General features: G+C 61.1%; 43 protein-coding genes, 4 pseudogenes and 1 other annotated feature (1 of these 48 only partly in view). Of the genes and pseudogenes, 19 read left to right on the top strand and 28 right to left on the bottom strand.

Features of this window, described 5'->3' with window-relative positions; all coding sequences use genetic code 11:
* Positions 1 to 82: 82 nt before the first annotated feature.
* From RGU41_RS00510 to RGU41_RS00470, 9 genes and pseudogenes are all read right to left on the bottom strand, one after another.
* The gene (locus RGU41_RS00510) at positions 83 to 3,400 is read right to left on the bottom strand and encodes a DUF5107 domain-containing protein (protein WP_322135171.1); all 3,318 of its coding nucleotides are present in this window, start codon (positions 3,398 to 3,400) and stop codon (positions 83 to 85) included.
* Positions 3,401 to 3,712: 312 nt separating this feature from the next.
* Positions 3,713 to 4,642: a hypothetical protein gene (locus RGU41_RS00505; protein WP_322135170.1), complete on the bottom strand. Its 930-nt coding sequence runs from the start codon at positions 4,640 to 4,642 to the stop codon at positions 3,713 to 3,715.
* Positions 4,639 to 4,992 (bottom strand): cellulase-like family protein, encoded by a 354-nt coding sequence (locus RGU41_RS00500; RefSeq protein ID WP_322135169.1) that lies wholly within the window; start codon positions 4,990 to 4,992, stop codon positions 4,639 to 4,641. The genes RGU41_RS00505 and RGU41_RS00500 overlap by 4 nt, the downstream gene beginning before the upstream one ends.
* Positions 4,993 to 5,033: 41 nt before the next feature.
* Positions 5,034 to 5,876, bottom strand: coding sequence for a carbohydrate ABC transporter permease (locus RGU41_RS00495; RefSeq protein WP_416173128.1), 843 nt, complete (start codon positions 5,874 to 5,876; stop codon positions 5,034 to 5,036).
* On the bottom strand, positions 5,761 to 6,858 hold the full coding sequence (locus RGU41_RS20620; protein ID WP_416173124.1) for a carbohydrate ABC transporter permease: 1,098 nt from the start codon (positions 6,856 to 6,858) through the stop codon (positions 5,761 to 5,763). The genes RGU41_RS00495 and RGU41_RS20620 overlap by 116 nt, the downstream gene beginning before the upstream one ends.
* A gap of 115 nt (positions 6,859 to 6,973) precedes the next feature.
* Positions 6,974 to 8,287 carry an ABC transporter substrate-binding protein gene (locus RGU41_RS00485; RefSeq protein ID WP_322135168.1) on the bottom strand — a complete coding sequence of 438 codons (1,314 nt, stop codon included), beginning with the start codon at positions 8,285 to 8,287 and terminating at the stop codon, positions 6,974 to 6,976.
* 840 nt (positions 8,288 to 9,127) lie between these two features.
* Positions 9,128 to 9,746 (bottom strand): annotated as a pseudogene (locus RGU41_RS00480) (transposase); the annotation flags it as partial.
* Between the two features lie 194 nt (positions 9,747 to 9,940).
* Positions 9,941 to 10,831: a glycoside hydrolase family 3 C-terminal domain-containing protein gene (locus RGU41_RS00475; RefSeq protein ID WP_322135181.1), complete on the bottom strand. Its 891-nt coding sequence runs from the start codon at positions 10,829 to 10,831 to the stop codon at positions 9,941 to 9,943.
* On the bottom strand, positions 10,717 to 12,978 hold the full coding sequence (locus RGU41_RS00470; protein WP_322135167.1) for a glycoside hydrolase family 3 N-terminal domain-containing protein: 2,262 nt from the start codon (positions 12,976 to 12,978) through the stop codon (positions 10,717 to 10,719). Before RGU41_RS00470 ends, RGU41_RS00475 begins: the two co-directional genes overlap by 115 nt.
* Positions 12,979 to 13,062: 84 nt before the next feature.
* On the opposite strand from RGU41_RS00470, the gene RGU41_RS00465 reads away from it, so the two are divergent.
* Both RGU41_RS00465 and RGU41_RS00460 read left to right on the top strand, forming a co-directional pair.
* The gene (locus tag RGU41_RS00465) at positions 13,063 to 14,217 is read left to right on the top strand and encodes an ROK family protein (protein WP_322135166.1); all 1,155 of its coding nucleotides are present in this window, start codon (positions 13,063 to 13,065) and stop codon (positions 14,215 to 14,217) included.
* Positions 14,218 to 14,372: 155 nt separating this feature from the next.
* Positions 14,373 to 14,609 carry a hypothetical protein gene (locus tag RGU41_RS00460; protein WP_322135165.1) on the top strand — a complete coding sequence of 79 codons (237 nt, stop codon included), beginning with the start codon at positions 14,373 to 14,375 and terminating at the stop codon, positions 14,607 to 14,609.
* 315 nt (positions 14,610 to 14,924) lie between these two features.
* Here RGU41_RS00460 and RGU41_RS00455 read toward each other — a convergent pair whose 3' ends face one another.
* Complete coding sequence (locus RGU41_RS00455; RefSeq protein ID WP_322135164.1) at positions 14,925 to 15,956, bottom strand: LacI family DNA-binding transcriptional regulator; 1,032 nt, start codon at positions 15,954 to 15,956, stop codon at positions 14,925 to 14,927.
* 158 nt (positions 15,957 to 16,114) lie between these two features.
* On the opposite strand from RGU41_RS00455, the gene RGU41_RS00450 reads away from it, so the two are divergent.
* The 6 genes from RGU41_RS00450 (at position 16,115) to RGU41_RS00425 (ending at position 24,358) form a co-directional block, all read left to right on the top strand.
* A complete protein-coding gene (locus RGU41_RS00450) occupies positions 16,115 to 18,031 on the top strand; it encodes a glycoside hydrolase family 127 protein (RefSeq protein ID WP_322135163.1) in 1,917 nt (638 codons plus the stop codon).
* Positions 18,032 to 18,068: 37 nt separating this feature from the next.
* Entirely contained in the window at positions 18,069 to 19,427 is a 1,359-nt protein-coding gene (locus RGU41_RS00445; RefSeq protein ID WP_322135162.1) for a sugar ABC transporter substrate-binding protein, read from the top strand.
* A 244-nt stretch (positions 19,428 to 19,671) separates the two neighbouring features.
* Positions 19,672 to 20,379, top strand: coding sequence for a sugar ABC transporter permease (locus RGU41_RS00440; protein WP_322135161.1), 708 nt, complete (start codon positions 19,672 to 19,674; stop codon positions 20,377 to 20,379).
* A gap of 185 nt (positions 20,380 to 20,564) precedes the next feature.
* Positions 20,565 to 21,260: a carbohydrate ABC transporter permease gene (locus RGU41_RS00435; RefSeq protein ID WP_322135160.1), complete on the top strand. Its 696-nt coding sequence runs from the start codon at positions 20,565 to 20,567 to the stop codon at positions 21,258 to 21,260.
* A gap of 752 nt (positions 21,261 to 22,012) precedes the next feature.
* Complete coding sequence (locus RGU41_RS00430) at positions 22,013 to 22,987, top strand: sigma-70 family RNA polymerase sigma factor (RefSeq protein WP_322135159.1); 975 nt, start codon at positions 22,013 to 22,015, stop codon at positions 22,985 to 22,987.
* 345 nt (positions 22,988 to 23,332) lie between these two features.
* A complete protein-coding gene (locus tag RGU41_RS00425) occupies positions 23,333 to 24,358 on the top strand; it encodes a hypothetical protein (protein WP_322135158.1) in 1,026 nt (341 codons plus the stop codon).
* An 11-nt stretch (positions 24,359 to 24,369) separates the two neighbouring features.
* On the opposite strand, the pseudogene RGU41_RS00420 reads toward RGU41_RS00425, so the two are convergent.
* From RGU41_RS00420 to RGU41_RS00395, 6 genes and pseudogenes are all read right to left on the bottom strand, one after another.
* A pseudogene (locus RGU41_RS00420) lies at positions 24,370 to 24,606 on the bottom strand (recombinase family protein); the annotation flags it as partial.
* 881 nt (positions 24,607 to 25,487) lie between these two features.
* Positions 25,488 to 25,697, bottom strand: a complete 210-nt coding sequence (locus tag RGU41_RS00415) for a hypothetical protein (protein ID WP_322135157.1) — start codon at positions 25,695 to 25,697, stop codon at positions 25,488 to 25,490.
* Between the two features lie 806 nt (positions 25,698 to 26,503).
* A complete protein-coding gene (locus RGU41_RS00410) occupies positions 26,504 to 26,935 on the bottom strand; it encodes a DUF302 domain-containing protein (protein WP_322135156.1) in 432 nt (143 codons plus the stop codon).
* A 106-nt stretch (positions 26,936 to 27,041) separates the two neighbouring features.
* Positions 27,042 to 27,335 carry an SHOCT domain-containing protein gene (locus RGU41_RS00405; protein WP_322135155.1) on the bottom strand — a complete coding sequence of 98 codons (294 nt, stop codon included), beginning with the start codon at positions 27,333 to 27,335 and terminating at the stop codon, positions 27,042 to 27,044.
* A gap of 129 nt (positions 27,336 to 27,464) precedes the next feature.
* Positions 27,465 to 28,094: a sulfocyanin-like copper-binding protein gene (locus RGU41_RS00400; protein ID WP_322135154.1), complete on the bottom strand. Its 630-nt coding sequence runs from the start codon at positions 28,092 to 28,094 to the stop codon at positions 27,465 to 27,467.
* 634 nt (positions 28,095 to 28,728) lie between these two features.
* Positions 28,729 to 29,303, bottom strand: a pseudogene (locus tag RGU41_RS00395) (recombinase family protein).
* 285 nt (positions 29,304 to 29,588) lie between these two features.
* Between RGU41_RS00395 and RGU41_RS00390 the strand changes: the two are divergent.
* The 4 genes from RGU41_RS00390 to RGU41_RS00375 all read left to right on the top strand — a co-directional run bounded on the left by RGU41_RS00390 (position 29,589) and on the right by RGU41_RS00375 (position 35,069).
* Positions 29,589 to 30,029 carry a hypothetical protein gene (locus tag RGU41_RS00390; RefSeq protein ID WP_322135153.1) on the top strand — a complete coding sequence of 147 codons (441 nt, stop codon included), beginning with the start codon at positions 29,589 to 29,591 and terminating at the stop codon, positions 30,027 to 30,029.
* A 138-nt stretch (positions 30,030 to 30,167) separates the two neighbouring features.
* Positions 30,168 to 32,276: a restriction endonuclease gene (locus RGU41_RS00385; protein WP_322135152.1), complete on the top strand. Its 2,109-nt coding sequence runs from the start codon at positions 30,168 to 30,170 to the stop codon at positions 32,274 to 32,276.
* A gap of 876 nt (positions 32,277 to 33,152) precedes the next feature.
* Positions 33,153 to 34,007 carry a nuclease-related domain-containing protein gene (locus RGU41_RS00380; RefSeq protein ID WP_322135151.1) on the top strand — a complete coding sequence of 285 codons (855 nt, stop codon included), beginning with the start codon at positions 33,153 to 33,155 and terminating at the stop codon, positions 34,005 to 34,007.
* A gap of 774 nt (positions 34,008 to 34,781) precedes the next feature.
* Entirely contained in the window at positions 34,782 to 35,069 is a 288-nt protein-coding gene (locus RGU41_RS00375) for an HU family DNA-binding protein (protein WP_322135150.1), read from the top strand.
* A 245-nt stretch (positions 35,070 to 35,314) separates the two neighbouring features.
* Here RGU41_RS00375 and RGU41_RS00370 read toward each other — a convergent pair whose 3' ends face one another.
* The gene (locus RGU41_RS00370; protein WP_322135149.1) at positions 35,315 to 37,078 is read right to left on the bottom strand and encodes an oleate hydratase; all 1,764 of its coding nucleotides are present in this window, start codon (positions 37,076 to 37,078) and stop codon (positions 35,315 to 35,317) included.
* Positions 37,079 to 37,089: 11 nt separating this feature from the next.
* Complete coding sequence (locus RGU41_RS00365; protein WP_322135148.1) at positions 37,090 to 37,707, bottom strand: helix-turn-helix domain-containing protein; 618 nt, start codon at positions 37,705 to 37,707, stop codon at positions 37,090 to 37,092.
* 350 nt (positions 37,708 to 38,057) lie between these two features.
* Between RGU41_RS00365 and trhA the strand changes: the two genes are divergently transcribed.
* Positions 38,058 to 38,813 carry a PAQR family membrane homeostasis protein TrhA gene (trhA, locus tag RGU41_RS00360; protein ID WP_322135147.1) on the top strand — a complete coding sequence of 252 codons (756 nt, stop codon included), beginning with the start codon at positions 38,058 to 38,060 and terminating at the stop codon, positions 38,811 to 38,813.
* 781 nt (positions 38,814 to 39,594) lie between these two features.
* Complete coding sequence (locus tag RGU41_RS00355) at positions 39,595 to 40,065, top strand: hypothetical protein (RefSeq protein ID WP_322135146.1); 471 nt, start codon at positions 39,595 to 39,597, stop codon at positions 40,063 to 40,065.
* A gap of 270 nt (positions 40,066 to 40,335) precedes the next feature.
* Here the strand turns inward: RGU41_RS00355 and RGU41_RS00350 are convergent, their stop codons facing one another.
* Entirely contained in the window at positions 40,336 to 41,406 is a 1,071-nt protein-coding gene (locus tag RGU41_RS00350; protein ID WP_322135145.1) for an LCP family protein, read from the bottom strand.
* Between the two features lie 1,134 nt (positions 41,407 to 42,540).
* Positions 42,541 to 42,804 (bottom strand): hypothetical protein, encoded by a 264-nt coding sequence (locus tag RGU41_RS00345; protein ID WP_322135144.1) that lies wholly within the window; start codon positions 42,802 to 42,804, stop codon positions 42,541 to 42,543.
* Positions 42,805 to 43,389: 585 nt separating this feature from the next.
* Between RGU41_RS00345 and RGU41_RS00340 the strand changes: the two genes are divergently transcribed.
* From RGU41_RS00340 to RGU41_RS00330, 3 genes are all read left to right on the top strand, one after another.
* Positions 43,390 to 44,556, top strand: a complete 1,167-nt coding sequence (locus RGU41_RS00340) for an integrase core domain-containing protein (RefSeq protein ID WP_322135143.1) — start codon at positions 43,390 to 43,392, stop codon at positions 44,554 to 44,556.
* Positions 44,557 to 45,120: 564 nt separating this feature from the next.
* On the top strand, positions 45,121 to 46,419 hold the full coding sequence (locus tag RGU41_RS00335) for a putative peptidoglycan glycosyltransferase FtsW (RefSeq protein ID WP_322135142.1): 1,299 nt from the start codon (positions 45,121 to 45,123) through the stop codon (positions 46,417 to 46,419).
* Between the two features lie 423 nt (positions 46,420 to 46,842).
* A complete protein-coding gene (locus RGU41_RS00330) occupies positions 46,843 to 47,016 on the top strand; it encodes a hypothetical protein (protein WP_322135141.1) in 174 nt (57 codons plus the stop codon).
* 194 nt (positions 47,017 to 47,210) lie between these two features.
* Here the strand turns inward: RGU41_RS00330 and RGU41_RS00325 are convergent, their stop codons facing one another.
* Both RGU41_RS00325 and RGU41_RS00320 read right to left on the bottom strand, forming a co-directional pair.
* Positions 47,211 to 49,112: an amino acid transporter gene (locus RGU41_RS00325; protein ID WP_322135140.1), complete on the bottom strand. Its 1,902-nt coding sequence runs from the start codon at positions 49,110 to 49,112 to the stop codon at positions 47,211 to 47,213.
* A 331-nt stretch (positions 49,113 to 49,443) separates the two neighbouring features.
* Positions 49,444 to 50,498: pseudogene (locus RGU41_RS00320) on the bottom strand (IS3 family transposase).
* Positions 50,107 to 50,220: a sequence feature (AL1L pseudoknot), on the bottom strand. Its footprint overlaps the pseudogene before it by 114 nt.
* Before the next feature lie 453 nt (positions 50,499 to 50,951).
* Between RGU41_RS00320 and RGU41_RS00315 the strand changes: the two are divergent.
* Both RGU41_RS00315 and RGU41_RS00310 read left to right on the top strand, forming a co-directional pair.
* Positions 50,952 to 52,199 (top strand): alpha/beta hydrolase, encoded by a 1,248-nt coding sequence (locus RGU41_RS00315; protein ID WP_322135139.1) that lies wholly within the window; start codon positions 50,952 to 50,954, stop codon positions 52,197 to 52,199.
* A 415-nt stretch (positions 52,200 to 52,614) separates the two neighbouring features.
* Entirely contained in the window at positions 52,615 to 53,676 is a 1,062-nt protein-coding gene (locus RGU41_RS00310; RefSeq protein ID WP_322135138.1) for a hypothetical protein, read from the top strand.
* A 104-nt stretch (positions 53,677 to 53,780) separates the two neighbouring features.
* Here the strand turns inward: RGU41_RS00310 and RGU41_RS00305 are convergent, their stop codons facing one another.
* From RGU41_RS00305 to RGU41_RS00285, 6 genes are all read right to left on the bottom strand, one after another.
* Positions 53,781 to 54,167: a hypothetical protein gene (locus RGU41_RS00305; protein WP_322135137.1), complete on the bottom strand. Its 387-nt coding sequence runs from the start codon at positions 54,165 to 54,167 to the stop codon at positions 53,781 to 53,783.
* A 163-nt stretch (positions 54,168 to 54,330) separates the two neighbouring features.
* Positions 54,331 to 54,603, bottom strand: coding sequence for a hypothetical protein (locus tag RGU41_RS00300; RefSeq protein WP_322135136.1), 273 nt, complete (start codon positions 54,601 to 54,603; stop codon positions 54,331 to 54,333).
* Positions 54,604 to 54,633: 30 nt separating this feature from the next.
* Positions 54,634 to 54,840: a ParB family protein gene (locus RGU41_RS20615; protein WP_369125169.1), complete on the bottom strand. Its 207-nt coding sequence runs from the start codon at positions 54,838 to 54,840 to the stop codon at positions 54,634 to 54,636.
* A 185-nt stretch (positions 54,841 to 55,025) separates the two neighbouring features.
* A complete protein-coding gene (locus tag RGU41_RS00295; protein ID WP_134559686.1) occupies positions 55,026 to 55,949 on the bottom strand; it encodes a ParA family protein in 924 nt (307 codons plus the stop codon).
* 334 nt (positions 55,950 to 56,283) lie between these two features.
* Positions 56,284 to 56,655: a DUF3846 domain-containing protein gene (locus RGU41_RS00290; RefSeq protein WP_322135135.1), complete on the bottom strand. Its 372-nt coding sequence runs from the start codon at positions 56,653 to 56,655 to the stop codon at positions 56,284 to 56,286.
* Between the two features lie 365 nt (positions 56,656 to 57,020).
* Positions 57,021 to 57,671, bottom strand: partial view of a DUF3560 domain-containing protein gene (locus RGU41_RS00285; protein WP_322135134.1) — the 3' portion only. It continues 285 nt past the right edge of the window; only the last 651 of its 936 coding nucleotides appear in the window; its start codon lies off the right edge, out of view; the stop codon is at positions 57,021 to 57,023.

Raw genomic sequence — 57,671 nt, 5'->3', positions numbered from 1 at the left:
ATGTCTCCTCATGTTCGTGGGGAAGCCCTGGAAGTTGGAAGTGTGGGATTGCTGGCTGTGGTGTTTCCCTTCGGGGCCTGCCCTAGGAGTTCGCCGTTTCCCGAGTGGAACTATCCATATTTTTGAGTATCGAGAGTTGTGTGCGGATAGTCGAGACGACGTGGTCGCGTTCGGCTGCTGGGTCGTCAATGAACAGCAGCATTGTGGGAAGGCTCGTTGCAAAGAAGTCAATTTTTGCCACTGATTCCTCATATTCATTTACCCACGTGTCGAGTTTCTGGGCGACTTGCTGCGCCTGCTCATGGCGTCCAAGTCTGTGGAGTGCCACGATCGCGTGGTGTGTCTGGGTGCTGAATGGTGTTGCCGACATCTTGGTGAAGTCACCGGTTGACTGTGCAGCCTGTTGCCAGTGCCCTTCGGCCGCGCACATGTCGCCAGCTCCTGCCCAGGAATCTCCAAGCGCCAACTGCAGTTCGGAGACGTTGGCTAGGGGATGCCGCCCCTCGCCGAGGTTTTGCGGAGGTCGCAACGCTGCTTCTAAGAGCCTGATGGCCAGTTCGTGATTATTCGAGGTATTGGCGCTCCGAGCTAGGGAGAGGGCGGCCCGATCCCAGGCAGCGAGGACTTGCCCCTCGCCGCCTTCCCATGGTTGGAACTGTCTTTCAGCGAGGAGAGTTTGAGCATCGCGCGCTCGGTCGACATCGATCAGAAGTTGCGCAAATGACACCGTCAAGTCGTCACGCTGGTTCACGATTTCCTGGCGTTTCTCCAGCTGTATAAAACGTTCCTCGGTGGACGTCCCAAGCCGCGCAGAAAGCTGGTCAAATTCAAACCAGAGTTTCGCGTTGCCAGGTTCCCCGTTGAGGGCGCAGTGGTAGTGATCGGTCGCGGCATCGAAGTCGCGGAGCACGTTGTAGGAGGCGATGCCGAGATTCCGATGGACGACGGTCGCTACTTCAGTGGACGGGGTGGAGCTGAGCGAGAGGTGCCAGAGGCGGATCGCGTCAGCATATCGGCGACGGTCGTAGTACCAGTGCCCTAGCAGGGAGGCTGCGAGTGGGTCACCCGGTTTAATTTCGAGAGCCGTTCGGAGCGCATCGACATCATCGAGGCGTGATGGGAGAGTGAGTTTTGAGGACCCACGGCTGGCTGCATCTACAGCGGCTCTGGCCTCCTGTGCTTTGCCGGCTTGGTGGAGGAGAGCGGCACGGTGGTAAGAGATTAGTGGCCCTACGTTTACTTGCCCGGGCGCAAGAATGGGAAGGAGCGCCGCTGCGTCGTCTAGTGCCGTAAGTGCGTGATCGATGAATCCTGCGGCGGCGTATTCAAGCGCGACGTCGAGCATTACCGTGGCGTCCGACGTGACGGGCTGCTTGCGGAGGTGTAGTGCCCATGCATCGAGCGGATCTTGGCTGAGGGTATTCGCGAGAACCTGGTCGGCTTCGGCAACGTGGCCGGCCGTCTGGAGTAGAAGCGCGAGCAAGTCGGCTGCCTGCAGGTGGCGATTATCCGTTGTGAGTACGTCTCGAAGCGTTTTGATAGCGACGTCGATCTGCCCCATCTTGGCGTGCTCACGAGCGAGAAGATAGCGTGACGGGACTACGTACGCGTTGTCCCATGACGCACGTGCGAGAACCTTGAGCGCCTCTCGCTGCCGTCCGAGCCGCGAGAGGGCGAGGCCGAGCCGGTAGTGTGCTGATCCATCCAGTGGAGTGGGTGCCCATTGAGTGCGGCGAGTCACACTTCGGGACAGCATCTCGACGGCGCCCTCATAGTCGGCGCAGTCATAGAGCCGTTCACCGAGTCCGGCAGTGGCTCGTGACTCCTGGGGATCCCGGGTCAGGATTTCACGCCAGTAGGGTTCCGAGGATCGCGTCGCGTGTCGATACTGGTCGAGATAGACGGCGATTTGAACTAGTTCGTCGATGGTGCCGACATCGCTGGGAGCGGCCGGTTCTTCAGCGTGCCGGGGTTGCTCAGTGATCTCTTCATCCTGTCGTGGATTGAGAGTGAGCATGGTTTTCTCGTCGGTAAAGATGCGTAGCTCAAGTTCATCGCCTGGCTGCTCTTGGCAAAAAGAGACATCATAAAGGAACGGACCCGCAGGGCTTAGACGGTGGGTGCCATCGTAGAGAACGCGACCATTGCTTGCGCTTAGTCGTACGTGGGCGTGCGGAATGACTTCAGATGAAACTATTCCGATGCGCGCTCCGGCTTCGGTGATGTCTAGCCGGGCGGCCACATCAGCACTTGCCTCCTGAGCCGGTCCTATCTGGCTAAGCGGATACCAGAATTGGCTAAACGTCTTCGTCTCGCCGGCGGCCAGATACGCAAAGTCAGGCTGGTTGTCGGTGTAGACGCCGGCCATCAGCTCCACGTACGGACCATCGGCATCGGTAAGATTGCTGTCCCAAGCCCACCCAAATGGTGCGTTGCCCCAAGTCCACTGTTTCTTGCCCGGGGAAATGTCGCGGCTGGCCCAGTGAACAAAGCCGGCATTTCGGCCGTGATCGTATCCACCAAAGAATTCGCCGTCGGTAGACGTAACCATGTACGAGGTCGGCACGGGAATGTTGCGATACCAGTCCAGTCGATCAGCATCGGGGCTCTCCGGGGTAACCCGGCTCGGGTAGTCGATGCCGTAATAGGACGTCCGGGCGTGCGGGAAACTTACGATGGCACGCTTGGCATGGTCAGCGACGTAGTTGACATCTGTTGGGAAGAATGACTGGTAGTCGTCATTGACGGCGGCCGCGACGTTTGCCCACCACAGGAACGTCTGGCGAGTTTCGGACCGGTTGTAGAGGCGCACCCGCGCTTCGATCTTTGAGCTATTCGGCCGCAGTCGGATACCGTGCATACCCTTCATCCGAGCAAACGGATCATGGTCGGAGCACCAGACAGTCACCGAGCCGTCCATCTTCGTGCTCAATACTGACGTCGGTCGGGAGGAATGTGGCCGGGCGATGGTGCTGAGGCCAATTGAACTCAATCCCCCCGAGATCCAAGGCCCCGCGAGGCCCACGAGAGCGGGCTTGATGACGTTGTTGCGATAGAACATGTCGTACTTAGCCACTTTGTCATAAGCGATGTGTATCCGGCCGCCGAGCTCTGGAAGGATTACCAGACGGAGCCACTCGTTTTCGAGATGTATCGCTTGCCACAGGTGAGGAGACTTGGTCTGACTGATGCGTTCGTGGAATGGCAATGGGAACACCCGTCCCGACGAGCCTTGGTAGACGCGAGTTTCAAGAAACGCGGGAAAGTGGTCCGGTGTCTCTGGGAGGTATGTGTCGATGCTGATTGGTTCGGACCATGCTGCCACGGGCGCAGCTGCCAGGGCAGCGGGAATTGAGGGGAGAGTAATTTTTGATGCCCGGGAGGGCCCTTCGGTGAGCATAGAGCGAGCCTATGGTTGGTCAGCTTGGGTCCGGAATACACGATTCAATGGACAACCTAGACAAAACAACTTTTACCCGCCGCAATACGTGCATCACAGTGACCCATCTGACCCTGTTTGCTGGACGTTTCTTACTTCAGTGCACGACAAGACTTCACGAAACCATGGATTAGGCGGTCGCTCGGGGATGCCGCGCAACACCTGGTTTTGCGCGAACGGGTTTCACATTGCGACACTGCGCTTTCGGGCGCGACGGCGCCGGGGCGGGTATGAATCTGCTCACAAATAGTGGGCACGCTTCTTTGAATTGCGCTATTTTGCTTCCTGAAATAGCCCGTTCAGTCGTCGTTGGAATTCGATGTTCGCCCACCCCGGGTGGTGCGGAGCGGAGTTTGACCCGGGCAACGTTCCCCAGTAGCCCAGGTCGGCGCATCGTTGCACGGCGTAGGCCGCGAAGTATTGTCCGACTGGCCCATCCTCGAAATCGGCCTCAAGAGGCGTGTATCCGATCCAACCTTCGCCGATCACCGCAGGTACGTCGTGGTGAGTGGCCCAGATCATGACGGCCTGCAACCGGGCCTCCAACGCCTGTTTCATAGCAATTTCATGCTCTGCGAAGTGCCGGTACAGCCACGCGTCCCAGGCGATCGGGTCCACCCAGTCGTAGGCATAGAACATGCTTGTGGTGATGCCCGTCGCTTGTAACCGCCACGGTTCGATCGTTGTAGTCCATTCGTCGAACGGGGGTGCGTCGTCTCTGAGAATGGACTTCAGTTCCTCGGTTGGGAAAATTGGCGGCTCTGCGCGAACCTGCGCCCATGCTTCGAGAGAAGCAAGGACTCCGTAGATGTAGAAGTGTTGGTGTGCCACTTGCGCGTTGTCGGGGATGGATGCGAGGTCTAGGTAAGGCGGAATGCCGTAGCACACTGTCGATAAGACGTCGGGATGGGCGTCCTGTAGAAGCCGGAGGGCATTCTCGAGATACGGTCGTTGCGCCCAGAAAGTATCGAGGCCCTCCGATGGGACTTCTGTTAGGCGGGATAGGTCGACCTCGTTGTGGATCTCGACATACGCTATGCGATCGTCAAGTGACTCTTTCTTGAGGTACGTCACCAGTTTCGCCTCGGCATGGGCAAGTGCCTCGTGCCGATTCTTCGCGGGAATTGCGCTTAGCATGTCGTGCCACGATGAGTTGGAGAGAAATGCGGAACTTTGCTGGTATTCCCATGACGAGATGATCACGAAGCAGCCGTGACGCTTGGCCGCCTTAAAAGAGCCAAGAGGTGGGCGCGTCCATTGAGCACGGCGCCCCCGGCGGCGTTGTACCACCTAGTGCGCTGACCGGTATCGCCGCCCATGTTCACGAATTGAAGCGCCGTCGTGTCGATATCGTGTTCTCCGAAGAGGAGCAGGGGCGCCGCGCAGATGCGAACGGTGTTGTAGCCGCGATCGACGGCTTCAGCGAAGGCACGATCAAGATCGTAAAAGGGTTCGCCCTTGGCTGTTTGGGTATACCAGGTGAAGTCCCAGAGGGTGATCGTCAGCTTGGCGGGAAGTTGCGCTGGGGTCGTGGTGAGACGTGAGGGAGTCATCGGTTCCTTCTATCGATCATGGAGGGTATTTGAGGAACGTTTCATCCCTTGACGCTTCCTTCGGTAAGACCCGCCTTCCAAAATCGTTGCAGGCTCACGATGGCGATCATGATCGGGATGACGGATAGGAAGGCGCCACCGATAGCCAGTTGGTACAACTCGGGGTGACGATCTGAGACACTCTGCCATTGGACGAGACCGAGGGTAATTGGATAGAGGCTTTGGTCGGAGAGCATGACGAGCGGCAGAAAAAAGTTGTTCCAGATGCCGATGAATTGGAACAAGAAGATCGTCACGGCGGCGGGCATCATCAATCGCAGGACAAGAGTGAAGAAGATCCGGAATTCTCCGGCCCCATCGAGACGCGATGCCTCAAGGAGACTGTCTGGGACGGCGGCTTGCGCGTAGATGCGGCCGAGATAGACACCGAACGGGCTCACGAGGGAAGGGAGGAGCACAGACCAGTAAGTATTGACGAGGCCGACTTGGCTCATGAGTAGGAACAGCGGAAGAGCCAGTGCTGTTCCGGGAATCATTACGCCGGCCAGAATGATGTTGAACCAGACCTCGCGGCCGCGGAAGGTAAATTTTGCTAAGCAGTATCCAGCCGCAAGAGAGCAGATTGTGGCCACGACGGCGCCGACTCCGGAATATAGGACGCTGTTGAGCGCCCATCGGCCGAAGATTCCGCCGTTGTACGTCACGACATTGACCAGGTTGGTCAACAGCTGCGGGTTGTCCAGGGCCAACCCGGAAGACCCAAATAGGCTACTTGTGGATTTGGTGGCGGCGATTGTGAGCCAATACACCGGAAAGAGAAAGTAGACGGCGGCAACCGCAAGGGCAGCGGTTACCAGAATTCTCCAGCCGGGGCTGCGCTGAATCTTGCGTGGCTTTTGGACCGTGCTTGGTTGCTTTGACGACTGATTCTTTCCTTTTTTGCCGGTGTAAGCGCGTTCGGTGGTTGTCATGATGGGCTCCCCCTCGAGTGACGAGTTTGAGAAATCCGAATGAGAACGCGCATGCGACGAGTGCCAGAAGGACTGACTCTGCGGCGGCAAGGTTGTAGTTGTTATTCGCAAATGCCTCGTTATAGGCAGAAAGGTTGGGCGTGAAGCTAGAGGTGATTGCGCTCGAAAGCGGTTTGAGGACGAGCGGCTCTGCGAAGAGTTGGATGGTTCCGATGATTGTGAAAACAGTCGTGAGCACGATGGCCGGGCGGATAAGCGGCAGCTTGATCCGGGTGATGACCTGCCATGCGTTCGCGCCATCGATGGAGGCTGCTTCGAAGAGATCAGCGTCGATAGATTTCAGTTGGGCGACGATCACAAGCATGTTGTAGCCGGCATACTGCCAGGTGACGATGTTGGCGATGGACCACAGGATCGAACCTCCACCGAGGAAGTCGAGATTCAGTCCGAGAGCTGACCCGAAGTTGACCAGCGGGCTCAGTCCCGGGGTGTAGAGAAAACCCCACAGAATCGAAGCGATAACACCAGGTACCCCGTACGGCAAGAAGTACGCCGATCGGAAGAACCGCACACCCCAGGCAGATGCTGCGTCGAGCAGGAGCGCCAGAGCGGTGGCGAGGATAATCATGACCGGTACCTGAACGACTGCGAACAGGAGGACCCGGCCGAGGCTGGCGACGAACGCCGAGGCGCCAAGTGCGGTGATGTAGTTGTCTAGGCCAACGAAAACGGGGCTGCTACCGCCCTGACCGAATGCGCCAGAACGTTGGATGCCGGTCACGCTCTCATAGATCGCATAGACAAGGGGCAGGACCATCGTCAGCGTGAAGAGGACGATAAAAGGGCCAAGTAGCCCGGTTATCGTTAGTCGGTGCCTGGATCGCGTGGTTGTCATGACGCTGTCTTTCTCTGCAGTTCCTGGATGATTTCTGTGGTGTTTGGGTGTAGCCGTGAGGGGGAAGCGGGGCCGGATCATGATCGTACGGTCTGACCCCGCAGCGTCCTGTTTGTCAGTCCCCTGCGCGAACTTTTAAGCCCTTCGCCTCCAAGTCAGCAATCGTCGCGGTCTGGGCGGCCTTCACAGCGTCCACGAAAGTCCCGTGGCCTTCAACGGCCGCTTGGAAGCCATCGTTTAGGTGCGTGTAGGTGTTGGCAGTTGTCGGTATCCAACCCCACGACGTATTGATGGACTCGTCAGACTTCTTGAAGACGTCTTTGTTTGCGTTCTGGCCACCGAGGAATTCCTCTGGTTTGTCGAGAGTAGATCCGGCAAGCGCGTTCTTCGCTGCGGGCCAGCCGTAGCCGCCAGCGAGAAGAAGGTTGATGCTCTGCGGGTCAGTATTGAGCCAGACCGCGAACTTCTCCGCAGCCTGCGCGTTCGACGTGCCCTTCAGCACTGCGGTGCTCGAGCCACCCCAGTTCGCGGAGGCGTAGGTGCTATCCCACTGCGGCAGTGGGGCGACCTTCCATTTCCCTGCAGTTGTCGGTGCGTTCCCCGAGAGGATGGACCCGCCCCATTGGGCAGACGGCCAGGCGACGATATTGCCGTTCTGGAGATCGCTGTACCACCCGTTGGCGAAATCAGGTTCGGTCTTAATGAGCCCGGCTTCGCGAAGTTTGTCCCAGTAGGAGGCAACTTTGAGTGTGGTGTCCGAGTCGATGTTCACGGTCCAAGTATCTCCATCGAGGCCGAACCACTTCGCGCCTGCCTGCCACGCGAGAGCCGTAAACCACGCTGAGTTACCAGGGGCGAAAGTATTGATATATTGAGCCGGGTTCGCGTCGTGAATGGTTTTGGCGGCCACGGCATATTCGTCCCACGTCGCCGGAGCCTTCAGCCCCAGGGCGGAGAAGATATCCTCCCTGTAGTACAAGCCCATCGGTCCGGATGCTTGAGGCACCGCGTACACGGAGTCGCCGAAGGTTGACTGCCCCAGCTGCCAGTCCACGAATTTGCTGCTCTCGACGCCCATCCCGAGTGGCTTGAGATCAACAAGACCATTTTCAAGAACGAAGCCGGGAAGTTCCTGGTATTCGATCTGAGCGAGATCGGGCGCCCCCTTGCCTGCCTTCAAAGCGGAGTACATCTTCGCGTACGTTCCGGAGCTTCCCGCAGGTGTTTGCTCCAACTTGACCTGAATATTCGGGTTTTCTTTGTTCCAAAGGTCCACGGCCTTGTCCACGCCGGGCACCCATGACCAAAACGTGAGGTTTGCCTTCTCTGAAGGATCAGAAGAGGACCCGGGTGGCGTGCCGGTACATGCGGTCGTAGCGAATACCGCCGCCACAGCTACCACTGCTGCAATCGTCCTGATGCGTTTCATTTTCTCTCCTCGTTGAGGTACTGGGCTTGGGACGCAACATTGTGATCAGCGCGGTCGGACGGGCACAGTTCTGCAAGGTTGTGGCCCCGGCACTCGCATGATATTTGCGCTTTAAAACAGGGTTTCGTGAGGTGCAGTAGCCGCCAAAATCGACTTCTTCGGGGCCAACGAGGCAGTTCTTGCGTTCAACCTGGCGCTCCGTGTCGGCAGCTCGCTCCCCATGGAAGGGCGACAGCCAACCCTAGGAACTTTTCTTTGAACATATGGTGAGTCTAGGCACTTCAGTCCGCCGCCCGGAATGAGCGAAGCGCTGAAGAAACAAGACAAAACGCTGATCGATCGTGGGCCATAAAAGTTGAATATCGCCCATGAACGACGCTGACACAGCCACCGATGCCCGACCTTGTGGGAACTCGGATTGCGGCGGGTGCCCCACTTCCAAAACGTTGAACCAGTTTTTGTGATGATCCTGTGATCCTGCACTTCCGGTGATGAAGCCCACACGCGATCGAATAGGCAGACAAAACGGATGGTCCGGGTCATCGATCGTGCTTGGCGAGTAGCGCTTGATGGTAGTGCCAGTCCGCACAGCTGGTATGTCCTGTCTCAGCTCTTTGTTTACAACCTGTCTCATGACGTTGTTGACACCATGTCTCAGAGCCTTGTTTACGGGATGTCTCAGGACCCTGCTTACAACTCCGGTCGTTGTGAATCGCGGCAGCTGGGCGCTTTCGATAATGGGCAGTGCCCAGATCCCTTACTCCCTCCGTCCGCCGTGATTCATAACGGGTCAAGTCCAAATGTTTGGTGTACCGAGTTTTCCGCGTGATTCTTGGATTTCTAGGCGCTGAGGGCGCTGAGTTCGGTTGTGGGTTCCTCCTCCTCGGTCGGGATTGGGGTGAGGCGTGAGCGGCTGAGGACGTCGAGGCCGAGGTAGCGACGGCTTTCGATCCATTCGTCGTGTTGTTCGGCCAGGACCGCTCCGACGAGCCGGATCAGGGAGCCGCGGTCGGGGAAGATGCCCACGACGTCGGTGCGGCGGCGGATCTCGCGATTGAGGCGTTCCTGTGGGGTGTTGGACCAGAGCTGACGCCAGCTCTCCTTCGGAAGCCCGGTGAACGCGAGAACGTCCGCCCGGGCCGCCTCAAGGTGGGTGTCGACCGCGGGGAGCTTCTCCTCGAGGGCGTTCAGGACCAGGTCGAACTGGGCGTGGACGGCGTCCTTGTCGGGCTGGTCATAGACGCAAGTGGAGCAGGGTCTTCACCCACGGCCAGCTGGACTTCGGGGTCGCGGACATCAGATTCGCGGCGTAGTGGGTGCGGCAGCGCTGCCAGGTCGCGCCAGTCAAGGCCGCCCCGATCGCTGCCACGAGGCCGGCGTGAGCGTCGCTGGTGACGAGCTTAACCCCGGTGAGGCCGCGCGCGGTCAGGTCGCGGAATAAGCCGAGCCAGCTACTACCCGGGACGACACCACACTTGCCCGCGGCAGAGTCGTGTTGAGCCGACGGTAGAGGCTTACAACCCCGAGGTATTGATCCGGCTGGGCGACCGTTGCGTGGGTCGCCCAGCCACAGGAACTACGCGGGGTTCAGTTAGACGTTGTCGAGCGCGAGCCTTTGTCTTCCCGCGGCCACAGCGTGGGAGCGAACACGGGTTACCGCACTTTCCGGGTAACCGATAAAACGAGTTCTTCGGATGAGGCGCCAAGGGAGATCATTCGGTCACCCGATCCAATCACCCACTTCTGACCGATAGTGTCCCAGGCGGATACCTGCTGCCGGTCGACGTGGAGGGTTGCCGTCTTCGACTGACCGGTGGCCAGTTGGATGTGATCGAACTGCACCAGCTTCTGTGCGGACTGTTGGAACCCGCCAGTCACGATGCCATTGGCGTCATAAGTCGGCACGGCAAGATCTGGGGAAGATCCGATGTACACCTGAGGTGAGTCTGCTCCGTCCTTCTCGCCCGTGTTCTTGACGGTGAACGTGACGTCAAGCCCGCCGTCCTTCGCGTTCTTCACGCGAAGCCCGGAGTACCGAAACGTCGTGTAGGAGAGCCCGAAACCGAACGGGTAAAGCGGCTCATAACCATTGACGTTCGCCGTCGGGTCGGTGTACCAGCGGTAGCCCACATCGACTCCGTCTGTCCATTTGATTGACGGTCTGGTCTCCGTTGCGGTCTGCGTTCCGGTGGTGCGCTCGAGGTTGCTGGAAAAGGGCGTGGAGTCGTCGTTCTTGGGGAACGTCATCGGGAGTTTGCCCGATGGGTTCACCAGCCCGTAGAGCAGGTTGGATGTTGCCTCGCCGCCCCGTTCGCCCGGATACCACATCTCGAGGACAGCATCGACGTTGTTGACCCAGGGCATTGCCACGGCGGTTCCGGAGTTGAGGACGACAACGGCTTTGTGGCCGGCCGCATGGGCTGCGGCACTCACTGTGTTGATGAGGTCCACCTGCGTCTTGTTGAGGTTCCGAAGGGCGGCCGACGTAGACGAGTTCGGTCCGGCACCCTGAGTGATCCCCGGGGTGGAGTCATCGACGAAAATGACAGTTTCATCGTTCGTCTTCGCCGCCGCGACTGCTTTGGCTGTGTTCTGTGCCAGGGGGCCCAGGCGAAGCGGACCGTTGGTGCCGTGGCTGTTGTGAGAGTCGGTTTGTAGGTGAAACTGATCTTGTGCAGTCCGACCGATAGTTCCAGGCTCACGCCCAGGTTCTGCTTGCCGAGGTACTGGTTATTGGACGCACGCTCCCCGCCAGGGAATGCGTTCGGCAGGATGTTCCCTCCAGGGTTCACGATCGTCTGCGCAGCATCATCAACGCTGAGGCTGAGCGGCTCCGGCGGAGCGTTGCGGCTGGGCTCCTGCTGGATGCCGCCGTTGTACGCCGACTTGTTGCCCGTGTCGATCCCGTATGGCCGCTGGAGAAGCAGCCCGTAGGTGTCGGCTGTGGTGACGTTCAGGTAACCAGTCCAGGTGTACTGGCCGCCCTTGGCAAGGGTCGTCTGCTGGCCGTCAATGGTGCTATCAACGGTCGTGGAGCCATCGGCGCCCGCACGGGTGAGGCCGGGCAAGGCGTTCGCGTCCTTCGTCACTCTCAGGTTGGCGGTGGGGACGGTGTCCCCGATCCAGTCCACGCCCGGCGCGGAGGTGACGTTTGCCGAACCCACCTGCGCCGTGACGGCCTTGAGCGGGGTGTATTGGACCTGGTCGCCAAAGCCGCGAGCTCGTTCGCCGCCAGGGCTTGCGGGTAGGAGCGTCGAGGTGGGGCCGACGACCGCGACGGTTTTGTTCGTCGACAGGGGAAGAGCATCCTTATCATTCTTCAGGAGAACGCCGCTTTCCTCGGCCAGCGCCAGAGCGACATTATCGCCACTCTGCTTGTCAACGCTCGTGCCGTTGTAGGTCGATGTGACGTCGCCGTGCTGTGGTACCGCCGACTCGTGCGCAGTGGGAATCTTGCTGTTGTCAAGCAGGCCGAAGCGCTCGTACTCGTACAGCATGCGCGCGACCGCATTGGCCGTCGCAGCGGCATAAGGTGCACTAAACGATGATGACGTCAAGTCGATGAGTGGGACCAGCTTGGACGCCGAAAGGTTGCTGGAGGCGAACTCATTGTCCATCCCAGCTAGGACGTCCGACGTTGCCTTGCTGGCGGTGTAGTCGGACGTGATGAAACCCTTGAGTTGGAACTGATTCTTGACGAGGTTGGTGAGGAGATTGGAGTTCGAGCAGGCGTACTGTGGTGCGCTTTGCTCGCCGACAATCTGGAAGATCGCGTAAGAGCACATCACCGAGCTGACGCCGCCCTGCTGGATTGCGGACTGCGCTGGTGCGAGGTAGATCTCGTGGGCCGCCTGCGATCCGATCAGCGACGGTGTGTCTCGATCTTGGCCGTTGTAGAACGACACGTGTTTGACCTGTGACATGAGACCGGTGCTCTGAATGCCGTTGATCTCGGCCGCAGAGAACTGGGAGGAGACGAACGCGTCTTCACCATTCGTAGTCAAATTCCTGGACCAGGAAGGGTAGCGCGCCATATCGACCTGGGGACCGTAAACGAGATCTACGCCCAGAGCCCTCCCCTGTTTTCCGACTTCTTCACCGAGGACGTTGTACGCATTGCGGTCGAAGGAAGAGGCGAGTCCAAGTCGGGTGGGGAATGCTGTGCCGTCGGCGTATACGTTGATGCCCAAGGCGTCAGCATGCCGGATCGCGGGGACGCCAAGTCGGGGAACTCCGGCCAGGTAGCCAGCTTGGCCGTGGTTATCTGGATCGACGCCATGCTCGACTACGGCAACCTCTTCGCCCGGGGTCATCTGGGAAAGAAGATATGAGACCGTCTTCGTAAATGGGGCATCCGAGGCGGTGGCCGGTGAGACCCGAGGGGTGGTCGCCGGGGTTGGCTGCGCGGCGGCCGCCACAAGCGTCCCTGAGGCCATGCTCAACACCAGCGCAATGCCGACACCCCCTGCGCACATGGACAGCGCGGTCTTTGCGACCCTCCTGTCACGTAGCCCCTGATTGCTGATCTGATTCACGGTTGTCCTCTCTGACACCATTACAGGATTGATCCAGCTCTCCCGAGTCGTCTCCGACCCGGAAGCAAGCATCTTCGGCGTCTTTACTGCTGTGCGCAGAACAAGCACGGGTACCGAGGCTGGTGCAAGTGAACCGCGAATCTTCTCGTCAGTCAATGCCTAAAAGACTGCATTTCTGTCTTTTTTGCCATTCATCGCAAGAAAGATTTTTTGCACCATCACATTGCCTATGCTGGCAAGGTGACCGATGTACGAGCTGTCGCCCCGCGAGATAGGGCCCTTGAAGACCTGTACGACCGTATTCGGCTTGCCCCCGAGGGACTTTCTCGTTCAGAACTGGCCTCATCGACGTTGATGTCCCCAAGCGGTGTCACATTCCTGGTGCGTCGGCTTTTACGCGAAGGCCGTGTGGTGGAGGTCGACCCTCTCGCGAAGGGCAAGGGATCGGGGAGCGGTCGACCAGCTCTACGTCTGCTCCCGACTCCATTGTCGGGATGGGTAGCGGGTATCGATTTTGGCCACAAGCACATTTCCGTGGCACTGGCTGATGGTTCTGGCGCGGAGATTGCGAGCGCGACGACGCTGCTGAACGTCGACTTGAACGCGCAGGAGGCAATGAATGCGGCCTGCGAGCTTCTGGACCGGTTATGTGAAAAATACGAAGTCGGCGATCTTGTCACGATTGTTGCGGGTATCCCGGGCCCCGTGGACGCGCAACGCGGAGTAGTCCGATCGCCCACGATTTTGTCGGGCTGGGTCGGGCTTGATCCGGCTGCAGAGCTACAGCGGCGCTTGGGGCACAGCGTGCTGGTAGAAAATGATGCAGTCCTCGGCGCGATCGGAGAACATCGGCGCGGTGTGGCATCCGGGCATGATGACGTTCTTTACGTGAAAATTTCCGACGGCATCGGAGCGGCACTCATTCTGGGAGGCCGAATCTACAAAGGCTCAGCAGGATTAGCTGGGGAAATAGGACATAATCGACTCGAAAACAACGCGGAGCTGTGTCGCTGCGGTAGCCGAGGGTGTCTTGAGGCAGTGGTTTCAGTCGACAGTGTCGTCGCGCAGCTAGCCCACAGCCATGAAGGCGTCACCATCGACCGAATCGACAGCCTCCCCTTCGCAGATGAAATCACGGACCGCATCTTCAGTGACGCCGGTCGCACCGTGGGTCAAGCCTTGTCCTCGCTGTGTAACCTGCTCAACCCCAGTCTCTTAGTGGTCGGCGGCACACTCGGAACGGCCAATCCTGCGCTTCTCACCGGCATCAGACTGGGTATCGATCAGTATGCGCAACCTGCAGCAGCTCAAGGAATGACCGTTGCAGCGGCAGAACACGGAAGCCGAGCCGAACTCGTTGGAGCGCTTTATCTCGCCGCCCGCGCAACTTTCTAACGACCGGAAGAGCTGACGCTGCACGTCGTGACCAACTGACTCGGACCGAAAGGCAGACGAACGTCGGCACGGACGATCGTCAAGAGCTCTCCCAGATCAGCCCGCTCGTCTGTCTATGACGGGTAATCAAAAATCCCATGTAGGTCCGCGCACTTATGACGCTGGCCTCCATGATCATGGGCGCCCTCACTGGATTCTCTCGCACGGCCGCCTTGAGTGCCGAAGTCACCGTTAAGGATCACGAAGTACGTGATGCCGAACAAGGCCACCGACCATCCGATGTCGACTTCGATCGCGGCGACGACCTCGGTCGAAATTCGCAGGGCGCCCCGACCGCCCAAGCATTGCCGACAAGGGCGATGAGTACGGCGGCGATCACCGGGCCTGCGTGAGCGGAGATGCCGCTCCTCGCCGACAGTAACCCCCTTGCGCTCTGCCGCTCGGCGACGGGAACAGCCTCCTGCACCAGTCCCGTGGATTCAGGCCGGAAGAAAGCACTCGCCGCACCGTTACCCGCCTACAGCAGGACCATCGCCCAAAGCGCCGAGGCATGCTGCGTCAGGATCAGCGCACGCACCCTGCGTACACAACTGCACCAAATCGCTGGTGGCCATGAGGCTCTTGCGCGGCAATCGGTCAGCCCAGGCACCGCCGAGCAGCACAAAAACGACCACCGGGACAGCCCGACCGGCGAGCACCCTCAAGTCTTAGTATTTTGGCGAAGTGGACCCGCGGTGAATTAGCCGCGTCTTGACTTCGTGGGTCCCTATCGCGCGATCGCCGTCAATCGCCCGGAACAGTAGCCGGGCGGCGTTTCGCCCGAGTTCCTCTAGATTCATGTCGATAGTTGACAGCGGAGGGCGGGCTTGGGTGGCGATGAGCTCCCAGTTGTCATGCCCGAGTACCGAGATAGCACGAGGAACGTCGTAGCCGTCTTCTCGGAGTGCGTCTACCACACCCCTTGCAATTGCGTCGTTGCCGCAGAGCACGCCGTCCATGAGCGAATCGACGCTCAGCAAGTGGCGCACCGCGTTGCGTCCCCATTCCTCCGTCCAGCCGCCGTACAACGCTGAGCCGCCGACGAACTCGAGTCCTTGAGCGAACAGACCGGCTGTGGCTCCGGCAACCCGGTCAGTCGCCGCTCGAAAAGTCGGATCTCCAGCGATGTAGCCGATACGATCTCGCTGCGAAGATATGAGGTGCTCGGCGGCCTGACGGCCAGCACCTACGTTGTCGCTGATAACAGAAATGTCGTCAGGCGACGAGCTCGGTGCGTATGCATAGACCACGGGTATCGGAAGAGCAAGAGAGAGCGGATCGCGTGGGTTAGTGCTGTCGCCAACAATGATGAGTCCGTCCACTCGGCGGCTGAGGAGAGCGCGAACGTGATGCTGCTCGCGGATCGAGTCGCCCCGTGCGTCGCACAAGAACACCGACACCTCACCAAGTCCGAAGGCGTCCTCAGCGCCCATCATGACCGGTATAGAGAAGCGTCCGTCGAGGTCACTCGTCAGCAACCCGACCGTCCCCGTGCGGCCGCTGTGCAGGCTCTGCGCCTGGCGGTTGGGCGTGAAGTGAAGCGATTTAGCTATCTCCTTTACGCGTGCGCGGGTCTCTGGATTGACGCGGTATCCGTCGCTCAGCGCTTTCGACACGGTAGAAACGGATACACCGGCTGCGGCTGCGACATCGCGGATAGTGGCCGTCAGTGAGGCCCCCGAGTCCTTGATGATCGTCATATTGACCTCCTCGGGTGGACATGTTGACAAGAAAAGAAAGACCGGTTAGATTGTGTGAAAAGGTTTTCACTGTTTTCCTAAATGCACCCGTCAGTCGGGCAGAAAAAGTGAAAACTTGTGAAACACATTTTAGCTCTTCCTAGTTCAAAGGAGAACTCGTGCCAGGCACGTCCCCCGCGGTCATCACCCCTTCATCGACGACCGGTCCGCTTGGAGCGATTGCCTACGGGCAGCTGAACCCGCTACCCAGCACTGCCGTATCCCTTGACGCCGATAGTTTTCTCGGTGAGTGGCAGGCCCGCAACCACGACGCCTCCATCCGCCATTGCGTCGAGAATCTTGAGTCCTCTGGCGTGCTTCACAATTTTCGACGTGTCGCGGACGGCGAAGCAGGCAACTACAGAGGCATGTGGTTTGCGGACACTGATCTTTATAAGACCCTTGAGGCGATCGGATGGGAGAGCGGTCGTGTCGGTGCTGTCGTCGAGGGCGAGTTCCTGAACACTGCACTGGGACTTATCGAGCGCTCACAGGATGCCGACGGGTACATTAACACGCACATCCAAGGGGACGAAACCAAAACTCGGTGGCTAAACCTAGTGTGGAGTCACGAGCTGTACACCGCCGGCCACCTCTTCCAAGCGGCAGTAGCTCTCGTTCGGGGCGCAGGCGAAAACCGTCTACTTGAGGTCGCCCGACGCTTCGCTACGCGGATCATTGAGGACCTTGGCGAGCAAGCAGACGGATACGACGGACACGCCGAGATCGAAACCGCGTTCGTCGAGCTCTACCGTCTTACCGGCGAACGCGCGTACCTTGATTTCGCCTGCAAACAGATCGAACGCCGCGGCCAGGGTCTGCTACCGAAAGACAATCTCGGCACCGAATACTTCGGTGACCATGCTCTCATCCGCGATGTGCAGGACGCCACAGGGCATGCTGTACGCCAGGTGTATTTCGCGACTGGCGCCACCGATGTGTACTTGGAGAATGGAGAGCGCGACTACTTGGACGCGGTGACGCGAATCTGGGAAAGCGCCTACTCCGAGAAGACGTATGTCACAGGCGGCCAAGGATCCCGGCATACGGGCGAGGCCTTCGGAGATCCCTTCGAGCTTCCGCCGGACCGCGCCTACGCTGAAACGTGCGCCGGCATCGCGAGCTTCCAGTGGAACTGGCGCATGCTTCTCGCGACCGGTGATTCTCGCCACGCCGCCGAGATGGAGACGGTCCTCTACAACACCATTGCGGCCTCCGTGTCCTTGGACGGCTGCCATTTCTTTTACACCAACCCGTTGCAGATGCGCACGGGTCACCGCGGTGAGAACGACGGGGATCCTACCGAGCGACTCAGCTGGTTCATGTGCGCGTGCTGTCCTCCCAATCTCGCCCGCCTCGTGGCATCGTTGCAGAACTACGTCGCGACCACAGACGCCTCCGGTAGCCTGCAGATCCATCATCTATTCGCTTCGACGATCCGCTCCGAGTCGTCTGCTGGCATAACTGAGCTCGCGATCACTACGAATCTGCCATGGGACGGACATGTGGAGCTTGCGATAACCGGGGCAGGAGTCCGCGAGATCGCCGTTCGCATTCCCGCGTGGGCGCATTCGACTACAGCCACCCTAGACGGCGCCGCGCTGCTTGTCGGTAAAGACGGTTACGTACACGTCATCCGTATCGGCGACGCGGCGCAGCTCTTGGTGCTCGAACTTCGTGTGGAGCCGTCCATTGTGCACGCCCACCCTCGGATTGACTCCGTGCGCGGCACGGTAGCACTACGTCGCGGACCGCTCGTGTACTGCATAGAAAGCGCTGACTACGAACCTGGCCTGATCCTCGAAGACGTGCGACTCGACGTTTCGAAGGGCCTGTCAGAAGTGGGGACCGATGCACCCGGCGTGAGGGTCGCGATCGCTGGAAATGGTCGAATCGAATTCCCAGATACAGAGCTATACCGAGAATCGACCCGACCGGGCACAGAGCCGCACGACATCACCGTCACCGCCATTCCCTACTTCGCGTGGGGCAACCGAGGAGCAGGCGCCATGCGCGTCTGGATCCCTACGATCTGACACTGAAACCGCCTTATGCCCCTCGTTCATCGGGCACATGTGCCTGACCACCAAAAGCATCTCTCTACCAACCCAGCTGCACCACTCAACGAAGAGGAAACACATGAAATCTCGAAACCGCAAACTCATCGCTCTCGGTCTCGGGGCCGCGCTGCTCGCCGGTGCCCTCAGCGGATGCTCCGGTGGGTCGTCCTCGTCCGGCGTCACGACCATAAACTGGTGGACTCGGGTCGGTGACGACCGCGCCGCATTCGCGAAGAAGTTCAACGACACCCACACAGACGTCCAGGTGAAAGTAACTCAGGTGTCCGATGACCAGTACGTCAACAAAGTCGGCACGGGAGTCCGCAGCAACAACGGCCCGGACGTGCTCGACTTCGACGTCGCGAACAGCCCCTTGTTCGCCGCAACCGGCGTACTTGCCGACGTCAGCGATAAGGTCAACGGACTCGACTTCGCACACGACCTCAACCCGGGCATGTCCAAACTCGGAACCTACGACAATAAGACCTACTCGGTTCCGTTCATCGCAGGTCCCTCCATCCTGCTGTACAACAAGACCCTCTTCAAAAAGGCCGGCATCCAGACCGACACCCCGCCAGCGACCTGGGCTGGAATCGAGGAGGACGCTAAAAAGGTCCGTGCCCTCGGCGACGATATCTACGGGTTCGACATCCCCGGTGCGTGCGGTGGTTGCCTTTCGTTTGCCGCGCAGCCCCTCATCTGGGCGTCGGGCGGCACCACGATGACCGCCGCAAGCCCTGACCAGACAACGACGTACAGCACGTCGCCGCAGGTTGCGGACTCCTTGAAGTTTTATCAGAAACTCTGGCAGGACGGTGTCGTGAACCCGGCTGGCCAGACCGAGGCCGGCGCGACCTGGGGTGCCGACTGGAACGCCGGCAAGGTAGGCATCCTCCTCGCCGGATCATGGCTTGTATCCCCCGCGGAAAAAGGTGGCAGCGAGGTCGGTTACGGTCCGATTCCGAACGCAGACGGCAGCAACTTTTCCACTTTCGCCGGAGGGGACAACATCGGCGTCACCGCAAGCTCTAAAAACCCCGACGCCGCCTGGGAGTTCGCAAGCTGGCTGCTCGATAAGGATCAGCAAGCCTCGATCGCCGACACCGGATCCTCTCCGGTGCGAAGCGACCTGCTGACCGCCGACTTCGCCGCCAAGTATCCGCTTGTGGCTCTGCAGCTACAAGTCAGTGCAAAATCGGACGCGCCAGACAGCATGGCCACAAACGCGCTGCAGCTCAGTGCCACCTCACCCTGGCTCGCAGCTTTCCAATCCATCGTCTACAACGGCGCTGACGTCAACGCGACGTTAACCAAAGCCGACGCGGATTCGGCACCGCTGATCAAGCAGGCCTACGAACAGGCTGGCCAGTGACGGCACCAACCGTCACCCGCGCCGGCGCAAAGGCAATTGCTGCCCCTGCGCCGGCGCGGCGCCGCCGTCACAGCTTGGAACGGAGACGCTCCGTCGCCGGCCTGATCGCTGTATCACCCGCACTTGCGCTGATTCTCATGTTCTTTGTTGCACCCATGGTGCTGATGTTCTGGATGTCGCTCAACAACTGGCCACTTCTCGGGGCCGTGCAGAAATTTATCGGGGGGCCAACTACGCCGAGGCCGTGACGGACGGCACCTTCTGGAACAGTGTTCTGTTCACTTTGAAATACACGCTGATCATTACTCCGATCGAACTTTTCCTCGGTTACGCCCTCGCGCTCATCGTGCGCCGACGTTTCCGCGGGGTCGCGTTCTTCCGTGCCGCCTACTTCGCCCCTGTCGTGGTCGGTTTTGCCAGTGGTGCCTATATATTTCTGTTGCTCATCCAGCCCGAGAGCGGTCTCTTCGATCAAATTCTGCAAGGACTCGGCATCACTAGCGCACCTCTTCCGTGGCTCACTGATTCGAATTTCGCGCTCTTCACCGTCGTGCTGATGATCACGTGGAAAACCCTCGGAACCTCCATCATTCTGCTGATGGTAGGCATGCAGAGCGTCCCCGAGGAAATCCGCGAGGCCAGCCTCATGGATGGGGCAAGCTGGTTTAAACGCGAATGGTTTATCACCCTGCCACTCATGCGTTCTTCCGTCGCGCTCGTCCTCATGCTGAACCTCACAGGGTCGTTCCTAGCCTTTGACCAATTCTTCGTTATGACGCACGGCGGCCCCAATCAGTCGACCGTGACAATCGTCATGTGGATCTACACCAACGCTTTCGTGCGTTACCGACTCGGCTACAGCGCCGCATTATCAATTCTGTTACTAGTCCTTCTCGTCATATTCACCGTCGCGCAGATACGCGCACTCCGCGACCGATCCGAAGAGTCATGATGTCTGCATATTCAGCCGCCCGATCTAGCACCCTCCGCCCTAGATCAGTCCGTCAGCCCCTTAACCGAGCAGCGCACTATACGGTCGCGACGATCATCGCGCTTCTCTTCCTATTTCCAATCGCCTGGACAATCCTCCGGTCTGTGCAGACGCTCTCCGTCGCGGGATCTGGAGTCGGCCCCCAGATGTTCCAGGGCCTGACGTTCGATAACTACACGGCACTTCAGGACTCCGGGGTAAGCCTCTGGACATACACCGCGAACTCGGCCATCGTCGCGCTCGGCACCACGGCACTCACCACGGTCGTTGCCACTCTCGCTGGATACGGGCTCGCCCGGCTCCGATTCCCCGGCGCCGGCGCCGTTTTCGTCTTGTTGCTCGTACCGTTCATGGTGCCCTTTCAGGGCATCCTCACACCGCTGTTCACCCTTATGAACACGCTCGGGCTTACCGACAACCTCATCGGTCTTGTGTTCGTCTACACGACGTTCCAGCTGCCCTTCGCAATCTTTGTGATGCGAAACGCGTTCTCCACAGTGCCCAAGGAGCTAGAAGAAACGGGCATGATCGACGGACTTTCGACATTTGGTATTCTCCGTACGCTGCTACCGATGGTCACTCCCGGCATGGCGACCGTGGCACTCTACGCATTCATTTTCGCTTGGAACGATTTCCTCGCCGCCCTCATCCTCATCACCTCGCAAAACAGTTTCACCTTGCCGGTCGCGTTGGTGAACATTCAGTCTGGGCAATTCGGACAGGTCGACTTTGGAGTGCTCAGTGCTGGCGCCACCGTCGCGACGATTCCTTGTCTCATCGCGTTCCTGCTCCTGCAGCGCTACTACGTCAATGGCCTGAGCGCGGGCGCCGTTAAAGGCTGACACTTCCCTTCCCTCTCACAACAACCAACAAAGAAGGTCCGGCCACCATCCCTCCACGCGGCCCTGTGACCGCAGCCGGCGCGCTCGACGATATAGCCTCGTGGCCCTGACCCTCTCGTGAGTGCAGGCTCTCTCCATCAGTAGCTTTCTTCTGCGTGCGAATTTCGCGAACGCCCCAGTATCAAACAACTGACGCTGAACATCATCACGACCCTGCATGCATCAAGGTCTAAACACTCCATCCGAAACCGTGCGTCGACACGCTTTCATCGCCCAAATGTCAGCAAGTTCGTAGGACCTGCACCGTTCGAGGAGCATGTCTTTTTTGCCGCGGCCGTCGGTCCCAGACGACCTCACGGCTGACCAACGAGGGGCTTCTTTCCAACTCATCGCGACTTGACGCAGCGACGGTTGAACGCCCCCATACAGGGGTGCGCAGGGGTGCGTCAACCCTCTTGAGAGTTCTCTTTTCAGCATGTGTACTGAACCTCCCATTGTGATTTGGAGGCGTTCATGCCCGAACATGTCCTAGCTTCACGTCAGCCCGACAGCGTTAGCTTAGTCGCCGTTTCCGCGACGACCTGGCAAGTACGAGGTCAGCGAGACGGGGATGAGCCAGCCTCCGTTATCCTCGGCTACATTCAACACGTCGGGAATACCTTCGAGGCAACGAATCTCATCAGGCCTCTAGAATGCCGTGCCATGTCCACCCTGGCCCGAGCGGTGGAGAGTATCGCCGGGGCGGCAACGAAATGAGCGCCGAAACCCAAGCCCCGACGACCACCTCCCCAGTCTCGCTTGTTCGCCCGGCGGTCGCCGGGCGCTATGCGCGCGAGGCCACGGATGCTTTCGGTGACTATCTGCGCCGTATCGGCAAGGGCCCGCTCCTGAGCGCCGAAGACGAGGTCAACCTCGCCAAGCAGATCGAAGTCGGACTGTTCGCCGCCGAAAAACTCGCGCACGGGGTCGACGACCCCGAACTCTCCCGGGAACTCTCCTGGCTCGCCCACGACGGCGGCCGGGCGAAGAACCACTTCATCGAAGCCAACTTGCGCCTCGTCGTCAGCATCGCCAAACACTACTCCGGCCGCGGGGTGCCGATCATGGACCTCGTCCAGGACGGCAACATCGGCCTCGTCCGCGCGGTAGAAAAGTACGACTTCACGACCGGCTACAAGTTCTCCACCTACGCCACCTGGTGGATCCGCCAAGCAATCCACCGCGGCATAGCCGACAAGTCCCGCATGATCCGCATCCCCGTGCACACCGCGGAAAAGCTCAACAAGATCAAGCGAATCCGCCGCGACCTAATGATTTCCCTCGATCGGGAACCAACCATCCAGGAACTGGCAGCTTCCAGCCTGCTCCCGGCCCAGGACGTGTCCCGGTTGCTCAGCTACGACCGCGAACCCATCTCTCTGGACATGCCGATCGGTGATGGTGTCGGGGACGTCTCCGAACTCATCCAAGACGGCGACCTGCCCGAGCCCGAGGAATACGCGACCCTGACCCTGCGCCGGGCCGATATCTCCTTCCACCTTCACCGACTGCCGTCCCGGGAACAGGCCATCTTGACCGCCCGGTTCGGACTCGACGGCAGCGAGCCGCACACCCTCGAACAGGTCGCAGCCGTCCAGGGCGTCACCCGGGAACGCGTCAGACAAATCGAAAAACGCGCCCTCGCATTCCTGCGCGTACCCCGACTCGAACAATACCTCTACGACTAAACCCAATAAGGACGACAACCCCCGGTCGGTTTCGGTCACGGTGAGGAACTTCGCACCTTCGTGCGCGCGTTTGCTGGCCCCGGCAGCATGTGCAGGTCAACAGGATTCCGTACAGCGACGGCTAACCCACGACTGAGCGGCGGCCGAACCCCCGACAAGTCCAGAGGTGTGAGCTGCTGCGGTAAAACCTTCTACGCGTGAAGTGGGCCAAGTAAAAAACTGAGACAACGGTGCTCGTCTGGCGAAATTGGCGGAATTCAACATTTTTCGAGCGGCCCCATTTTCGGGTTGACTACGAGGCTGCTGAGTGTGAATATCACGATCCGACCCGAAAGGCGTACAACCATGAAAGTACTCGCATACATTTTGTCGGTGCTCGTGGCAACCGGCCTAATTATCGGCGGCACCTTCCTGATCCTCGTCCAAGCGCCAACAGATTCGAGCGGGCTGCTTTTACTGGCGATCGGTGCGCTCTGTGTCTTCATCTACGGCCCACTCCTCCTGGGTTCAATCACGTCCTATTGGGATGTGAAGAAAACGAGCGAGAGTCGACGGTATTTCAGATGGTGGTTCGGGATAGTGCTCGGGCTCGAAGCACTCGGAGCGATCGCGATCATTCTCTATGCGCTCCTCACCCACGCGCCTGCTTGGCTGCCGATCGTCTTCATCGGATCCGGGGCCGCGCTCACCGCGGTCGCATTGCTCGTGGGACAAACGCTCCTCCGACACGAAGAAGCACGTCCCCTAGTCGAACAACCCTGGGCTCCGATCAGCCGAAGGGAGATCGTGCGCAAGATCACCATCGTTGCCATCACCTTTGTAGCCACACTCGTGCTCGCTCTCGTGCTGTTCACCGTTCTCGCCCGCGGGAGCACGTCCGCCATCTCGGAAATCGGCGTACAGCTGACCTTCGCGGCAGAATCTGCGTTCTTCGCCGCGGCCCTTGCCTGCATACTCGTTGCCCTGCCACTAAATCGCCGTCTTCGCGAAAGCGTCAGCCGGGACCTTGGAAGACTGAGAAAGATGGGCAAGGTAGTGCTACGCGGCAAGCAACTAGAGCTCGATCACGACGAGCAGGTCGCAGCGGCCAAATACGCGGTGCTGATTTCTATAGTCTTTCCCTTCCAACTCGCTTACATCACGCTGCTCTATATCGGCCTCGGAATCCAGCAAGTACAGTCCCTCGTGTCGGGAACCCGATCAGACTTTTCGATCGGGCTACTTATCGCGCTCATCGTCGCGCTGCTGGCTTTCTTCCCTCTGTTCGGTCGACGGATATACCGGGCACGCAAATACGCCCGAGACCACGCAGAACTTCTTCCCCCAGCTGATGTCACGTCCACCCCCACCACCAACGGCCTCGTCCGTTAGCGGAGAGCCTTTCAAACCTCAGCGCGGAGATACGCGTAAACAGTTTCACGGCTGATACCAAAGTCTCGAGCCAGAGCAGCCTTCGTCACACCGCCGGCCGCCTTCTCACGCAACTCCGCAGCCCGGGCCGCATCCAGAGATGGCGCGCGGCCTCGGTACACACCACGCCTCGGCGCCACGGCAATACCCTCGCGTTGACGTTCACGGATCAGAGACCGCTCGAACTCAGCACCCCCCCCCCTGAGGCTGCCATAGTCAGTCGTCGGGTTGGCGTTGCAGTCGCCCACTTTTATTGGAGTGGGGGCAATCGTTCCGCTCACCGGGGCGCTATTTCCCCGCGGCATGATTCTGGACCTGGTCTACAACCTCGGTGTTCGCCACCGGTTTCATGCGCCGGCGCTTCCGCCCACTCCGAGACCGCGACAGTTTTCATACCTACTGTCCACCGTTCTCATTGCAGGTTCAGCCTTGTCCTTCTTCAACGAAGGCGCCCGCAGGTCAAACCCGGAACGCGACGATCCGGCACTGTGTGAACCCCACTCCGTTATGCCAAGGCCGCACGCTCTTCGCCACCTTGGCAAGAGATGCTGATGCTCGGTGATTTGAGTATGACGGGATGCCGAACGGGATTATCGAGCCGATTGGCTTCGGTCTAGACGGGTTCTTGCCGCTGATCGGTAGCGGCCGGCGTCCCGGTGGCGTTTTGCGTCTTGCCCGTCGGGGTCGACTTAGGTGCACCGACTGATTCCCGTGTTGTGGGAGCTGCCGCCAAAGTCCGTGTAGGTGTTGGTGGTGTCCTGGCATCTGCTGGTATGTCTCAACGCATAGAAGAGGGCCCTCAGCTAGAAGTCCGAGTGGCCCCGGTGGGCTCGAATCACGAGCGTCAGGCTGCGTGCAAAGACAATGGCGGAAAGGATCAACACGAACCAGACCCCTTGGTCGGTGGACCCCATGGCAAGTTGAAGGGCGCTCACAACGAGACTGATCCCAAAGGTGAGAATCGCTAGTCATTCGATGATGAGGCGTCCATCGCGCGGCGCTTGTCGTTCAACCACCGGCAGTACCTCCAGTTTCGATCTTTCGCCGATTGACTGCATGGATTTCGCAAGACCCCAAGCAGAAGAGTTTCCTACTTTGGAGGAATGGGTTTCTTTAGGACTCTATAGCTGCCAAAGCCCACGACGATGAGGCCAATCGCAGATCCCGCCAGGGCGTAATTGGCGAGGATGGGCGGGTTCAGAACCATGAACACGACGTCGGCAATTACGATAAGAATTCCGCCGATGCCGATCCACAAAAACAGCTTGGCCCTTGCCTCTGGCGTCAGTTTTTGAGTCATGCGCACAGAGTAATCCTTTTGGAGTTCAGCGCTTGAGCGATCGTGATTGCGCTGCCGACTATCGAGGACGCTCCCAGACTTGCATCCTGCCACAGGGGTGGAAACCAGTGCGCTGAACCTCGTCTGAGCGAGGGGTGGCCCCGACGAGCGTGTCAGCGCATTGTTCCAGAGTGCGGCAGAAGTCCGAACTGGCCTGGTATGCGACAACGGCGTAATCTGCGTTCCATGGATCGCAGGACGCGAGTGATCACTTCGACCATATTCATCATTTCCGGGATCGGGCTCGTGGTCGCGGGCATCGCGGTGCTCGCGCAGCAGCCAAGGACGTTAGATATCATCACTCAAGGCGCCGTCTTCTTAGTTTCGGGACTGCTGATACCTGTGATCGGACCGGCCATGATGCGCCGGCTCTACAGGCGACCGGCAGCTCCTTCTGGGCACACACCACTCGCGGCCGCTGGTCGAGACCCGGGGGTCAGCACCGTCCCTTGAGTCGGCGAGCTCGCCAGGACGCGCTTGGTGACGGACAAGAGAGCCCCAAGGATGGATAGGGGCGCCACTCTCCCAGCCAACAGCCGCGCTTAACGCCTGCGTTGTATTGACGAATGATGCCGACTGTGCTGAATTCGGAGGACATGGTCGCTCTCGGAGGCACAATCCTCACCACCACCCATTGGTGTCTCGGATCGTGGCTCTACAGACTATTCTTCAGTCACGCGGCCATTTGAGCTGCTGACCGGGCAGGTTCCGGGACGGGATGCCTGAAGCGCTCACGGTGATGAACAGGTTGGCAGAATCGCCGAGGGTCACCTGCCTTCGCTGCCCGCCGCAGTGGATTCGAGGCTGTTCAGCGCTGCTCGCAGCCGGGAATCGGCGTCTATGGCAACCTCGCGAATTGCCGGGCTGTCACTGAGTTGGACCATAGTCATCGGGTCGATGGCTTGAACGATTGTCTCGCTCGCATTAGGGCCGCGGCGAACGACGACGTTACAGGGAAGGAGTACGCCCATGTCCGGTTCTGCGACCAAAGCTCGCTGAGCGAGAAGGGGATTGCACGCGCCGAGGATGACGTAATCGCCCAGGGCCTGGGCGCTGTCGACACCCAACTTGGCCTCAAAGGTAGACCGGACGTTGATTTCGGAGAGAACTCCGAAACCTTGTTCCGCGAGGAGTTCCCGGATCCGGCTCACCGATTGTTCGTACGGCAGCGAAACGGTGACCGTGTGGGTGTAACTCATGGATTCTCCAATGTTCGCACCATGGCGAAAAGTTTGGACCGGCCGGCCGTCCCGATCATACGACTGAGACCGCCCAGCAGGAAGCTGCTGGGCCGACCAATGGATTTCATTTGGCTTTCTCGCCGAGCACCTTCAACCGTTCGCGGTATTCCTCGGCGTTCAGTTCACCCTTGGCGAATCGTTCGTCCAGAACCTGACGCGCGGCGCTCGGTCCTCGTGGACGCGAATCGGCTGACGAATCATCGCGCCGACCCCGGTTCGCTCCGCCGGCCGAGGCGCGGACTGCCCAGATGACCAGTAAGACAATGCCGACGAGTAGGAGCAGCCCAATCGGCCAAACCCACCCCGCCGCACCCATGTTGTACCCATTTCCCCACATCATTTCTTCCTCCTTGTTCATTCCGTCCGGTCGGGCAACGCCCGACCCCGATGTATTCAAGCTACCGTCACACCCCGAGGGGTAAACAGGTTCGGGATACGGCTCTACACATACGTCGACACCCTTGACCGCTACGTCGCGTCGGTGTGCCTAGGAGACCGTGAACTCGCTGTACATTCCTGCGGAATAGTGACCGGGAAGGTTGCAGAGCACCTCGTAGCGTCCGGGTGCCAGATCCATAGGCACCCAGCTAGCAGCTCCGGGCGTGATTCCCTCACCGGCGCCCTGCCCGTTAGTGGTGGATGCTTCGCCGAGGCTGCCGCTCTCATCGACCTTTCCATCGCTACCAACGGCTCTCGCGCCCACGGTCTGTGAATCGGACAGCGGCAGGACCAGCAGCTCGTGACTGATGCTGCCCCGATTAACGGCCAGGAAAGACACCGTTCCGTGAACGACGCTCGTACGATCAAGCATCAGGCCCATGATCGCACTGGAGCTTCGCCCAGCACTACGGCCGGACATCATGCCGCCAGTGCCGTCCATCATGCGATTCCCGCCACCAGACATCATGTTCTGGCCACCATTCATCATTTGTCCACCCATGTTCATCAGGGCAACATTGACGACGGTCCCAGGCAGTGCCGGAACACTCGTCGCCACGGAGGCGAATCCGCTGCTGGTCGGACTACCCGTCATGGCGCTGACCGACAGGCCGGTCAGACCGACGATGGCCACCACCCCGCTGACAATTGCAGTGGCAATGATTATCTTGCGACGCATGAGCTACTCCCCTACTGATTGGTACGTACTCACCACTGTGCCGCCCCAGTGTGCAGACTCGTTGGCGGGCATGTGCAGATCGTGTGGAGATCCCGACGCGCTGCCTCCCATCCGGAAGTAGAGAAGCAGGTGCTCACTCTGGCAGGCACCGATAGCCAGTGCGCAAGCGAGGTAGGTTTTCTAGCCCCAGGTGGGCGAGGTGATGTGTAGGATCATCGCATCAGAGCGCCTGTTCTATGCGTCATAGCGTCCCATCCCTGACCGTGACAATCACGTGTACTAACAAATTCACGGCCGTGCCCGTGAGCCTGGCTAGCCCGACAACTCCCGCCGGCCAGGAACCTAGGCCATGGTTCACTGACCCGCCCGAGGGGCACGCACAGGGATAGATGCGGTCATTTTTCTGGCGTGTCTGTCGCTGCGGTGCGCATACTGGGCTCATGCATCGCGATGACGTGTCACTCACATGTGCGAGTTGTCATCACCGACTCGAATCCGCCGGCACCATTTCACATCCCTACTTGTATTGCCCGCACTGCCACACCGCCGTCCTGACCGGACGCCCAGGTCTTCCTGGGCGGCGAGGCCGTGGAGCGCGCTGAGGCGCCGACTCCCTATTTGCCGGCTTGGCGCGTTAGCGAAGAGTTTTTCCGGCCTCCGCGCGGAGATACGCATAGACGGTTTCGCGGCTAATCCCGTATTGGCGAGCGAGTACTGCTTTCGGCACGCCAGCGGCGACTTTTCTCGCAGCTCCGCTGCCCGGGCCGCATCCAACGATGGGGAGCGCCCGCGGTACACACCACGCTTCTTCGCCAGGGCAATACCCTCGCGCTGACGTTCACGGATCAGGGACCGCTCGAACTCAGCAAAGGCCCCCATCACGTTCAGGAGCAGGTTCGCCATCGCGTTGTCCTCCCCGGTGAATGAGAGTTGCTCTTTCACGAACTCGACCCGGACCTTCTTCTCCGTGAGCCGGCGCACGATCGAGCGAAGATCCTCCAAATTGCGGGCAAGGCGATCCATCGAGTGCACGAGCACGGTATCGCCATCCCGGACGAACTTGATCAACTCCTCCAGCTCGGGCCGATTCAGGTCCTTCCCGGACGCCTTCTCCTCGAATACCCGGTCGACAGGGACACCATCCAGTTGCCGGACGGTGTTCTGATCGAGGGTACTGACTCGCACATATCCAACTCGTTGACCCGTCATGAAGCCCCCGGCCCTTTCTGTCAGGTTGAACTCTAAAACCCGACAACGCGGGCCGTCAGACAATCCAAAGCTAACCCTATCCTGACAGCATTAAATACATAAGTCTGACGTCTAGTTGTGGTGTACCCCACATCGACACACAGATTGCAGCTCAACACCACTCCCCCGTAGCGTTTGATTCCGGCAACGAGTCTTGAGCGCCTTACCCCCCCCCGGGAATTCTGCGGCAGCCGTGTCGGCCTCCGACCCAGCTCAGTAACGATCATTTCTGACAAACTTGGTCTCATGGACTACATCGCCGTCAGGGCCACCGTGGAGGACGTGATCGATGCGATGTGGGCGACTGATCCTAAAGAGCGTTTATTCGTCCGTGACGGATGGCCGGCAGCCTCCTGCGAGAACGTCGCCGTTGCGGTTGCAGCAATGCTTGAAGAGCGCGGGCTTGGGCAGTGGACGTTCGTTCAAGCCAGCCGCCCCGGAGGGTTAAGCGGCCACGCCTGGCTCGAATGGCAAGCGACAGACGGTACCGTGGAGTTTTCCATCGACCCAACCCTGCATCAGTTCGCCGGGCACCGCGACCCGTTCATTGGCGACGGGCTGACCCCCGCGGCTAATGAATTCACGGATGTGAACTATCGGGGGTCTATTTGGGAGTGGCCTTATCTTGGGACCGAGAGCCAGATTTTTCGTCGACTCATACGCGCGGTGCGGGAACAAGTGGCATAACTCTTAGCGCCGGGCCGGGCCGGTAGCGCGCTTACCCTTGGGCATGGATTGCAGGCTCCAGCTCCTGGTGCCAAAGCCGACCAGAGCCACACGCTTTCGGATCGCCCAGTGGTGCCAGGTCGTGGCCTAGATTTTCAGATGCCGCTGCTCACGATGGATACAGTGTCGCCGCGTGCGGCTACGCTTCGATTCATGTCGACATCTTTAATGGAAGAGCAGGAGACCCAAATCCTCTTGCCCTTCGAAGATCCCTTCGGCGGCTACGACATGGTCCGACAAAATCATGACGCGATAACCTACTTGAAATCTGGCGAAAAACACCGCCTGGACGGACCCGCACTTCGCCTGAGGTCCGGTTGGCAGGTTTGGTACCAGGCGGGAAAAGTACATCGTGCAGATGGGCCGGCCTTTATTCGCAAGCGTTCACGCGAAACCGCCGAGAAATACCGCCACGTGCCACCCACGCGAAGTGGGACCGATAGCCCATTGGGCCGGGACCAATGGTGGGAGGGATGGTTTTTCGAACACGCACTTCATCGCACGGACGGCCCCGCCATACGCTGGGAGGACGGGGCAGAAGAATGGTTCCAGCGTGGCTACCGGCACCGAGTGGGGCTACCGGCCGTTGTTGCGCCGGACGGTTTACGAGAGTGGCACCAGTTCAGTACTGATAAAAGCGTCCCCGCATTCAAGCCTGATGGCTCAATTGTCCGCGCGATTTCCAATGTGAACTATTTTCGAGAGCGCGGACCTGCTGTCATCCTCGGGAACAGGGTTCGATACTGGGGCTCGGGGTATGTCGGGGCCTATTACGGGAGGCGCCCGGCCACAGGGCCGTGGATTGAATATCCCGACGGGTCCGTCGATTTCGTAGATGGCGGGGAGGTGTACCACCGAAGCGCGACACACTCCTCCACTGTTGCGTTACGCCAGGACGGACGCGCGTATGTGCGATCGATGCTCGGCGCTAGTCCAGTTTCGTTGTTTGCAGGCGTCAGCTTTCTTCCGTTTGAGGATGAGGATGCCGGTTTTGAGGACTGTTGGCGGCAAGCACCCGAAGATGCACGACGTCTCTACGCGAATTGGGCAACCGAACGTTGGGATACGGTGCAGGGAAATCTCCCCTACGACGACGAATCCCGAATTCGAGGTTGGCTCGAAATGTTACGGAACACCATGAGTATTGAAAAGGAAGAGATCCGACTTTGGCGAGAGGATATGAAGGGATATCTCGCTGTTGCTCTTCGCCGGCTGGAGGAGGTTTTGGCCCCCGAGCTCGGGAAGCTGCAGGACGTGATCAATTACGCCGGATTGCCCCTTCTGGAAGCCACTGCCCAGCTCACTCCGGAGTCTCGTCTGCTCCGAGCTGTCGTCACCGCCCCATCGATTGATCAAGCCGTTCCGGAATTTCCTGCTGTGGATCAGGTGGGAAGCCCTCTCCTCGGCCCGAAAGCTCGGCCCTCCCGGTTGCGAACCGAGCTTTATGTCAACGGGATTGCCGAGTGTGCTCTCGCGACCTTGGCTGCGATTGTCGAGTGCGATGGCATCGAACTCGCCGACACCTTATTGCTGAACGTCATGGTCGATGAAATCGACCTTGCAACGGGGCGAGACAAACGATACTGCGTACTTAGCGTTCAGGTCGAACGCGAAGAGTTCGAAGCCCTCCACCTAGAACGAGTTGATCCGCTCGAATGCATAAGACACCTCGGCGGCGTCGTCCCTCGAGGTGTCAATGGGCTTTCGCCTGTACGGCCCATCATCGCCTTCGACAAAGAGGACGCCCGCCTTGTGGCAACGACAGATGTTGCCTCCAGAATGGAGTCCCGGGCCAATCTCATGGATCTCACACCAAACGAATTCGAATCGCTCATACAAAATCTATTCACCAAGATCGGGTTGGATACGCACCAGACCCAGGCCTCACGCGACGGAGGCGTCGACGCCATCGCTTACGACGCGCGACCCATCTTCGGCGGCAAGATCATCATCCAAGCGAAACGGTACAAGAACACCGTAGGCGTATCCGCAGTGCGCGATCTTTATGGGACTGTGCTCAACGAAGGAGCAAGCAAAGGGTTGCTCGTTACAACATCTGGGTATGGCAAGTCATCCTTCGAATTCGCCAAGAACAAACCACTTGAGCTCCTCGAAGGCGGCCACCTCCTCCACCTACTCAAAGAACACCTCGGCATGGACGCAGTGATCATCCCGCCGACGACGTGGGAAGACCCCATTACGGATTAATGCCCGAACATGGGAGGGCAGTGTCGGCGGCCATCGAAAAGTGCCCATACTCGGCCAACAGGGAATCGGGTTTTTTGCTGCGTATGGCCAGTGGAGCTGCCCGCTGGCGGCCAAACGGAACGCCCGATTCAGTCGGCGGCGATACCCCGGATCCCGGGCCGGCGGTTCCGCCTGCGCCAGGGCCTGCCGCACCGTCGGCCGCCCGACTCCGTGTCTTCGGGCCAGCTCCCTGATCGAGAGGCCCTCCACGCGCGCATCACGTCTGATCCGCGCGAACAACTCCACCCGAAACTCCATCCGAAACCTCCACCTTGGGCAACGAAAACACGTTGCAACAACGGTGGAGGTGGGTCCAGCTTAGATTGCCCCAGACACCCCGAAACAGCCGAAGTGGGTCCCGCTTAGATTGCCCTGGTGGGTCCGAATAACACTGCCATAGTCAGTCCCAACAGCTCGACACCTACGCACACGACTGAGCCTCAAGTCGACGAAAAGTTCTAGGTCTGGAGACCCGCCGTGGACCTGCGGAGCAGCTGGCGGTTCTGGGGGTATATCGACCATTCGGAACGAGGGGAAACGGTCCAATCCAGCGGTAACCTCTGGGGAGTCAGCAATCAGTGGGGCGGAGCGGGTTCCCGCGTTCCCGGCCTGCACTGCACCTACAACATCGCCGAAGACCCAGGCACGGATCAATGCCTGCCTTGCGGCGACCCGAGCGAACGGAAGCAGTCATGGAATCCCAGGGGAGGGAACCAGACAGCAGACCAGACGGCAGCAGAGCAGACAACGGCGCGCCCGCACACGCCCGGAGTCGGGCGTAGAGCGGCGCCCCGGGTCATCCGGGATCTCCGGGGCAACGTCCCCGGGCAGGGCCTCATGATCGAGGTTCTCCGCCGCCAAGCGGAATCCGGAGAGATCGTCCCCGAGACCGGCGCCGTACTCTTGACAGATGCCGCTGTGCCGTGGCGGATCGGCGCGCTCGGAGAGATCCAGGTCGGCGCGCACCTCGCGCAGCTCGGCCCGGAATGGACCGTTCTGCACTCCGTTCCCGTCGGGAAGGGTGAGAGCGACATCGACCACGTCGTCATCAGCCAAGCCGGGGTGTTCACCATCAACACGAAACGGCACGCGGGCCAGAAAATCTGGGTCGCCGGGCGCGGGTTCATGGTCGGCAATCACAAGCAGCCGTACATTCGGAACGCCAGCCACGAAGCGAAACGCGCCGAGAAGATGCTCTCCCTGGCCACCGGGATGACGGTCCCCGTCTGCGGTGTCATCGCTCTCGTCGACCCGGCCAGCATCACCCGGAAAGCCCCACCCGAAGGCGACGGTATCGAACTGCGCATCATCGACTCCCGCGACCTCTGCGTCACCGTCAGCGGCCGCCCCATCTTCAGCGTCGAACAGGTCGCCGCCATCGTCGCCGCGGCAGCGCAACCCGGGACCTGGCACGCGGGCCCACACTCCATCGAGGAACCCGCCGAGATCGCCGCCGCCTTCCACGCGCTCAGCGACCGCGTCGTGGACGAGGCGACGCCACCCGTCATCCTGCGGCCGCGCGCCACGTCCTCCCCGGCAACCACGCGCACCCGTCAGCCAACGGCGGCGAAGCCCCGCGTGGTCCGGCCCGGCAAGAGAGCCCAGAAAGCGAAGGAGAAGCGACAGGCCGAGATCATCAAGCTCGTCGCGGTCTGTGTCGGGCTGACCATTTGGTACGTCAGCACCCACTAGCCGCAGGTTGGAATGTCGAGTGTGCGGCGCGCCCTGGCAAAGGACACGCTCGAGCACCAATCAAAGGCGTCCTAGACGCCTTGCCCGGCCACACCGGCGTTCATCACGCCGAGAGTCTTTCGTTCCAGGCCGTGAGCTGCGCCTCCCAGTCGTCGACGCTGGATCGTAGGTAACGGACGGACTTCTGGGTGAGAGTAACGAAGGCTGGGCCTTCTCCGAGGCCGCGTAGTCGTGCGAGTTCCTTGATGCTGAGTCCTAACCAGCGTAGGCGGGGTGTTCCCACTGGGGAAATCTCGGCGCTCAGTAAGCCGAAGGTGGCCGGGCGGCGCCCAGTTTGGCATGGCCGCTAACAATCGAGCCCGGCACCGAGGCCGCCACAGCCAGAAGTGCCGCGTCGTTCACATCGCCACCCCCTAACGGTGTGAGCCCCACTGCCAGCGAGGAACTGCCCCGCAGTAGCCAAAGCCAGCGCCGCCTCGAACTCGCTCGGACTCATCGCTCCCCCGCTCTCTGCGCTCATGCCGCCCAGTCTGCGCCCACCGTGACCTCAGCGCACCCTCCCAGACCCGACCGCCGGGATACTCAAATGAGAATGTGGAGCCCAAAAACCGTCCAAGACGTCGAAAAACGCCGGAAATACGCGGAAGTTCGCGAACCTCTGTTAGATTCAACGCGGTCCAACCGACCAACGGATGCGGCCTCTGGCGCCGCCCGCGCCGCCCGCATCACCCGCATACCTGTTTTTTACAGACGAAGGTCCGAGGAGGACACTCAATGGCTGACAAGTCGCTGAACAAGACCGAGCTCGTTGCCAAGGTTGCCGCAGACTCTGGCCAGAGCCAGGTTGCCGTCGACAGCGTGCTCACCGCATTCTTTGCCGCACTCGCCGAAACCGTCGCCAGCGACGGCAAGGTCACCATCCCGGGCTGGCTCGGCGTCGAGCGCACCGCCACCGCGGCGCGCACCGGCCGCAACCCGCAGAACGGCGAAGAAATCGCCATCGCCGCCGGCCACCGCGTCAAGCTGACCGCCGGCAGCAAGCTGAAGGCCGCCGCCAAGTAACATCGGCACCCGTTCCACCAGCTTCAGACAGAGGAGGGTGTCGGCTTCGGCCGGCGCCCTCCTGTGCGTACCGGCGTCGGCGAACCGCTCGCCACCCAGTGGCGGTGTGCCGACTTCCTCAGCCTTGACGGCGACCTTCACCGACGCATCGATGCGCTCGTACTCGTCGATGAGCCTTAGATCGGCCGCCGCAACGGGGCCCGGGACGTCGTGTCCCGGGCCCCGCGCATGGTTCGCCGGCTCGGTCAGGTCAGCAGGCCGTACTCCTTGAGCAGCTCGCCGATCTCGGTGTTCTTGATCTGCTTCATCAGCAGATCACGGACCATGGCTGGGCCGGGCACCTCGATCTCCTTGCCGTCACGCAGCAGGCTGGCGGCGGCGAGCAGCGTACGCACGTCGTAGGTGGAGTTGAAGACTTCCGGCACGCCTCTGTCGATGCCGAGCAGTTGGTAGGTCGCCTCCATCGCGGTGCGCACCGAGTACTCGATGGTGAAGATCGTGTCCCGGGAGGGTGTCTCTGCGAACTGGCCGAGGAACGCGAAGTTGACGGCGCCGGCTGGGACCACGTCGGGCCGGTCGCCCGCCTGCCGGGGCATGAAGAACGCCGTGACGTAGGGCATCATCACCGGCACGCAGGTGGCACTATTCGCCGCGAGTTCGGGGATGTCGGCCACGGGGACACCCATGTGGTAAAGCCACTCCTGGGTGATCTCCTCGCCGGTGCACTCCTGCATCGACTTCTTCACGTAGTCGCCGGGGACGTCGCCCAACAGCGAGTACACCCAGACCACGATCTGGTCCTCGGGTTGCTTCTTGAAGTGCGGCTGGCGGTTGACTGTCCAGCTGAGCAGCCAGGCGGAATCCTGGGCCGTGACGATCCCTCCGGTGACGGTCTTGCCGCCGAACGGCGAACGCTTGGCGATCTTCTCGATGTAGGCGGGGATGCGCGTGTCGAGCGTGGTGACGGTGGCCGACTGCCACTTGCTCTCCTGGATGTGTGCTCCGAACACGTCCGGGTGCCCGAATGACGGGTCCTTGGCGGCCAACCGCCGCCAGAGGTCCCAGGCCGGGGCCGGTCCCTCGTCGAGCTTCGCCGGGGTGTGCTGGTCGCCGTTGTCGGAGTTCTCGGTGAGAGAGCCGATGGTGGCGAGCACCAGGTCGTTCTCGCCGAGCTCGACGCCACCGACGATACCCTCGCGGATCCAGTGGATCGCGGTGGCCTGCTTTCGGTCGGCGGTGATCGCGAAGTCGATGTCGGTGACCTCGGTGTCGAACTGGAACGTCACTCCCTGGTCCAGAAGCCATCGGTACAGCGGCAGCACCATCGACTCGTACTGGTTGTACTTGAAGAACCGCACGTTGGCGAAGTCCGGCATGCCACCGATGTGGTGGATGAAGCGGTGCACGTACAGCTTCATCTCCAGAGCAGAGTGCCACTCCTCGAAGGCGAACATGGTGCGCCAGTACATCCAGAAGTTGCTGGCGAAAAATTCCTCGCCGAAGACCTCGTTGATCCGCTTGTTCTCCAGCGACTCACGGGTGGCCAGGAAGAGCCCGATGAGCTCCTTCTGCGCTTGCTTCGAGAGAGTGAAGAGGGTACCGGTGCCGGCATCCTTGCCCTGCTCGACGGTGGCCCGCTGCAGCGAGAAGTTCGGGTCGTCCTTGTTCAGCCAGTAGAACTCGTCGAGCACAGACGCGCCCTCGACCTCGATCGAGGGGATCGAACGGTACAGGTCCCACAGGCACTCGTAGTGGTCGTCCACCTCACGGCCGCCGCGGATCACGAAGCCCTTCTTGGGCTCATCGATCCCGTCCAGAGCCCCGCCGGGCAGCTTCAGCCGTTCCAGGATGGTGATCTTCGACCCGTCCATCTGTCCGTCACGGATCATGAACGCCGCCGACGCCATCGACGCCAGGCCGGCGCCGACGAACCACGCGGTCTTGTTCTCGACTCCCTCAGGCTTGCGGGGACGCGCGAACGCCTCCATAGTTCCGCTGCTGTAGTACATAGTCAGTCTCCCTAATATGTTTCGATAATTGATGGCAACGTGGCGAGGAAGCCGCGCACGATCTGCGTGACCTGCCCACGAAGCTCTTCGATGGGGTCCGCTCCGGGATGCGCGCCCGTGGACGGCCCAGCGAGCAGGAGCGCCAGCGCCGCGAAGACGGTGCGGGCGGCCCGCTGTCCCTCGCGCAGGACCGGCTCGCCATCGACCCCGGCTGACCGGGCCGCCGCGATGAGACGGGACGCGATCGCGTCCTCGAGCTCGCCGACAAGCGCGAGGCCCGCGGTCCGGTGCTCGTCGGTGGCCGAACCGAACAGCAGCTCGCGCTGGTAGGCGATGACGTTGGCCGGGTTGCGCGCCGAGCTCGCCAGCACGGCCTGGACGAGCACGTTCACCGATTCGACCGGGTCAGCGGCCTCGGCCGAGGCCCGCACGCCGGTGTAGATCGCGTCGCGCAGTTCGCGGTTGTAGACCATGAGTAGCAGCTCGGCCTTGGACGAGGCATACCGGAACACCGTGCCGACAGCCACGTCGGCGCGTTCGGCGATCTCCTGCGTCCCCACAGCGTCGAACCCGCGCTCGGTGAAGAGAGCGGCCGCAGCCGCGAAGATCCGCAACTGCTTGTCCTGCATGCTTCGTTCACGGCGGCCTCGGGTAGGGCTGCGTTTCGCGTCCGGGTACTCCGACAGACCGGCCATGACGCCTCCAATGAGTTGACTCATTAAGGACTACGCTCATTTATGCGCGGGCGCAAACCCGCGCCCGACACCAGCGCCCCGGCGTCGCCCACTGAGGCCGGCGCGAGACGCTCCCCGGCCCCCGCACTCGCACACCGAAGGGTTTCGGGCAGTCCGCGCTGAAAACTAGTACCCGATAGAGAATGTCGCGCATCCAAAGGATCGTCAGTTCTGCACACAATTACGCGATTCCAGTCCGGCGACCCGCGCCGCTTCCGGCACGCGCCCTGCAGTATTCTGGTTCAATGGCCGCAGAAAATACTGGGCATGATGTTATCGGGGACGAAACCACCAGCCAGGACACCACAGGGCGAGACATCCCAAATCTTCCACTGCTTGACGCGGGGGTTGCCCGACCCGAAGACCTCAAGCCCACATGGCGGGGTTGGATTCATGCCGGCATGTTTCCGGTCACGATCGTGGCGGGCATCGTGCTGCTTACCCTCGCCGACGGGTCCGTTGCCCAGTGGAGCTCCTTCGTTTTTGTGCTCAGCTCGCTGCTCCTGTTCGGCAATTCGGCTTTGTACCATCGCTTCAATTGGAAGCCGCGCACGAAACTGATCCTCAAGCGCATCGACCACGCGAACATCTTCTTACTGATCGCGGGCTCATACACTCCGATCACGGTGCTGGCCCTGCCCCCGGCCAAATCGTTGCTGCTGCTGTCCCTGATCTGGGGCGGGGCGATTCTAGGAATCGCGTTCCAGATGTTCTGGATCACCGCACCACGCTGGCTGTACGTGCCGCTCTACCTCGCGCTCGGCTGGGGCTCTCTCATGTTCATCGTTGACTTTTTCCAGGCGAACGCCGCGATGATGACGCTCATCCTGATCGGTGGCCTTTGCTACTCGGTGGGCGCCGTCATCTACGGCTTGAAGAAACCGAACCCTGTGCCCGGAGTATTCGGATTCCATGAGATCTTTCACAGCCTCACGGTGGTCGCGTTCCTTTGTCAGTGGGTGGCGATCGTGATCATCGCAACGCATCCGCTAAATCCATAACGGGTGCCTCCCGGGCTCGCCCCGATGGCACGCACCCCACCACTGTGACGTTCTTGACCGCAAGTTCAGCCTCGATTCATGCCACCATTTCCGCGCGGTAAGAGGTGTGACGGAGCAGCCGGTCTACGAGGGCGGCGCGGTCTGGGAAGTTTTGGGGTTTGGCGACCTTGCGTTGAACGATCGAGAAGAGGATCTCCACGTGATTCGCACCGGTCAAACCATCCGCGCGACAGAAGTTTCACAACCCACGACATCGAAGCTATGTGGAAGCATCGGCGCCCACTGATCCGTCCCGACCGCAAAGACAAGAAACCCCGAATCGGAAACTTCGGCGACATCCGCCAGTGGCTTGAGTCCGTCTTCGACACTCTGAAAAGCCAACTCAGCCTCAAAAAACACATCGGCCGATCCCCCTCTACCGTGTACCCCGGGTCGGAGCGAAACTCCCCGCCAGCTCAGCCGCGATCTGACCCAACTGGCTGGTCGACGCACCCCGCACACGATCCCTCATCGCCTACGACTATTCGGGACCAATCATCTAGATTTGTCGAGGAAGGTCGGCTATGCGTTTATCGCATGGCGGGTCAGGAACACGTGGGGAATCGTGGGGGAATGTGCGTCATAGGAACTCGGCTGGCTGGGAAGTCACACGTGACGACGCCAGAAATGTCTAAGCCACGGGAACAATCATTTGAGACAGCAGCGGAACGGCGACTCGGGGCGCTCGGCGGGTTCCTCGGCGACACTGGCCCTATTTTCGGTCGGCGTTAACACACGCGAAGTGCCTGACACGATTCTGACCTCTCCGTCGGCCCATTCTGCGAAAATCGCATTGGCCATCACGGCGAACCTCCGCAGAAGACCTCGAGAAATCATCTCGGACCCCCGGCTGACGCCTGCCGTGAGTACGGCGCGTATCGAAGAGCTCTACCGGGACGAGATCCTACCGGGTCTCCTGAACCGCGACACGATCCTCGTCCTCGCCCCCACCAACGTCATCCAGAAAATTCAACACCACCTCAGCAGAGATCAGAAACAGACCTACACCCTCCCCCAGAACTCCCAGGACTCTCAGGGACAACCCATTGTTTACAACTTCGACCGATATTTGCAGCCGCAGACGACAATGAATACGAAGTCGCGGGACATTTCTCGAGCGGGCCGAACACCGCAGGTTCTCGACGCGTCGTCCGAGCGAATCAGGCACGTTGATGAGCAGTCCCACGGCAGTCCGCACCCGGCAAGGCGATAAAGCAACTTCTTAGTCTTGATCGTGACCTTGTATAGTGAACGACCGGCGGCCCAGATCGGGCTATCGGCGACCCGCCCACAAAGGTCATCCCCTCGACTCCAAACACCAGTCAGGTCAGTTTCGGCGAAGCGACCGGGAACTACCAACCCCTCTCGGTGCGCAGTACTTAGCGAGCCGTAAGCCCCTGGCAACGACGCCCGGTGCACCAGGAGTGATGACCTAATCGGTGCGGTTCGAGATGGAGGTTGCACGCTTCTTTTGGCCCCTAATCTAGTTGCCCTTCGTACAGGTTTGCTGATCAGCGGTCTGACCGGTGACGCTGGACGGGAGCACGGCATTGGCCCCAGCGGGAGCGGCCCCGGGGTTCGCCGTCGGCGTTGGAGCTGGTGTGGGTGTGGAACTAGGTTTTGCGGTCGCGGCTGGCGTGGGGACAGGGGCCACCGGGGCGCTACTCGGGAGCACGGCCGCCCGGCCTGGGGCCCCAGAGAGCTGCAATGGTTTATCTGCGACCAAAGCGGTGTTCAAGACTGTGGCGGCACTGGACTGGGCGATGACCCGTCCTGGCTCGGCCGGGTCAGTGATGGTGGGGTACTGGACAAAGACCATGTTCGCCAGCCCTGTGTCCTTGATCGCGAGAGCGATCTGGACCAAGGTCGTCGGATTCGTCAGCGTATCCGAGAGAACCATGTTGCCCGTTGCCGCTTTGGCCAGGGAGAACAACGCGATCGGGTTTCCCAGGACGCCGCCGCTTTGGACCTTCCGGGCCAGGGCAGCCATGAAGAGCTGCTGGTTACTGATCCGTCCCAGGTCGCTGCCATCACCTACACCGTGCCTGCTGCGCAGGAACGAGAGCGCGTCGTCGCCGACGAGGGTTTGCTGGCCCGCCGCCAAATGCAACGGAGGCGTCGTGTACAGATCGGTGACCGCCGAGGCCAGGCAGACGGTGACCCCGCCGACAGCGTTCGACATGGCAGTCACCCCGTCGAAGCTAATCTCCGCGGCGTAGGGAATCTGGACGCCGGTGAGTTTCTCGATCGTCAACACAACGCATGACAGGCCACCGCGGGACAGGGTCGTATTCAGCATCACCCGGCTGGATGCCGACGCGGTCCCGCCATCGGCCTGCGGGCACGCGGGAACGGCAAGCATCAGGTCCCGGGGGAAACTGATCACACTCACACTTTGATGATTCTGTGCAATATGCAGCAGCATGGTCACGTCGTTGTTACCCGCGCCAGAACTACCCGCGAGCTCTGCGGCCGTCCCATAGGCCCCGCCCTGGCCGGTCCGGGTGTCCGTGCCCGTCAATAGTAGGTTCACCCCGCCGGCGATCGCGCTCACGTCCGCGGCAGGGGCAGGAGCCGCCGTGCCGCCGGGCGACTGATCAAGGTGGGCCAAATGAACACCGGGCTTGACACTGCTGGCAACATCCCACGCGGCAATCGCCGCAAGGGAGCCCCCACTAACCAGAAGCACACCAAGGGTGATCCCCAAGGTCTTCGCGACCGTCCGCCACGGCCCCCGAGGCGCCAACCGTCCATGCCGGATCGGCTGACCGGCATTCCTGTCACGCCCACGCAAGGGCCCAGCGTGCGTCACGGTAACCCTCTTCCGCCCGGCCGAACCCACCGAAACATTCACAAACAATTGATTCGACCGAACTGTATGCCAGCACTGACCGGAGATTCCTGTGAAAGTGTCCCTCGACCAGGGCAACCGCACAGGAAGCCCGCCACACCCACCAAACGGGGGATGACGCTCGTCGCCGAACCAGGGTTAGCGTTGTTCGAGGGGGTATCCAACAAGGGAGGTCACAAATGCCGCCAATTGCCGTCAGCCTGCATCTGCCCGACGGGACACAAACGCGAGTTTATGTCGACATTAACCAGTACGGCCAACTACCCGCCGTTATCGTGGACCCCGCCACCGAGGATGGGCGCGTTCTGCCCGGGACGTGGCTGGGCGAAAGCCACGACGGCCGACCAGATGGAACCAGCTACCGCGCAGGACCCCCACGCGACCTCGCACCGACTGCGAAAGAATCCTCAGACGACACCTGAAGCAAACGAAAGTCGCCCGTCCGTTTCTACGAGGCCGGAGCCCGGGCCCGACAACGCAAACGAGTTAATCTTTCAGCAACATCGAAACAACGTTCTTCGCAGCGCACCGGTGCCCATTGAAGTCAGACCTCCGTTACGGGCATCCTCGCTTGGGAATAATGACGTTCTTGCGCCGTGGCGCGGCGCGTCGCGCCATGAGGTCGCCCATGTGCTCCTGAGCCGATTGCCGTACCAAAAGACGCGTCGCGGGGCAGCAGGGGTTACCATCTCACGGTGGCTTCACGGCCACGACGCAACTGGCCGGTAATGGTATCTCTCTCCGTCGTTGCAGCATCTGGCCTCTTCGGCGCGGAAGACGGGGATCGTTTGGGATTGCCCCGGGCCTGGTACAAGCGAACAAGACCGTTGATGCTGATCAGCTCGACTCACTGTTGTGATCGTCGAGCACTGCTGTCACAAAGTGCGCAACCGCATCGTCCCAAGTCGGGAAGACGAAATGCTCGACTGGATCCACAAACTCCATCACCTCGTAGCTGCCCTGGTCTTTCGAGATGAACCCGACCAGGGAGAGAGCATTGTCGCGTGCGATGCGCCGATCCGTGACGCGCCACTCGCAGCCTGAGAGCGCTTTGACGTTGATATCTTCGCTAGTGCGTATTTCCAGTCGTCCGGTGATCATCTTGATTCCTCTCCTTCGATGTTGCCGAGGCTAAGACCAGCATGTGACAGGTCTCTGAACTGCTCATGTGTGGGAGCTATGAACCCTGGCACCCGGCGCGAACATCATCCTGAATTCATTTGCGAGCACCCCGTTCAGGTGGCACTCATCGCGGAAACGTAACGTTTCTAGTGGAGGATCCCCACTCCAGAAGATGGGCTTCGGCACCCCGCCTCGTTATCCTCGGCGACCCGGTGCCGAAGCTCGCCATCCAACACAATGGCCACGCTGTCACCAGCTAATTCGCGGTACTCGCGATGAGGTGACAACCTTCGCCTGCAACAGCCCGATTCCCGGAGTGTGAAGTCTCGTTCTCAATCTGACAGTTCTGTCTCATGACCTTGCTGACAGTTCTGTCTCGGGACCTGCCTGACACTCCGAATGGAGGTCCTCGATCAAGGTCCTCCGTTCGGCAGCGGGCTGCGGATCCTCCACGATCAGGTCATGGCACATGACCCAGCTCGAACCGATCTCCGCCTCATCATCGCGTCCTGGCCCGAGGACGCTCCACGAGGGGCTGTGACGCGGTTCTGCCGAGAACACAACGTGTCCAGGGAATGGTTCTACGCGACCCGCAAACACGTCACCGAGGCCGGACTCCCGCATTCGTTAGTCGCCCGCTCGAGCCGGCCGAAGACCTCGCCGGCGAGGGTATCCGAACTCGTCGAACGTCTGGCGCTCGAGGCCCGCGCCCGGCTCGGCGGCGCAGGCTGGGACAACGGTCCTATTTCGGTCAAGTACGAGCTCGAGAAGTTGGGAATCGAGTCTCCGTCGCGGTCGACGCTGGCCCGGATCTTCACCCGGAACGCAGTCGTGACTCCGCAACCCAAGAAGCGTCCCAAGAGCAGCTACCTCAGATTTGAATACGCCGCTCCGAACGAAATGTGGCAGCTCGACGCCACCGACTACACCCTCCGTGGCGGCGCCGTCGTGGCGATCTTCCAACTCAACGATGACCACTCGCGCTTCCAGATCGCCTCGCTCGCTGCGCGCTCTGAGAACGCCGAAGACGCCGTGAAGGTCGTCACGATCGGCATGAACCGCCACGGCACCCCGCAACGTCTCCTGACCGATAACGGGACGGCGCTGAACCCCAGTCGACGCGGCTGGATCGGGGATCTGACCGCCCTCATGCTCAGCCGGGGCGTCCAACCCATCGCCTCATCCGTCGGCCACCCCCAAACTCAAGGCAAGAACGAACGCGGCCATTCAACTCTCGCCCGCTGGCTGGCCGCCCGTCCCGCCGCGAACGATTTGGCCGAACTGCAAACCCAACTCGACACATTCGACAAGCTCTACAACGAGGAACGCCCGCACCAGTCCCTCCAGATGCAGACGCCCCACCAGCGCTACCACGCCACGCCCAAAGCGCCGGAACCGACCCCGCCGCTCGTGCTCGTGCCCGTGCCGTCCAAGCCCCGGCAGCACGCACGCACGACCTCACCAAATGGTGTCCTGACCGTCGCCCACATGCGCATCCAAATGGGTCGCGACCAAGCCAGCCGCACCTTCAACATCGTCGTCGAGACCACCAGCGTCCATATCTTCGACGCCGAGGGAACCCACGTCATCACACACCCGATAGGCCCCAAAGGCAGCTACGTCGGCAACGGCAAACCCCGCGGCTTCCTCGCGAACCAAACCAGAAAACCCCCAGCCCCCGACGAGCCCGCAACATCCCGACCCGAGTGTCAGGGACGTCCCGAGACATGAAGTGTCAGGGACGTCCCGAGACAGCACAAGCCCGATTCCCGGAGTCTTCGCGCACACATAAGACATTGCTTTGATGGAGTCTTGGCTCTCGTTTCGTCGCGTGGGCAATCGCGAGCGGCAACACCACGAAAGACTTTCGCCCCGCTGCGAGTAGCTTGTTCATTCCGCTCTGCAGTGCACTGGCAAGTCGACGAATCGAAAAACGGCGACCGCCAACGCCGTGAACTGTCTTGTCCACGCCGGCGATACAGGCAGCCTGCGCACCTCCTCGGCTCCTTGTTGATAGCGCTCAATGTCGAAGAGGCTTTTCCAGCAGAGATTTCCGAGCAGGCACAATCTGGGAGAGACATGCGACCCGACGCGACACGAGTGGGATGAACTAGCGGTTCGGGATTCCCTCAGTAGTGTCGTGGTGGCGCCCCAGCCCATTGCCGCGCACTCTGATCTGATCCCACACCCGGCAGGACACTCCCCGCATATGACCGTATGTGAAGTACCGAGCAATTGTGGTCAATCCACACTAAATTCCACCTCCGCGACGTCCCCTGAGAAGGGGCTCGGTTCGTGACGAGTTCGCGCAACCCGACCCGTGCGCCACGTTCAAAGACCGAACACAGGGTTCCGTCAAATAGACCGTCACATTCAACGCGCATTAGCGTGGGCCGTTTGATCCGCTCAGAATCCCCGAACTATTTTCTACTCCTGGGAACGACGCTGTTCTTGGTTATCTTGGGCTTGATCATGGTCCTGTCTTCGTCATCAGTAGATTCCTTTGTTGCTCACGAGGGTTTCTTCGGCGTTGTGCTTCATCAAGGTGCCATCGCCCTCGTCGGTGTCCCATTGATGCTCGTGCTCAGCCGGATGCCGTTGAAGTTCTGGCAACGTATCGCTTGGCCGACGCTCATCGCTACTTGCCTCGTTCAGTTGCTCGTCTTCACCCCGCTGGGTGTGACCGTGGCCGGAAACACCAACTGGCTGTCCATTGGCAGTTTCCAATTCCAGCCATCTGAAGCCATCAAAGTCGCCCTCGTCATTTGGCTGGGCATGCTTCTGGCACAGAAGAAAGATCACCTCGACGACTGGCGCCACGTCCTCGTGCCCGTTTTTGGCATCGGCGGCACGGCCGTCATGCTCGTCATGATCCGCGGCGATCTGGGGACAACAGTAATCCTCGCCGGCATCCTCTTCGGCTCCCTCTTCTTCGCCGGCGTAAAACTACGCATGCTCGCCATCCCCTTGGGGATCGGCGCCCTGGGCGCCCTGGCTGCGGCCATGGCCAGCGGAAACCGGATGGCCCGGATACTGAGCTTCTTCGGCACCGGCTGCGATGGCTCAACAGGCACGATCTCCGCCGCATGCTGGCAACCCTTGCACGGCACGTGGGCCCTCGCGTCGGGCGGTATCTTCGGCGTCGGACTCGGGAACTCCAAAGCGAAATGGTCCTGGCTTCCAGCCGCGGACAACGACTACATCTTCGCGATCATCGGCGAGGAACTCGGTCTCATCGGCGCAATCGTGGTGCTCGCCCTTTTCGTCCTGCTGGCCATCGCCTTCCTCCGCATCATGAACGCCACCACCAGCCCTCAAGCCAAAGTCAGTACTGCGGCCGTCATGGTCTGGATCATCGGTCAAGCACTCGTCAACATGGGCGTCGTCCTCGGATTCATCCCTGTCCTCGGCGTGCCACTCCCCTCATTTCTGCTGGGGGCACCGCCCTCCTCACCACCCTCATCGCAATCGGAATCGTGCTCTCCTTCGCACACAGCGAGCTGCCGCCAACACGCACACCCCCACCCGGAAAGCCGGACACCGGCCACCCATAACTCGTCCCGCTCGCTCTCGTTGCAACTGCAGAGTGCTTGAAGACGACACGATAACGATTCTTGGTCCATCCGGTGCGAATGCGTTGAAATCCTGCGCTATTGCCTCGATACACCGTCCACCGAAACGGGCCACCGCCACACCCCCGTGAGCTGCTGGGCAGGACCGTCGCCGTATCAAACACGCACGGATGGGTAAACACTTTCAACTAGCCGAAACAGAGCCCCACCACAGGGTTTGCGCGTCGCGTCTACGAGAACAGTTGCTTTAACGGGAAAACGCCTATTCTCTCGGGCCTGAAGAATGCGGATAACAGCAACGACTCGATCAACGCGGAACCACCAGAATCGGCTAGATGGCGGTGCCGACCACGACAACGACCTGAAAACGTCGATCGTGATCACCACGAACCGGCCCGTCGGCGCCTAGGGCGAGATCCTCGGCGACACCGCCGTCGCCGACGCGATGCTCGACCGGCTCCTGCACCGATCCGTCGTCGTCGCCCTCGACGGCGGCTCCCAGCTCCGCCGCGTAGCAACCGGCACAAACTTCCACGAATCTAACCCCGCCACCTGGAGAGCTGATGAGCAGGACTCGGGAATTTCACTGTCTATTTCGTCCACCCAGCTCTCGACGTAGCGTTCTTTCGAGGGCGTTGGTCAGTGGATCAGGTAGAGATCGACCTGGTCGAGCTACGGCGCGTCGAAGCTCGCATCGAAAGCATCGAACGCGCTCTGGGTGCCCAGCGCGTCGTTTCAGAGCTGGGTCGTGACGGACGGGTCAGAACGACGCACGGCGGATGCCGCGATCACGACCCTGAGGCCGGCTGCAATTTAGCTGACGTGGATGTGGGGACGGCGTTTGGCATTGGGTTCCGATTCGCGTAACACTTCGCGCGTGACGGGGGCGATTTCGCCGAGGCCGGTGATCAGGAACTTGAACATGTTGGAGATCGGGTTGCCCTGAGTCCATTCGAAGTAGATCTCCGGGATCAGGCCGGTCTGGTCGCGGATCTCCAGTAGCACGGAGGCGATCGTGTTCGGCACGTTGCCACTCGTGACCTGGAGCACACGGTACCCGTGTTTGGCGACTCCGCGCACGAGCAGGTCTTCCTCGAAATCGGATGAGTCGGAGGGGTGCACCTCCAGGAAAATGATCGGCGATCCGGGCGGGATGTTGCCGAAGCGACGTTCGTCACGGCTCTTGTTCCGGTACTCGGCCTCGGTATCCTCATCGGGCTCATGGGAGATGATCCGAATAACGTCGTACTCCTCCGCGTCGGACATGACGTAGTCGAGGGCGTTGGCGTCCAGGGCGACGGAGGTCGCCCGCAGCTCGAATGAACGCCGCACGCGGGAGAGGATCGAGATTGTCATGATGGCGAGAATGAAGAGGCCGGCGATCCGGACGCCATCTGGCCGTTCAAAGACATTGGCGACTGTCGTATATGCCAAGATCAGTGCGATGACACTGAACCCGAGGGTGCGCCAACGCTGGCGCATGTGCCGGGCCGAGAGGGTCACGGCGACCGAGGCGGAGGTCATCAGAACGAGCACGCCTGTGGCGTACGCGCCACCTTGTGCGTCGACGTTAGCCTGGAAGAAGACCGTGATGAGGAAGGCGATGCTGATGAAGACCAGAACGAGCGGGCGGACGGCCCGGGCCCACTGGGGCGCCATCCCATACCGGGGCAGGTAGCGGGGAACAAGGTTGAGCAGGCCAGCCATCGCCGATGCGCCGGCGAACCACAAGATGCAGATCGTGCTGATGTCATAGACGGATCCGAACGCGGGTCCGAGGTATTCGTGTGCGAGGTACGCGAGGGCACGGCCATTGGCCGGCCCACCGGGCTGAAAGTCGTTCTGTGGGATTAGTAGGGTCGTGACGATACTCGAGGTTATGAGGAAACCGCTCATGATCAGCGCCGCCGTAGTGAGCAGGCGCTTGGTGCCTCGGATCCGTCCGGCAGGGTTCTCTTCAGTGTCGCTCGCGTCTCCCGTCACTTGCGGCATCACGGCGACCCCCGTTTCGAACCCTGACAAGCCCAGCGCCAGTTTGGGGAACACGATAAGGGCGATCCCCACCATGACAAGCGGGTTGCCGTGTTGAGTGGTGAGTGCCGCCCACCAGTCCGTGATCAGGGCGGCATGTCCGGCGACCTGTGCGATGGCGACCAAGATCACGACCAGATTAAGAAACAGGTAGACCACCACGAGCACGACGGCGATACCGATGGCCTCTTTAAAGCCGCGCAGGAACACGACGCCGAGCAGCGCCACTAACAACAGGGTGACCGATACCTCCTGACCGTGCAGCCACGAGGGAGCAAATGGGTTCTCGATCGCATGGGCCGTGGCGTCTGCCGCAGAGAGTGTGATCGTGATCATAAAGTCTGTGGCGGCGAAACCGAGCAGAACGAGCACAAGCAACTTGCCGGCCCACCACGGCAAGAGGCGTTCGAGCATTTGGATCGAACCCGACCCCTTAAAGCTCTCCTGCGCAACCCGGCGATACACGGGCAGTGCCCCCAGAAGAGTCAAGGCGACCAGCACGATAGTTGCGATCGGTGACAGAAGTCCAGCGGCGAGGGCCGCGATGGCCGGCTGATACCCAAGAGTCGAAAAATAATCCACCCCGGTCAGGCACATCACCCGCCACCACGAATGTGTCCGTTCGACACTGACCGAGAGCGGCCCTACGTGGCCGCCCCGATGGTCCACGAAGCCCTCGAGCATCCAAGTGCGAAGGCCGTCCGTGCGCACACGAGATTTGGTCACCAGCAAACATTACGCCCTTCACCGTCATGACCCGCCACACATGCATTCGTAGACACACTCGTGTTAAGGAGCTTGACACAGCCCTTCGGAGTAATCCGACGCCAGCGTGAAATAAGGTCTTGTATCGGCACAGTGAGTGAACACGCCGCAGTGGGACTGGTTGCCGGAAGGGCGCTCGTAATGTGGGTTGCGACCGGGATAGCGGGGAATTCCTTCCATGGTGGGAAAACGTCCTTTAGATTGCGAGTTCGTCTGTGACTGTCAAGCCCCGGGTTTTGTGGAGGCTCGGTTAGTCGCGTTCTCGTGAGTTGAGGACGGGCTGGTTGGTGTGGAACGCTGCTTCGGCTTCGACGGGTGGGATCAGGCCGATCTCGCCGTGGAGGCGGCGGTGGTTGAACCTGTCGATGTACTCGGCGACGGCGAACTCGAGGTCGTCGATGCCGTGCCAGGGCCCGAGGTTGCGGACCAGCTCGGCTTTGAAGAGCGAGTTGAAGGCTTCGGCCATCGCGTTGTCGTAGCCGTCGCCCTTGGACCCGACCGATGCCACGGCCTCGACGTCGGCGAGGCGTTCGGTGTAACGAATGGCGCGGTATTGGGCGGATTCAACCGGAGAACGTGCGGATGTAGGTGATGTCCGCCACCCAGAGGCAGTCCGGTTCGGGCGCGGTGAACTGCCGCTTCACGAGGTCCTCGGGGCGCTCCGCGAGGGCCCGAGAATCGTGGTCCGGGGCCCTTTCCAGCGTCGTACCCCGCGCAGACCCTCGCGACGCATCAGGCGTTCGACGGTGCAGCGGGCCACCTGGTGGCCGTCACGGCGGAGCTGCGCGTGCACCTTCCGGGCCCCGTAAACACCGTAGTTGTCCTCGTGGACGGCATGGATCCGGGCCGCGGTCACCTCATCGGACACCGACCGTTTCGAGGGCGGCCGGGACGTTGCCGCGTAGTAGCTCGACGGGGCGACCTGCAACTCCCGGCAGATCGGCTCGACCCCGAACTCGCTCTTCTTCTCATTGATAAACATGACTACCTGATCGAGGGGCGGTCGAGCTCCGCCGCGAAGAAAGCCGACGCACTCCGCAAGATCGCGTTCGACCGCCGCAACTCTCGATTCTCTCGCTCGAACTCCAGCAGCCGGGCCGCCGTGTCCGTCGTCACGCCCGGCCGGGTGCCCGTGTCGATCTCGGCCTGCGCCACCCATTTCCGCAGCGTGTCCGCCGACAAACCCAGCTGCTGACCGACACGGGCGCACGCGCCCCGCCGGCCGCCAGTCTCGCTCTGAGACGCGAGCACCAGACGCACAGCCCTCTCCTTCAACTCCTCCGGGTACTTCTTATTCACCATGATTCTCAACCTTTCAGGGGATCAAGAACCTCCATTAAACCCGGGGCGCAACAGACAGTCGTGATGGTTTAGCAATCCAACACACGCAAGCACGACAACAGTCGGTATCCCAGCGCAAGCTCGACGAGTTACTACGCACCCAGCCAACGAGCAACTACCAACGACCAACGACCAACGACCAACGACCAACTAATCACATTGGAAGGTGCGTCGGACGACGAATTGGAGGCCCCCACCGACCTCAAGAAAACCGAAAACGAGCCCTACGATTCCACCCGCGGCCGCTCGAGACTGCGAGGTGTGAAACCATTGTTTGGGCGATCGCTCTACGTTTCTGGACGGGCGGAGCTGATCCGTACGGGACTTGTTCCCGGCCAAAGTGAAGATTGGTGGAGCCAAGATCAACGACTTCTGGAAAATTAGTGTCGTCGACGGGCCCGTTGTCGTCTTCTTTTTGTGGCCTCCGGTCTCGCGCTGCTGTTTCTGCTGTTTAAGAAACTGAGCTGGCGCTGGACGGTGATGGCTTCGGCCGCCGTGATCCTCGGAGTGCTCGTTGCCGTCCTGGTCTGGTTCGTCTGTGTCCGGGTTCTTAATCTTTTTGGCATGTCATTGGGGACAGTCACCTATATGTGGCTCGCTGCCGCGTGCGGCGGCTCGAGTGTGGCCATCGCCAACCTGTGGGATTCCCGGCGGGCGCGGAAAGCAATCGCGGCAGGATCCATCCTGTTGTTCCTGATCACTGGAGACCTCGGCATCAACGCGGGCTTTGGACTGAATCGTACCCTCGGCTCTCTCTTTGGAATCAGCACGGAAACGCCCATCATTTTGACGGCGCCCACCCAGGCTCCAACTCCGGGTCCTCTGGCCGGTCCGCTTTGGCAAACCTGGGTACCGCCTGCCGGAATGCCCGCCAGTGGAACCACAGGTAGTCAGATCATTCCTAACCCCGGATCCGGGTTCACCTCGCGTCCGGCTGGAATTTATCTCCCTCCGGCCGCTCTCGTACCAAATGCTCCCGCTCTCCCTTTGGTCATCTTGTTAATGGGGCAACCCGGGAATCCCGACCCGCAGTACGTGGCCGCGACCTTGGACCGGGATGCGGCCCTGCATGGTGGCTTGGCCCCCATTGTGATCGTGGCCGACCAACTCGGGGACCCGAGCATTGACCCGCTCTGCTTGGACACCGCAACATACGGGAACGCGGAGACCTTCCTCACCCACGATGTCGTCACCTGGGCAAAGGCAAACCTCAACATCATCCAAGATCACCGGTACTGGACAATCGCCGGTTTCTCTAACGGCGGCCAGTGCGCGATCTCCCTGGCCGCCAAACACCCCGACCTGTGGTCCAACGTCATCGACATCTCCGGCGAGTCCTTCCCCGGATCCGAGATTCAGGCGGCCACTCTCAAGGACATCTTCGGCGGCGACCAGAAAGCGTACGACGCCCAACGACCGGTCAACCTGCTAGCCGCGCACCGCTACGTAGACACTGTCGCGATATTCACCGCCGGCGCTGACGACCCCGGTGTACTAGCCGGCCAACGAGTCGTCGCAAGCGCCGCACAATCAGCCGGCATGGCCGTGACACTTCGGGAAATCCCCGGCGGCGGACACTCGGTGCGCGCACTAGACGGGGGCCTGGACATCGGTTTCGAGGTCCTCTACCCACGATTCGGTTTGTCCGCACCAGCGACAGGATGAATGAACTCGCAACGAACCACTACCCGGCCTCCCGAAAACGCGACGAGGACCAAATTATGCCGCGCGGCACGATACACGAGTCGGCTCTACGATCTCGGTGAGATGGCGAAATCTAGAACGCGCCTAGTCACAGGCTGACTGCCCGCAATCGATCAACTCCAAGCGCACCGAGATCGTAAAGCCGACACACGTTCGATTCATGGAATCCTCGGCACCACTCTCCCGCCGTTCGGCATAGATCATGCCGACCAGCTCACGCAGTTGGGTGCCGCGCCCCGGTCATCCGTGTGCATGACGGCACAGCACCCGGCCGAAGCGGGTCCCGCGCCCTCGATGACGAGGCTCCTATTTCGTAATTCGTTATCGTTATTCGTATTACGTTTACGTATTGCGTTCTGAGTGATACGATATTGGTATGAGTCTTCCCGAGATCACCGATGTGCGTACTTGCGGTTTCCCCGGCTGCGAGGAGCCCGTGGATGCCACGCCCGGTGTCGGCCGGCCGGCCGGTTACTGCATCAACCCCGGCCACAATCGGGCCGCTGCGTGGCGGGCCCGCCGCGCCGAGTCCGGCCGCATCGAGCGCACGGTCGAGGACGAGAGGCTCCCCGTCGATGCCGCACGTCAGCGGGCCAGCGTGCTGCGCTCTCAGGTGGCCAGCATGGTCGAACACCTGCAGCAACAGCTCGTCGTCCTCATCGACGAGCTGCGCACGGTCGCGGATCCCGATGCGGCCGAAGCACAGATCGAGGCCGTCACCGCGGGCGCGGCCGAGCAGGTCGCCACGGCGGCCGCCCGGACCAACCGGGCCGAGACCGCCACCCGCAAGGCCGAGGCCGAACGGGCAGAAGCCGACGCGGCAGCCGAGGAATCCGCTGCCCTGGTCGACGAACTCCGCACCGCCCTGGCCGCGCTCGAGCAGCGTGCCGCCGCCCTGGAGGGCGACCTGGTCGTCGCGAGCGAGGACAACGCACGCACGGCCGCAGAGATCGCCGCCCTCACGGTCCAGGTGGCCGCTCTGACCGACGAGAACGCCGCCACGACCACTCAGCTCACCGAGGCCCGGGAACTCGTCACCACGGCCACCACGGCCAAGGACGAGGCCCTGGCGGCCGCGCGTGACGCCGCCGCGCAGGCCGACGCCGCCGTGGCGCGCGCCGATCGTGCGGAGACGGAGGCTGCGAGCACCCGCGAGTTGCTCGACCAGGCCCGGGTCGAGCGCGAGAGCGCACGGGCGGAAGCGCTCGTCCTCACCGGGCGCCTGGCCACTGTCAGCAGCGAACGCGACAGTGCCACGGCCGAGGCCGCCCGGGAGCGTTCCTACGCCGAGCAGCGCGTCACCGATGTGCGGGACACCCTCGAGCAGCAGCTCACCCAGCTGCGCGCCGACTTGGATCAGTCACGCACGAGCGAACGCGAGCAGCGCACCCGCGGCGACCGCGCCGAAGCCCAGACGGTACGCCCTAAACAGAAGTAGACCGCCAGCCCGCTCCCCCGCTGCGCCCCGAGTCGCCAGAGGATCCTCGACAGGCCGTGTGCCTGGTCGTTGTCGGCGCCGGCGGTGGAGGCTGTTCGTGGTAGCTACCGGAAGTTCTTCGTCGAGTCCGTCTCGTTAGGGTGACCGGTCGTAGCCTTCGTGATGTACACGCGTCCAGGCTTCTTCGCCTTCGCGTTGGGCTCGTCAACGGCGTACCACAGGCGAGCACCGTCAGTGACCTTGTACTGCCACTGCGGCATGACCACGCCATCGACCAGGACCGTGGAGAGATCCCCACGGAGTTGGTAGCAACGATCAGGGTCGTACCGCGCAGGATGCGCGGTGAGATAGTCGTATGCGTCCGCGAGGGCGTTCTTCGCGGACGCCTTCAAATCCGTCCAGCCGCGTTGGGCTGCGGTGTTGCCAAAAAAGAGCTCGTACTCGGTGCCCTTGATCGGTCGCGGAACCGCGACACCACGCTTCCCCGCCACCTACGGGCGTTCGACGCGAACCGGGGCGGCGGGCAGCTCGATCGGCTCGACAGGTCGCATGCCCATCGCGTAGGCGACGGCCGTTTCCTGCCACTCCTGCTGCGCCCGCAGCAGACGCTCGAACGTACCGAGCTCACTAGCGGCATAAACGAGCTGTTCAATCTCAGCCGCGTACGCGGCGAGCTCCCCGGGGTGAACTCCCCGCCCAAGCGAACAGATCAGTCAACGCCGCCGCGACGTCGCCCTTGTTCCGCCCGATCGCCCGGATCAGCCTGCTCGAGAGCGCGATACCGTTCTCGAGGACGTCGAGATCGTGACCGCGCAGGATCACGAGATCGTCACCATCACGACGCGTGATCCGGACCTGACCCTCATCAATGTGAGCCAGAACCTCCTTGGGCTTACGCAAAAGGTCAGTAAAAGTCGCGGTACTCATGCCCACACACTACATCAGATAAACATCTGATTAGCTGAGTGGCCGCCCGACCGGCAGCGGCGAGCTATCGCCTTCGTATGGCTCCCCTGCGTTGTGCAGGAGTTCTCTGCGTTCCACTTCGGCTTGGATCGCTCGTTCGACGAAGTCAGACCAACTCTTGTCGCCCTCGAGGTGGCTCGTAGCCCGGTACGTTGCCCGCGCGCGATCTCTAGTCTGCGCAGACAAGTACGTGGTCATCCTCGCGGTCGGTTCTGCCATAAGGGCAGCCTTCCGTGCCGGAGCCGCAGCAGGCTTGGACAGCTTGGGCTGCTGAACGGGCTGCACTGTGGGTTCGGTGCGGTTTCTGGCTTGCAGACGACTCAAGTCGGGAGTCCCGGCACGGTGCGCTAAGCCGCCGATTTGTCGGCTGGGGGTGTCGTCGCTCATGCGAGGGCCTCCTGGTTCTCGGCCGCGGTGATTCGGGCCACAACTTCTTGGGTGATGGCTTGCAGGTCGTCTGCGACGGATGAGGCTGTCCGAGGTGCGAGAGCTTGTGCCTGGGCTTCGCCTCGGCGGATCTCGAACCACTTCGGGCCCTTTCGTACCTCCGCGTCGAGTTCGTGGACGAGGAGGCCCCGTTCTCGTGTGGCCTGGGCGGTTGCTTCGCTATGACGGACCGTGGCGGTGAAGACGACGTTGTTGTCAGCATTGAAGAGCTCCGCGATGTGTTCGCGAGCTTCGCGCTGGACGACGTGGGCGGATGTGCCGACGTCGACGAGAACGACGCCCAGCAAGTCGAGGGTCGGATTCACGCCCAGGACGGCGTCGAGGCGTGCAGCGACGGCGCCGAGTCCCTTGCGACTTGATTTGTCGCTCTTCACAGGCACGAGTGCCCACCTCGCAGCGGCGACGGCGGCCGTCTGGAGGGTCTCATCGCCGGGCGGGCAGTCGATGAGGATCATGTCGTAGTCGCCGGCGAGCGGGGCGAGTAGATGCGCGACGGCGAGCTTGGCGCCGTCTGGGTCTTTGTTCGCCTTTGCAGAGAGCCCGGCCGTGGCTTGGTCGAGAGCAGGGCCTCCCGCGAAGACGTCCAAGTTCGGCCGGACTTCCTTGATTGGCGCTGCTCCCCCGCCGAACATGAGTGCTTGTGCGAGTGCGCGACCGGTGTCGTCTCTGTCGTCGTCGGTGTATCCGAGGTCTTCAGCGAGATTGCCTTGGGGGTCAAGGTCCACGAGCAGCACGCGGTATCCGTTGTTGGCGAGCATGCCACCGATGTTGGCGGTGAGTGTCGTCTTGAGGACGCCTCCCTTGCCGTTGATGACAGCGATAACGCGTTCCAAGGCGGTGCGATCGAGTACCTGAGTCATATTCGCTCATTTCGTTTGACGTCAATAATGACAATACAGCTAATACTGTCATTAGTGCCATAAGTGCCATAAGTGGCAATGCTGTTTTTACTGCTATTGCCCACATTACCAGCATTACCAGCATTAGCACTATTCCTGCTATTACCACTAATGCCTGTATTGCTGTCATTGGGTGACTGCGCCAGCCCGATTTCACAGGCCAGACCTCCACCCGGCCCGGCGCCGGGGGAGCGTGAGGGGGTCGCCCTCACCGGCTGGCCCGCGAGGGCCAGCCGGTTGTCGTGGTTAGATGTTGCGCAGCATGCCCACCACAGTGGGGAACGGAGAGAGGCTTTCAACGAGGGCGTCGACGGTCCCGGCGTCGGGCTTCTGCGCGAATGCTTTCTGGATCGTCGTTGAGCTGGCTGTCGGTGAGGCCGACGGTTTCGCCGTCTGGGGTGACGCTGACGGCGATCGCGGTGCCGAAGATGACGGTGGGGGAGCCGAGGCGGTGCGCCAGGACGGTCGCGGGCAGGTTTAGGGTGGACCCGTTGATGAGTCCTTCGTCGTCGACGAAGAGGTCGATGCTGTCTACTAGACCGACGACGTCGAACATCCGGCAGCCGATGGCGGCGCAGATGTCCGTCCCGATGTTGCGCTCGTCCAGGTTCAGGGTGGTGATGGTGTCGGTTGGGGTGATCTTGATGCTGCGGATGGCGGTGGTCATGGGGTTCTCTCTCCTCGGTTGGTGAGTGGCCCGGGGTCCCGGGTTCTCTGGGCAGTGGTTGTTGTGTCGTCCACCGTTTTTCTGCCCTGGGTGGCAAGAGAAATCGATTGAGAGCGGGAGTGCCATAGTGCCCGCAGTCTCGTGCGAAATAAGGGAGCCTGTGACCGCGTGCGAGAGTGTGGGTGACGCAGGCAGGAAGCGAACTACGATGACCGGCCACCAAGGGAAGAAAAGTCTTGAAAAAGGCTGGCCGGAATGGCCGGCTCCGCGGGGATCCGGCCTCCGTGCCGGGTTCACCTGGTGGGGGAGTGTGAGGGGATGCCCCTCACGGTCGGCCCGTGGGTGGGCCGGCCGCTGCGGCGTGCTTACTCGGGCTGCACGAGCTGCTGAATCTCGGCATACGGGGCGGTATCCGTCCACGTGTAGCCGGTGGTGACGCTGACGGTTTTGGCGTTGGTGCGCACGACTTCGCGCCATTGGCCGCGGATCTTCACCCGGTCGCCCTTTCTGACGGTAGAGCGGTCGTAGCCGGTGGCTGTTCCGCTCTCGACCTGGGCGGCGCGCACGGCTTCCCAGTAGGCGATCTGGTCGCGCTTCTCCTCGATGTGCGGGGCGAGGCGTGCCGCCCGGGCCGTCATCTGCTCAGCCGTGGCATCGAGGCAACCGCGCGTGTCGTCGTAGCACGGGGCGGTTATGCGGCGTTCGAGCTGGCGGAGCTCAGCGCCCAACGTCTGGATGCGGTTGGCCACGGTGACCGGGCTGTAACGGGCGTCGGTGGTGTGGGTGGCCGCGTCGGCGCGTGCCTGGGCGGTGGTGGCGTCTTCGCTGGCTTCGACTGATTTACGCATGGCGTTATCTGCGGTGGCGATCGCGTTACGGTGTCGGCCTTCGGAATGGTGGCCAACCTTGATCGGCTCGCCTCCCTCGGGCAGCCGGTCCAGCGCTGCGCGTGCATTGTTCCAGGCGGCATCTTCGGCACCGCTCTTACGCTCTGCCTTCGCGGCCAGGGCGTCGAC

The sequence above is a fragment of the Cryobacterium sp. 10C3 genome (genome assembly GCF_034314285.1).
GTDB lineage: Bacteria > Actinomycetota > Actinomycetes > Actinomycetales > Microbacteriaceae > Cryobacterium > Cryobacterium glucosi.
Note: the sequence above shows the minus strand (reverse complement) of the source record. Positions and strands in the feature narration are given on the sequence as shown.

Excerpts from the sequence above, each read along its gene's own strand:
- RGU41_RS00510 (WP_322135171.1), bottom strand. The coding sequence starts at position 3,400 with ATGCTCACCGAAGGGCCCTCCCGGGCATCAAAAATTACTCTCCCCTCA.
- RGU41_RS00500 (WP_322135169.1), bottom strand. The coding sequence starts at position 4,992 with ATGACTCCCTCACGTCTCACCACGACCCCAGCGCAACTTCCCGCCAAG.
- RGU41_RS20620 (WP_416173124.1), bottom strand. The coding sequence starts at position 6,858 with ATGACAACCACGCGATCCAGGCACCGACTAACGATAACCGGGCTACTT.
- RGU41_RS00485 (WP_322135168.1), bottom strand. The coding sequence starts at position 8,287 with ATGAAACGCATCAGGACGATTGCAGCAGTGGTAGCTGTGGCGGCGGTA.
- RGU41_RS00460 (WP_322135165.1), top strand. The coding sequence starts at position 14,373 with ATGACGCTGGCCTCCATGATCATGGGCGCCCTCACTGGATTCTCTCGC.
- RGU41_RS00455 (WP_322135164.1), bottom strand. The coding sequence starts at position 15,956 with ATGACGATCATCAAGGACTCGGGGGCCTCACTGACGGCCACTATCCGC.
- RGU41_RS00445 (WP_322135162.1), top strand. The coding sequence starts at position 18,069 with ATGTGCCTGACCACCAAAAGCATCTCTCTACCAACCCAGCTGCACCAC.
- RGU41_RS00435 (WP_322135160.1), top strand. The coding sequence starts at position 20,565 with ATGTTCCAGGGCCTGACGTTCGATAACTACACGGCACTTCAGGACTCC.
- RGU41_RS00430 (WP_322135159.1), top strand. The coding sequence starts at position 22,013 with ATGAGCGCCGAAACCCAAGCCCCGACGACCACCTCCCCAGTCTCGCTT.
- RGU41_RS00425 (WP_322135158.1), top strand. The coding sequence starts at position 23,333 with ATGAAAGTACTCGCATACATTTTGTCGGTGCTCGTGGCAACCGGCCTA.
- RGU41_RS00415 (WP_322135157.1), bottom strand. The coding sequence starts at position 25,697 with ATGACTCAAAAACTGACGCCAGAGGCAAGGGCCAAGCTGTTTTTGTGG.
- RGU41_RS00410 (WP_322135156.1), bottom strand. The coding sequence starts at position 26,935 with ATGAGTTACACCCACACGGTCACCGTTTCGCTGCCGTACGAACAATCG.
- RGU41_RS00405 (WP_322135155.1), bottom strand. The coding sequence starts at position 27,335 with ATGAACAAGGAGGAAGAAATGATGTGGGGAAATGGGTACAACATGGGT.
- RGU41_RS00400 (WP_322135154.1), bottom strand. The coding sequence starts at position 28,094 with ATGCGTCGCAAGATAATCATTGCCACTGCAATTGTCAGCGGGGTGGTG.
- RGU41_RS00390 (WP_322135153.1), top strand. The coding sequence starts at position 29,589 with ATGGACTACATCGCCGTCAGGGCCACCGTGGAGGACGTGATCGATGCG.
- RGU41_RS00385 (WP_322135152.1), top strand. The coding sequence starts at position 30,168 with ATGCCGCTGCTCACGATGGATACAGTGTCGCCGCGTGCGGCTACGCTT.
- RGU41_RS00380 (WP_322135151.1), top strand. The coding sequence starts at position 33,153 with ATGATCGAGGTTCTCCGCCGCCAAGCGGAATCCGGAGAGATCGTCCCC.
- RGU41_RS00375 (WP_322135150.1), top strand. The coding sequence starts at position 34,782 with ATGGCTGACAAGTCGCTGAACAAGACCGAGCTCGTTGCCAAGGTTGCC.
- RGU41_RS00370 (WP_322135149.1), bottom strand. The coding sequence starts at position 37,078 with ATGTACTACAGCAGCGGAACTATGGAGGCGTTCGCGCGTCCCCGCAAG.
- RGU41_RS00365 (WP_322135148.1), bottom strand. The coding sequence starts at position 37,707 with ATGCAGGACAAGCAGTTGCGGATCTTCGCGGCTGCGGCCGCTCTCTTC.
- trhA (WP_322135147.1), top strand. The coding sequence starts at position 38,058 with ATGGCCGCAGAAAATACTGGGCATGATGTTATCGGGGACGAAACCACC.
- RGU41_RS00345 (WP_322135144.1), bottom strand. The coding sequence starts at position 42,804 with ATGATCACCGGACGACTGGAAATACGCACTAGCGAAGATATCAACGTC.
- RGU41_RS00330 (WP_322135141.1), top strand. The coding sequence starts at position 46,843 with ATGCTCGACCGGCTCCTGCACCGATCCGTCGTCGTCGCCCTCGACGGC.
- RGU41_RS00325 (WP_322135140.1), bottom strand. The coding sequence starts at position 49,112 with ATGCTCGAGGGCTTCGTGGACCATCGGGGCGGCCACGTAGGGCCGCTC.
- RGU41_RS00310 (WP_322135138.1), top strand. The coding sequence starts at position 52,615 with ATGAGTCTTCCCGAGATCACCGATGTGCGTACTTGCGGTTTCCCCGGC.
- RGU41_RS00300 (WP_322135136.1), bottom strand. The coding sequence starts at position 54,603 with ATGAGTACCGCGACTTTTACTGACCTTTTGCGTAAGCCCAAGGAGGTT.
- RGU41_RS20615 (WP_369125169.1), bottom strand. The coding sequence starts at position 54,840 with ATGACCACGTACTTGTCTGCGCAGACTAGAGATCGCGCGCGGGCAACG.
- RGU41_RS00295 (WP_134559686.1), bottom strand. The coding sequence starts at position 55,949 with ATGACTCAGGTACTCGATCGCACCGCCTTGGAACGCGTTATCGCTGTC.
- RGU41_RS00290 (WP_322135135.1), bottom strand. The coding sequence starts at position 56,655 with ATGACCACCGCCATCCGCAGCATCAAGATCACCCCAACCGACACCATC.